This window comes from Pseudomonas sp. LD120 (genome assembly GCF_009861525.1).
Lineage (GTDB): Bacteria > Pseudomonadota > Gammaproteobacteria > Pseudomonadales > Pseudomonadaceae > Aquipseudomonas.
The window spans coordinates 1-55688 of the sequence record NZ_WVHL01000003.1 but is presented as its reverse complement, the minus strand read 5'-3'; the positions used below and the strand labels follow the sequence as shown (position 1 = coordinate 55688).

Annotated in this window: 57 protein-coding genes and 4 pseudogenes (1 of these 61 running past the window's edge); 40 read left to right on the top strand and 21 right to left on the bottom strand. The window is 57.3% G+C overall.

Annotation, left to right across the window (positions count from 1 at the left end; all coding sequences use genetic code 11):
• Positions 1-588, bottom strand: the 5' portion of a protein-coding gene (locus tag PLD_RS06440) for a metalloregulator ArsR/SmtB family transcription factor (RefSeq protein WP_159890954.1). 78 nt of this gene lie to the left of the window's left edge; only the first 588 of its 666 coding nucleotides appear in the window; it begins with the start codon at positions 586-588; the stop codon falls past the left edge of the window.
• A gap of 107 nt (positions 589-695) precedes the next feature.
• Between PLD_RS06440 and PLD_RS06435 the strand changes: the two genes are divergently transcribed.
• Complete coding sequence (locus tag PLD_RS06435; protein WP_159890952.1) at positions 696-1205, top strand: DUF2938 domain-containing protein; 510 nt, start codon at positions 696-698, stop codon at positions 1203-1205.
• Between the two features lie 22 nt (positions 1206-1227).
• On the opposite strand, the gene vapC is transcribed toward PLD_RS06435, so the two are convergent.
• Together vapC and vapB are read right to left on the bottom strand one after the other, a co-directional pair.
• Positions 1228-1626 carry a tRNA(fMet)-specific endonuclease VapC gene (gene vapC, locus PLD_RS06430; RefSeq protein WP_102860369.1) on the bottom strand — a complete coding sequence of 133 codons (399 nt, stop codon included), beginning with the start codon at positions 1624-1626 and terminating at the stop codon, positions 1228-1230.
• Positions 1626-1859 carry a type II toxin-antitoxin system VapB family antitoxin gene (gene vapB, locus PLD_RS06425; RefSeq protein WP_159890950.1) on the bottom strand — a complete coding sequence of 78 codons (234 nt, stop codon included), beginning with the start codon at positions 1857-1859 and terminating at the stop codon, positions 1626-1628. Before vapB ends, vapC begins: the two co-directional genes overlap by 1 nt.
• A gap of 181 nt (positions 1860-2040) precedes the next feature.
• Between vapB and PLD_RS06420 the strand changes: the two genes are divergently transcribed.
• Together PLD_RS06420 and PLD_RS06415 are read left to right on the top strand one after the other, a co-directional pair.
• Positions 2041-2622 carry a DedA family protein gene (locus PLD_RS06420; protein WP_159890948.1) on the top strand — a complete coding sequence of 194 codons (582 nt, stop codon included), beginning with the start codon at positions 2041-2043 and terminating at the stop codon, positions 2620-2622.
• A gap of 120 nt (positions 2623-2742) precedes the next feature.
• On the top strand, positions 2743-3990 hold the full coding sequence (locus PLD_RS06415) for an aspartate aminotransferase family protein (RefSeq protein WP_159890946.1): 1248 nt from the start codon (positions 2743-2745) through the stop codon (positions 3988-3990).
• Between the two features lie 24 nt (positions 3991-4014).
• Here PLD_RS06415 and PLD_RS06410 read toward each other — a convergent pair whose 3' ends face one another.
• The 3 genes from PLD_RS06410 to PLD_RS06400 form a co-directional block, all read right to left on the bottom strand.
• A complete protein-coding gene (locus PLD_RS06410) occupies positions 4015-4599 on the bottom strand; it encodes a hypothetical protein (protein WP_159890944.1) in 585 nt (194 codons plus the stop codon).
• A gap of 4 nt (positions 4600-4603) precedes the next feature.
• Positions 4604-5044: a DUF3592 domain-containing protein gene (locus PLD_RS06405; protein WP_256674572.1), complete on the bottom strand. Its 441-nt coding sequence runs from the start codon at positions 5042-5044 to the stop codon at positions 4604-4606.
• A 146-nt stretch (positions 5045-5190) separates the two neighbouring features.
• Positions 5191-6021 (bottom strand): amidohydrolase family protein, encoded by an 831-nt coding sequence (locus PLD_RS06400; protein ID WP_159890940.1) that lies wholly within the window; start codon positions 6019-6021, stop codon positions 5191-5193.
• A 152-nt stretch (positions 6022-6173) separates the two neighbouring features.
• On the opposite strand from PLD_RS06400, the gene PLD_RS06395 reads away from it, so the two are divergent.
• A complete protein-coding gene (locus PLD_RS06395; protein ID WP_159890938.1) occupies positions 6174-6800 on the top strand; it encodes an SMI1/KNR4 family protein in 627 nt (208 codons plus the stop codon).
• Positions 6801-6807: 7 nt separating this feature from the next.
• On the opposite strand, the gene PLD_RS06390 is transcribed toward PLD_RS06395, so the two are convergent.
• Positions 6808-7446 (bottom strand): hypothetical protein, encoded by a 639-nt coding sequence (locus tag PLD_RS06390; protein ID WP_159890918.1) that lies wholly within the window; start codon positions 7444-7446, stop codon positions 6808-6810.
• Positions 7447-7536: 90 nt separating this feature from the next.
• On the opposite strand from PLD_RS06390, the gene PLD_RS06385 reads away from it, so the two are divergent.
• Positions 7537-8229: a DUF4087 domain-containing protein gene (locus PLD_RS06385; RefSeq protein WP_256674571.1), complete on the top strand. Its 693-nt coding sequence runs from the start codon at positions 7537-7539 to the stop codon at positions 8227-8229.
• 8 nt (positions 8230-8237) lie between these two features.
• Here PLD_RS06385 and PLD_RS06380 read toward each other — a convergent pair whose 3' ends face one another.
• Positions 8238-9770: an IS66 family transposase gene (locus PLD_RS06380; RefSeq protein ID WP_159890936.1), complete on the bottom strand. Its 1533-nt coding sequence runs from the start codon at positions 9768-9770 to the stop codon at positions 8238-8240.
• 18 nt (positions 9771-9788) lie between these two features.
• A complete protein-coding gene (gene tnpB, locus PLD_RS06375; protein ID WP_256674567.1) occupies positions 9789-10148 on the bottom strand; it encodes an IS66 family insertion sequence element accessory protein TnpB in 360 nt (119 codons plus the stop codon).
• Between the two features lie 72 nt (positions 10149-10220).
• Here tnpB (PLD_RS06375) and PLD_RS06370 point away from each other — a divergent pair, with 72 nt between their 5' ends.
• On the top strand, positions 10221-10448 hold the full coding sequence (locus PLD_RS06370; protein ID WP_256674570.1) for a hypothetical protein: 228 nt from the start codon (positions 10221-10223) through the stop codon (positions 10446-10448).
• On the opposite strand, the gene PLD_RS06365 is transcribed toward PLD_RS06370, so the two are convergent.
• On the bottom strand, positions 10445-11080 hold the full coding sequence (locus tag PLD_RS06365; protein WP_256674569.1) for a GNAT family N-acetyltransferase: 636 nt from the start codon (positions 11078-11080) through the stop codon (positions 10445-10447). The two genes, PLD_RS06370 and PLD_RS06365, sit on opposite strands and share 4 nt — an antisense overlap.
• 428 nt (positions 11081-11508) lie before the next feature.
• Between PLD_RS06365 and PLD_RS06360 the strand changes: the two genes are divergently transcribed.
• From PLD_RS06360 to PLD_RS06335, 6 genes are all read left to right on the top strand, one after another.
• Positions 11509-12714, top strand: coding sequence for an oligosaccharide flippase family protein (locus PLD_RS06360; protein ID WP_256674568.1), 1206 nt, complete (start codon positions 11509-11511; stop codon positions 12712-12714).
• Positions 12715-12821: 107 nt separating this feature from the next.
• On the top strand, positions 12822-14033 hold the full coding sequence (locus tag PLD_RS06355) for a glycosyltransferase (protein ID WP_159890932.1): 1212 nt from the start codon (positions 12822-12824) through the stop codon (positions 14031-14033).
• Entirely contained in the window at positions 14026-15060 is a 1035-nt protein-coding gene (locus PLD_RS06350) for a polysaccharide biosynthesis protein (protein ID WP_159890930.1), read from the top strand. Before PLD_RS06355 ends, PLD_RS06350 begins: the two co-directional genes overlap by 8 nt.
• 4 nt (positions 15061-15064) lie before the next feature.
• Positions 15065-16195: a capsular polysaccharide biosynthesis protein CapF gene (locus PLD_RS06345; RefSeq protein WP_159890928.1), complete on the top strand. Its 1131-nt coding sequence runs from the start codon at positions 15065-15067 to the stop codon at positions 16193-16195.
• Positions 16188-17318: a non-hydrolyzing UDP-N-acetylglucosamine 2-epimerase gene (wecB, locus tag PLD_RS06340; RefSeq protein WP_110596375.1), complete on the top strand. Its 1131-nt coding sequence runs from the start codon at positions 16188-16190 to the stop codon at positions 17316-17318. The genes PLD_RS06345 and wecB overlap by 8 nt, the downstream gene beginning before the upstream one ends.
• Positions 17319-17333: 15 nt before the next feature.
• Positions 17334-18587, top strand: coding sequence for a glycosyltransferase family 4 protein (locus PLD_RS06335; RefSeq protein WP_159890926.1), 1254 nt, complete (start codon positions 17334-17336; stop codon positions 18585-18587).
• 205 nt (positions 18588-18792) lie between these two features.
• Here PLD_RS06335 and PLD_RS06330 read toward each other — a convergent pair.
• Positions 18793-19044, bottom strand: a pseudogene (locus PLD_RS06330) (transposase domain-containing protein); the annotation flags it as partial.
• 82 nt (positions 19045-19126) lie between these two features.
• Here PLD_RS06330 and tnpB (PLD_RS06325) point away from each other — a divergent pair.
• From tnpB (PLD_RS06325) to PLD_RS06305, 5 genes are all read left to right on the top strand, one after another.
• Positions 19127-19486, top strand: coding sequence for an IS66 family insertion sequence element accessory protein TnpB (gene tnpB, locus PLD_RS06325; RefSeq protein ID WP_256674567.1), 360 nt, complete (start codon positions 19127-19129; stop codon positions 19484-19486).
• Positions 19487-19504: 18 nt separating this feature from the next.
• Entirely contained in the window at positions 19505-21037 is a 1533-nt protein-coding gene (locus tag PLD_RS06320; RefSeq protein WP_159890924.1) for an IS66 family transposase, read from the top strand.
• A gap of 206 nt (positions 21038-21243) precedes the next feature.
• Positions 21244-21603: an IS66 family insertion sequence element accessory protein TnpB gene (tnpB, locus tag PLD_RS06315; protein WP_256674566.1), complete on the top strand. Its 360-nt coding sequence runs from the start codon at positions 21244-21246 to the stop codon at positions 21601-21603.
• Positions 21604-21621: 18 nt separating this feature from the next.
• Positions 21622-23166, top strand: coding sequence for an IS66 family transposase (locus PLD_RS06310; RefSeq protein ID WP_159890922.1), 1545 nt, complete (start codon positions 21622-21624; stop codon positions 23164-23166).
• Between the two features lie 62 nt (positions 23167-23228).
• A complete protein-coding gene (locus tag PLD_RS06305) occupies positions 23229-23858 on the top strand; it encodes an SMI1/KNR4 family protein (RefSeq protein ID WP_159890920.1) in 630 nt (209 codons plus the stop codon).
• Between the two features lie 7 nt (positions 23859-23865).
• Here the strand turns inward: PLD_RS06305 and PLD_RS06300 are convergent, their stop codons facing one another.
• Complete coding sequence (locus PLD_RS06300) at positions 23866-24504, bottom strand: hypothetical protein (RefSeq protein WP_159890918.1); 639 nt, start codon at positions 24502-24504, stop codon at positions 23866-23868.
• A 90-nt stretch (positions 24505-24594) separates the two neighbouring features.
• Here PLD_RS06300 and PLD_RS06295 point away from each other — a divergent pair, with 90 nt between their 5' ends.
• Positions 24595-25458: a DUF4087 domain-containing protein gene (locus tag PLD_RS06295; RefSeq protein WP_159890916.1), complete on the top strand. Its 864-nt coding sequence runs from the start codon at positions 24595-24597 to the stop codon at positions 25456-25458.
• On the opposite strand, the gene PLD_RS06290 is transcribed toward PLD_RS06295, so the two are convergent.
• From PLD_RS06290 to PLD_RS06275, 4 genes are all read right to left on the bottom strand, one after another.
• On the bottom strand, positions 25455-26258 hold the full coding sequence (locus PLD_RS06290; RefSeq protein WP_159890914.1) for a GNAT family N-acetyltransferase: 804 nt from the start codon (positions 26256-26258) through the stop codon (positions 25455-25457). The genes PLD_RS06295 and PLD_RS06290 overlap by 4 nt on opposite strands.
• Position 26259: 1 nt before the next feature.
• On the bottom strand, positions 26260-26736 hold the full coding sequence (locus tag PLD_RS06285; RefSeq protein ID WP_159890912.1) for an HIT family protein: 477 nt from the start codon (positions 26734-26736) through the stop codon (positions 26260-26262).
• A 460-nt stretch (positions 26737-27196) separates the two neighbouring features.
• Complete coding sequence (locus PLD_RS06280) at positions 27197-28804, bottom strand: 5-guanidino-2-oxopentanoate decarboxylase (RefSeq protein WP_159890910.1); 1608 nt, start codon at positions 28802-28804, stop codon at positions 27197-27199.
• 123 nt (positions 28805-28927) lie between these two features.
• Positions 28928-29848, bottom strand: coding sequence for a LysR substrate-binding domain-containing protein (locus PLD_RS06275; protein WP_159890908.1), 921 nt, complete (start codon positions 29846-29848; stop codon positions 28928-28930).
• 226 nt (positions 29849-30074) lie between these two features.
• Here PLD_RS06275 and PLD_RS06270 point away from each other — a divergent pair, with 226 nt between their 5' ends.
• The 9 genes from PLD_RS06270 (at position 30075) to PLD_RS06230 (ending at position 38822) form a co-directional block, all read left to right on the top strand.
• Complete coding sequence (locus tag PLD_RS06270; protein WP_159890906.1) at positions 30075-30869, top strand: ABC transporter ATP-binding protein; 795 nt, start codon at positions 30075-30077, stop codon at positions 30867-30869.
• A gap of 50 nt (positions 30870-30919) precedes the next feature.
• Positions 30920-31693: a transporter substrate-binding domain-containing protein gene (locus PLD_RS06265; RefSeq protein WP_159890904.1), complete on the top strand. Its 774-nt coding sequence runs from the start codon at positions 30920-30922 to the stop codon at positions 31691-31693.
• A 51-nt stretch (positions 31694-31744) separates the two neighbouring features.
• Positions 31745-32458, top strand: coding sequence for an ABC transporter permease (locus PLD_RS06260; protein ID WP_159890902.1), 714 nt, complete (start codon positions 31745-31747; stop codon positions 32456-32458).
• A 9-nt stretch (positions 32459-32467) separates the two neighbouring features.
• Positions 32468-33172, top strand: coding sequence for an ABC transporter permease (locus PLD_RS06255; protein WP_159890900.1), 705 nt, complete (start codon positions 32468-32470; stop codon positions 33170-33172).
• A gap of 43 nt (positions 33173-33215) precedes the next feature.
• Positions 33216-34397 (top strand): pyridoxal phosphate-dependent aminotransferase, encoded by a 1182-nt coding sequence (locus PLD_RS06250; protein ID WP_159890898.1) that lies wholly within the window; start codon positions 33216-33218, stop codon positions 34395-34397.
• 237 nt (positions 34398-34634) lie between these two features.
• Positions 34635-36380, top strand: a complete 1746-nt coding sequence (locus PLD_RS06245; RefSeq protein ID WP_159890896.1) for an amidohydrolase — start codon at positions 34635-34637, stop codon at positions 36378-36380.
• Positions 36380-37306 carry a GTP-binding protein gene (locus tag PLD_RS06240; RefSeq protein WP_159890894.1) on the top strand — a complete coding sequence of 309 codons (927 nt, stop codon included), beginning with the start codon at positions 36380-36382 and terminating at the stop codon, positions 37304-37306. Before PLD_RS06245 ends, PLD_RS06240 begins: the two co-directional genes overlap by 1 nt.
• 127 nt (positions 37307-37433) lie before the next feature.
• The gene (locus tag PLD_RS06235) at positions 37434-37931 is read left to right on the top strand and encodes a DUF6622 family protein (protein ID WP_159890892.1); all 498 of its coding nucleotides are present in this window, start codon (positions 37434-37436) and stop codon (positions 37929-37931) included.
• 189 nt (positions 37932-38120) lie between these two features.
• Positions 38121-38822: a hypothetical protein gene (locus PLD_RS06230; protein ID WP_159890890.1), complete on the top strand. Its 702-nt coding sequence runs from the start codon at positions 38121-38123 to the stop codon at positions 38820-38822.
• 96 nt (positions 38823-38918) lie between these two features.
• On the opposite strand, the gene glyA is transcribed toward PLD_RS06230, so the two are convergent.
• Positions 38919-40274: a serine hydroxymethyltransferase gene (glyA, locus tag PLD_RS06225; RefSeq protein WP_159890888.1), complete on the bottom strand. Its 1356-nt coding sequence runs from the start codon at positions 40272-40274 to the stop codon at positions 38919-38921.
• Positions 40275-40814: 540 nt separating this feature from the next.
• Here glyA and PLD_RS06220 point away from each other — a divergent pair.
• Positions 40815-41417 (top strand): helix-turn-helix transcriptional regulator, encoded by a 603-nt coding sequence (locus PLD_RS06220; protein ID WP_159890886.1) that lies wholly within the window; start codon positions 40815-40817, stop codon positions 41415-41417.
• Positions 41404-42285, top strand: a complete 882-nt coding sequence (locus PLD_RS06215; RefSeq protein WP_159890884.1) for a queuosine precursor transporter — start codon at positions 41404-41406, stop codon at positions 42283-42285. The genes PLD_RS06220 and PLD_RS06215 overlap by 14 nt, the downstream gene beginning before the upstream one ends.
• 140 nt (positions 42286-42425) lie before the next feature.
• Here PLD_RS06215 and PLD_RS06210 read toward each other — a convergent pair.
• Positions 42426-42587, bottom strand: a pseudogene (locus PLD_RS06210) (transposase); the annotation flags it as partial.
• A 40-nt stretch (positions 42588-42627) separates the two neighbouring features.
• Between PLD_RS06210 and tnpB (PLD_RS06205) the strand changes: the two are divergent.
• A complete protein-coding gene (gene tnpB / locus PLD_RS06205) occupies positions 42628-43032 on the top strand; it encodes an IS66 family insertion sequence element accessory protein TnpB (protein WP_256674562.1) in 405 nt (134 codons plus the stop codon).
• Positions 43033-43050: 18 nt separating this feature from the next.
• On the top strand, positions 43051-44583 hold the full coding sequence (locus tag PLD_RS06200; RefSeq protein ID WP_159890882.1) for an IS66 family transposase: 1533 nt from the start codon (positions 43051-43053) through the stop codon (positions 44581-44583).
• 29 nt (positions 44584-44612) lie between these two features.
• On the opposite strand, the pseudogene PLD_RS06195 reads toward PLD_RS06200, so the two are convergent.
• Both PLD_RS06195 and PLD_RS06190 read right to left on the bottom strand, forming a co-directional pair.
• Positions 44613-45458, bottom strand: a pseudogene (locus PLD_RS06195) (IS5 family transposase); the annotation flags it as partial.
• Between the two features lie 163 nt (positions 45459-45621).
• Positions 45622-46176, bottom strand: coding sequence for a cytochrome b (locus PLD_RS06190; protein ID WP_159890880.1), 555 nt, complete (start codon positions 46174-46176; stop codon positions 45622-45624).
• A 280-nt stretch (positions 46177-46456) separates the two neighbouring features.
• On the opposite strand from PLD_RS06190, the gene tssI reads away from it, so the two are divergent.
• The 9 genes from tssI to PLD_RS06145 all read left to right on the top strand — a co-directional run bounded on the left by tssI (position 46457) and on the right by PLD_RS06145 (position 55242).
• Entirely contained in the window at positions 46457-48541 is a 2085-nt protein-coding gene (tssI, locus tag PLD_RS06185; RefSeq protein WP_159890878.1) for a type VI secretion system tip protein VgrG, read from the top strand.
• Complete coding sequence (locus tag PLD_RS06180; RefSeq protein WP_159890876.1) at positions 48538-49116, top strand: DUF4123 domain-containing protein; 579 nt, start codon at positions 48538-48540, stop codon at positions 49114-49116. Before tssI ends, PLD_RS06180 begins: the two co-directional genes overlap by 4 nt.
• The gene (locus PLD_RS06175; protein ID WP_159890874.1) at positions 49116-49958 is read left to right on the top strand and encodes a hypothetical protein; all 843 of its coding nucleotides are present in this window, start codon (positions 49116-49118) and stop codon (positions 49956-49958) included. Before PLD_RS06180 ends, PLD_RS06175 begins: the two co-directional genes overlap by 1 nt.
• Positions 49951-51870 (top strand): hypothetical protein, encoded by a 1920-nt coding sequence (locus PLD_RS06170; RefSeq protein ID WP_159890872.1) that lies wholly within the window; start codon positions 49951-49953, stop codon positions 51868-51870. The genes PLD_RS06175 and PLD_RS06170 overlap by 8 nt, the downstream gene beginning before the upstream one ends.
• 6 nt (positions 51871-51876) lie before the next feature.
• Entirely contained in the window at positions 51877-52791 is a 915-nt protein-coding gene (locus PLD_RS30615; RefSeq protein WP_256674561.1) for a hypothetical protein, read from the top strand.
• Positions 52792-52909: 118 nt separating this feature from the next.
• Positions 52910-53215: a hypothetical protein gene (locus PLD_RS06160; protein WP_159890870.1), complete on the top strand. Its 306-nt coding sequence runs from the start codon at positions 52910-52912 to the stop codon at positions 53213-53215.
• Positions 53216-53363: 148 nt separating this feature from the next.
• Positions 53364-54263, top strand: coding sequence for a hypothetical protein (locus tag PLD_RS30610; protein WP_256674560.1), 900 nt, complete (start codon positions 53364-53366; stop codon positions 54261-54263).
• A 43-nt stretch (positions 54264-54306) separates the two neighbouring features.
• Positions 54307-54576, top strand: coding sequence for a PAAR domain-containing protein (locus tag PLD_RS06150; protein ID WP_159890868.1), 270 nt, complete (start codon positions 54307-54309; stop codon positions 54574-54576).
• A 393-nt stretch (positions 54577-54969) separates the two neighbouring features.
• Complete coding sequence (locus PLD_RS06145; protein ID WP_159890866.1) at positions 54970-55242, top strand: hypothetical protein; 273 nt, start codon at positions 54970-54972, stop codon at positions 55240-55242.
• A gap of 140 nt (positions 55243-55382) precedes the next feature.
• On the opposite strand, the pseudogene PLD_RS06140 reads toward PLD_RS06145, so the two are convergent.
• Positions 55383-55688 (bottom strand): annotated as a pseudogene (locus tag PLD_RS06140) (protoheme IX farnesyltransferase); the annotation flags it as partial.

Genomic DNA, 55688 nt, shown 5'->3' with positions numbered 1-55688 from the left:
CTTGGCCCGCAGCAGGGCCGCGGCATTGTGTGACAGCACGCAGTAGGGGCCACGGCAATATGCCACCAGCTCCTGATCAGCGGTCAATTCGGCCAGACGCTGTTCCAGTTCATCGAGCGGGATGTTGATTGCCCCGGGCAAATGCCCTTGAGCGAACTCCTCCGGCGAACGCACGTCCAGCAGGGTCATGGCGCCCTCCTGCAAGCGTTGACGCAATTCCTCACGGGATATGCCCTCCAGTCGCATTGGCTGCTGCTCACTGTCGGCCAGCAGTTGGCGAATCTGCCCATGGTTGTAATCGACGTACTGACGCAAGGCGCCCAGCAGACTGGCCAGCGGCCCCTGGCTGAGGCTGTAGAGCACCCGCTTGCCATCACGCCGGGTCTGCACCAAACCGCCACGCCGCAACTGCTGCAAGTGCTGGGAGGTGTTGGCCACCGACAGGCCCGAGGCTTCCACCAGACGCTCCACCGGCAGCTCGCCGCGAGCGATGTGCTGCAACAGAATCAGCCGGTGATGGTGGCCGAGAATGCGCGCCAGCTCAGCCATCTCGGCCAGGGGCTGCTGGGGGGAAATCGAATCGCTCATTGACAGCTCCTACTGCTTTATCGATCATTCAATCACTTAATTGAATGAAACCCTAACACATCAAAGCACAGGCTGAACCCCAGCGCATCGTGCTTCAAGGAGTCTTTATGCATGAAGTCATGGCGGTAATTCTGTCGGCGCTGCTGATCGGTATCGGTGCGACCCTGATCCTCGACCTGTGGACGTTGTTTCTGGCCAGAGTATTGAATATTCCTGGGCCTAACTGGGCCATGGTCGGACGCTGGATCGGCCACTTTTCTCGAGGGCAATTTGTGCACCAGAGCATCGCCCAGGCCGCTGCCATCTCTGGGGAACGGGCCTTGGGCTGGGTGGCCCATTACCTGATCGGCGTGATCTTTGCCGTTCTGCTGCTATTGATCTGCGGCCTGGACTGGGCAAGGCAACCGACCCTGGCACCCGCGCTGATCATGGGCGTGGCGACGGTAGCCGCCCCCTTTTTCCTGATGCAGCCGGGCATGGGCGCAGGCGTCGCGGCGAGCAAGATGCCCAAACCGAATGTGGCCCGGCTGCGCAGCCTGATTGCGCATTCGGTGTTCGGGCTGGGGCTGTATGGCGCGGGGATGTTCTGGGTGAAGGTACTGGGGCAGGCTGCGTGACCGGCCATTCAGTCAATGTCGACTAGACCCAGTCCTCAACCCGCAAACCAGGAACACGTTCAAATTCCCGAAGGTTGTTGGTAATCAGCGTCAACCCCAAAGATCGAGCGTGTCCAGCTATCAATTGATCGTAAGGACCTATCTGCTTGCCCTGTCGGGCCAGCTCAGCATGCAACTGGCCGCTATGGATGGCGGCGACATCGTCATAATCAAGCACCTGCAACCGCGCCACAAAACTCTCGACGCGGCTGAGATTCCTCTCGGGGATGGCAGATTTTTCCGCACCGTAAATCAGCTCCATCAAGGTGATGGTGCTGATGCACAAACGCCCCTGATGACGCCTGAACGCGTCGCGAACCTGTTCAGGTTTGTTCTTGATGGTAAAGATGCAGATATTGGTATCCAGCATGTACTTGAGCATCAGAACTCCTCACGCACTTGCTCGGCTGGCTGGTCCCGTTCACTCATGAAGTCAGCGCTTACACGGTCGTCCTCGTCGAACCAACTGTCCCAGGACTCCCCCGCCGGGGTAATGATACGGGTGCGACCAATCGCGACGATGTCTACCCGTGTGACATCATCCGGCAGCGCCACAGCTTTAGGCATACGAATGGCCTGGCTGCGATTACTTTTGAACACTGAACCGGTTTCCATAGGATCACCTGTCGAATGGGCCAAAGGTACCCTGAGTCTAACGACACAAAGGGATATGTCCAAGGTATATCCCCGACTACTTGAACTGTAAATGCCAGCCGGCACATCAGAAAAAAGGCACTCAAAGCCAAGATCACGACTCGAAGTCATGGCGGACTTCACACATTGAACAGGGATCTCCATGCTCGAACACCTCGACCTCAACGCACTGATCGCCGCCTACGGCTACTGGGTGATCTTCATCGGCTGCCTGCTGGAAGGTGAAACCGTGCTGATCCTCGGCGGCATGGCGGCGCACCAGGGCAGCCTGCACTGGCCGCAAGTGATCGGCTGGGCCACCCTCGGCGGCATCCTCGGCGATCAGTTGCTGTTCTGGACCGGCCGTTGCTCAGGGGCACGCCTGTTGCCCAGGCTCAAGCGTCATCAGGCGGCCATCGAACGGGTCCAGGGGACGATCCAGGGCTACCCTTCGACTTCGGTGTTCGCTGTGCGCTTTCTCTATGGCATGCGCCTGGTCGGCCCCTTGGTGATCGGTGCCAGCGGCCTGGCTCCCTGGCGCTTTGCACTACTCAACGTGGTGGGTGCGGCAGTGTGGGCCTCGCTGTTCGTCGGCGCCGGTTATTGGGCCGGTGAAGCCCTGCAGCATTTCCTCGGGGACCTGAAACCCTATCACCTGCCCATCGTTGTTGCTGTGGTGGTACTGGTCGCTGTTGTCGCGCGGACCCTTCACCTGCGCAACCGCCGCAAAAACCAGGATCGTTGACACAGTACTTTCGCCACATCGGGAATTTTCATACTGATCCGACGACTTTATTTCGTTTGTCCCGAGCCCTCGCCAAAGGCTTAGATAACGGCTCGTTTCCGGCACCCAGAGCCCGCATCCATGAGCCACGAGAACATCAGCCGTTCGCTTTCCACCGTCCATCCGATCCGCCTCAGTCACGGGCGCAACGCCGAGGTCTGGGACAGCGATGGCAAGCGCTACATCGACTTCGTCGGCGGTATCGGCGTGCTCAACCTGGGGCATTGCCATCCGCGCATCGTCGCGGCCATCCAGCAACAGGCCACCCGGCTCACCCACTACGCCTTCAACGCCGCGCAGCACGAGCCCTACATCGACTTCATGCAGCGCCTGGCGGACTTTATCCCGGTGCGTTACCCGGTCAGCGGCATGCTTACCAACAGCGGCGCCGAGGCCGCGGAAAATGCCCTGAAGATCGTCCGCGCAGCCACTGGGCGCAGTGCGGTCATCGCCTTCGACGGCGGATTCCACGGGCGCACCCTGGCCACCCTCAACCTCAACGGCAAGGTAGCGCCCTACAAGCAGAAGGTCGGAGTACTACCCGGGCCGGTGTATCACCTGCCCTACCCCAGCGCCGACAACGGCGTCACCTGCGACGAAGCGCTGAAGGCCATGCAGCGCCTGTTCAGTGTGGAAATCGATGTCGAGGAAGTGGCCTGTTTCATCCTCGAACCGGTGCAGGGCGAAGGCGGCTTCCTGGCCCTGGACGCCACCTTCGCCCGGGCGTTACGCAGCTTCTGTGACGAACACGGAATTCTGCTGATCGCCGATGAAATCCAGTCCGGCTTCGGCCGCACCGGGCAGCGTTTCGCCTTCTCACGGCTGGGTATCGAGCCGGACCTGATCCTGCTGGGCAAGAGCATTGGCGGTGGGCTTCCGCTGGGCGCGGTGGTAGGTCGCAGGGAGTTGCTGGACGTGCTGCCCAAGGGCGGCCTGGGCGGTACTTACTCAGGCAACCCGATCGCCTGCGCGGCCGCCCTCGCCACCCTGGAGGAAATGACCGACGAGCGCCTGCAAGCCTGGGGCGAACACCAGGAACAGGCCATCGTGCAACGTTATGAGGGCTGGAAAGCCGATTGGCCGAACCCGTATCTGGGACGCTTGACCGGCGTCGGCGCGATGCGCGGCATCGAGTTGGTCAATGCCCAGGGCGAGCCGGCGCCGGAACAGTTGAGCGCCCTGCTCGGCAACGCCCGGGAGGCCGGGCTGCTGCTGATGCCCAGCGGCAAGGCGCGGCACATCATTCGCCTGCTGGCGCCGCTGACCACTGAGCCTGAAATTTTCGAGGAGGGCCTGGATATTCTCCAGGAGTGTCTGGCGCGCCTATGATTCCCGGCGCGCCTCAGGGCGAGGCTAGAACAGGTAGCCCATGTAGGTGGCAATGCCGCCACCGGCCTGTGGTCCGACGTTCATGCCCGCCATGACCACGGCGCCCTTGGCCGAACGCAGCAACTGCTCGTTGACCTTGATCGAAGCCATCATGGTCCCCGGGTTGCTTCCCAAAACGACGGCCAGGGCCAGTAGCTTGGGGTCCAGGCCGAACAGCAGAGCCGTGGCCGAACCGCCCACCACCAGTCCGCCACCGACTTCGGTATAGAAGCAAGGCCCGGTAATGTCGTCCTCGGTCAGGTCCCGGCTGCGAAGGGCATCGCTGACAAAGACCTTGCCGGTGCTGGGAAAAGCCTCCGCCGCACCGGCACCACTGACGCTCTTGCCCTTGACCTGGATATTGACCTTGCCGAAACGCGGCAGGCGCCCACCAAAGCCGGCGCCCACCCCCAGACCGCCGTAGCGATAGCTGACGTCCTTGCCCTGAGGCGAACGCAGGGTGATCGATCCACCACCGCCGGCCACGAGGGCGATGGTCAGGCCGCCGCTGCTGGCGGTCTGGTACAGCCATTTACTTTCGTTGACCGGTATCGGAATGCTGAGGTTCATGGGGTCAAAGTCCTTTTGCTTTTTGGGTGGCTCGTCCGCGCTGGCTGATGACACCCACCAGGCCGGCCAGGGTGAATACCAAACCGATCAGGCCCAGCACACCGGGAGTGCCCCAGAGTGCCGCGGGGTCATCGATGACCGCGCTGTTGGCCGGCCGTTCGGGCTGGTAATAGACCCGCACCGGCTGATCCTTCTGGTAGCCGAAGATAAAGCCGCCCTGGGGGTAGGAAATTTTCTCACCGCTGCCGGTGGTAAAGGCGATCTCGGGGTGCGAGCCACCGGCGTTCAGGTCACTGACGATACCGTCGGCGGTCTGGGCACTGGCGATGAATTCGCGACGATCGAGGGTGAAATTGACAGCAATGGCCAACAGGCCGATGCCGATCAGAACAAACAGCAGACCCTGGAGGATCTTGCCGAGGCGTGACGGGGTGGAGTTAGCCATGGGCTGTCTCGATATTCGTCCGTGAAAGAGGGAGGCCACGATAGCAAGAAACCTCCGACCAAAAAAACCGTTGCCGCGCGGCAAGCGCAATCTGGCAACGGCGTTCAGGCGCCTGGGCCAGGCTGGTGAGCGCCTGTTGCCGACGCTTACAAACCGAATACCCGACGGGCATTGCCCTGGAGGAATTTGTCCACAATGGCCGGCGGAAGTTCCAGGGCTCGCACCTGTTCCAGGCATTTTTTCAGCGACAGCTGGGGGAAGTTGCTGCCGAACAACACCTTGTCCTGGCCATAAGTGCGCATGAAGTGCAGCAACTGCGGGGGGTAATAGGCCGGCAGGTAGGCGGAGGTATCAATGTGGATGTTGTCGTGTTTCCAGGCCAGGCCGATCATCTCGTCGGTCCAGGGATGCCCGATATGCCCGCCAACGATCACCAGTTCGGGAAAATCCAGGGCCACCTCGTCCAGGTACGGCACGGGCCGCCCGGTTTCCGAGGGCATCAGCGGCCCCGTATGACCGACTTGGGTACAGAAGGGAATGCCCAATTCGATGCACTTCACATACAGCGGGTAATACCAGCGGTGATTGGGCGGCAGTTTCCATAACCAGGGCACGATGCGCAGAGCCTTGCAGCCCAGCTCCTTGACGGCTCGCTCCAGCTCGGCCACCGCCGCCACGGGCCGGCTCAGGTCCACCGTGGCCACGCCGACGAAACGTTCGGGAAAGGCCCGGGTATAAGCCGCAATCTCATCGTTGCTGAACACCCAGCCCTCGGGCCGGCACCAGGCCGAAAGCATGAGTTTCTCCACCCCAGCCTGATCCATCAGTTCCACGGTGTGTTCCATGCTCAGGGCCTGGTCGAGCAAATGCGCGGACCCGGACTTCTCAAACAACCGCGCCACTTCCGGCAACAGCGCCCGGGCACGGCCGTTGGCCGGCTGCGCCCAGGCATCGATGGCGCCCCGTTTCAAGGTCATTGGGCGGTCCCCCCTATGTATTCAAGATCGAAACCACAGGCTAAATCCGGACCTTGCCGCCAACAATGTCCGCAGCGCTCATCAGGCTTGACCCATGTGTTCAAGCCATGGATAAAGCTTTCCCCTTCCCGACACCCTCGCAAGGACGCTCCATGACCGATCAAACCACCTCCGAGCAATGGCCCCCTGCCGGCTGCCCGCCCCTGGCCTGGCCGGACCTGCCTGATCAAGCCGCGCGGCTGAGCTGGTACCTCGCGGTCATCGGCGCCTACGCTGCGCTGTGGGAAGGCCACGTCAACGAGCCGGAATTAACCCCCGTCAGCGAGGAGGCCCTGCTGGCCCTGGAGCAGCGCCTGGGCTGTGCCTTGCCGCCCTCTCTGCGCAACTATCATCGGCAGTTGGGGGTCTTGTCACTGGCGGAAATCCTGTGCAGCGTCGGCCCTGGCCACACGCCGATCCAACCATTGCTTGAGGCCTATCCGGGCATAGTCGATATCCCCGACACCGACCTGGAACTGCCCCTGGCCCGGCAGTTGGTCGCCTTCGGTGACTATCTGGGCAACGGCAATATGTTCTGTTTCCATCGGGAAAGCGGCGCGGTCTACTACTTCGATCACGACACCGGCACAGCGCTGACGCGCTTCTTCGACGCCCCCGAGGAGTACCTGGATGCGCTGATGCTGCTGTGCCTGGCAGAGGTGCATGACGACGATGACAGCGCCGAAGCGCTGATCAGCCAGCGCTTCGGCGAGGACCTGGTGCGCAAGTGGCGCTATTGAACGGCGATCAATCAGTCACGGCGTCCACTGCCGCACCGATCAACGCAAAAGGTAGGAGAACGATGGTGAAGACGCCCATCCACATCCCCATGTAGGCGTTTTCAACCTTTTCCGACAGTCCGTGTTTGACCGGCGCGGTTTCGGTGCTCAGGCTGGCAGAGAGCTCATAGCGGTAGCTCTGGGCATCCGCATCTCTGCCGCCTTTACGCGTGCATGGGGTCGTTGACTGACTGGCGTAGATATCTCCAACCTGACGAGGCGCACCGCCCGAACGGGCTTGACGGGAATTGAACTCGGCAATCGTCGACTGCAACCGCGCAGTTTCATCTTTCAAGGCATTCTCGCAATCACTTTCGACGTCGAACGGAGTACTGACCTTCTCGACTCTATCCACCCACAGGGTGCGTTCCAGATACAACTTGAGCCTGACACCTTCAGGGTCTTTCAGCTCATAGATCGAGAGTCCGCTCATCGTCTCCCTACCGGTATCGGACAGTGCCTTGAACGCGTCGGTGGAGAGCCGTTGATTGAGGGTATAGCCATAAACCTGTGGGCCCGCGACCCGGGGTTTGGCATGCGAGGCACAGCCCCCCATGGACGAAGCAATAAGCGACAGGCTCATCACTGCACACAGCGTCCTTTGCATAAAATCTTCCTGATCTCCATGAATGGCTGAAAAGCCAGGGGCGAGAGTACTTGAGTTTCGCCTCCATCACTCACCGAACAAGGATGCTCCATGCTGCAATGCGCCCTGATCTGCACACTCCTGACACTGATTGCCTTACCCGCCAGCGCCGCTCCGGCCAAGGTCGAACGCCGATGCGGCTGGTTCAAGAACCCGACCCCGGCCAATGCCACCCTCACCGACCACGACGGCGTCTGGGACATCGCCACTCAGGGCGGCTATCAGGCCGAGGGCGACTGGCCCACCTTCAACGATCAGCAATGGGTACGGACCAACAATCATTACGGCTACGGCTGTGCTTGTGTCAGCGCCAACGCTGATCCACAGACTCATCGCCTCGACCAGTTGCACAAGGCCAAGGCCCGCCCGCTGTCTGCCTGTCGCGACGATCCCAGCCTGTACGAACCCTTGCGCGAGGAAGCCGGAGTTCCGGTATTGCCCAAGGATTCACCACGCTTCAAGGCCCAGGGCTTCAGCCTGCAATACCCCAAAGGTTGGAAGCTCGGCCAGGCGCAGAACTGCCTCACCCTGGACCACCCGAAAAACGCCCAAACGAGGAGTACACCCTCCACCTGTGCCCGCAGCAGGGCAGCCTGGAACAGGCCGCCGAAGGTTTGTTTTTCTATCAGGAAAACGGCGTGTGGATGCGCAGCGCCGGAAAGGACGCGCCCAGCCCGGTGCAAGAGATTTCAGGCCCCGGCTGGAAAGTATGCGATCCATAAACCCCACCTACCCAGTGGTTGAGCAACGATCTACCGTGGCATTTCGGGCGAGCAGTTCCACGGCAGTAGCGCCTCGTAGTCCTTTACTGACGAGGCATGCGGCAGCCGCTCTAGTACGTGGCGTAGCCACGTATAAGGCTCTTGGCCGTTGACCTTGGCGGTCTCGACCAGGCTGTAGATCTTCGCGCTAGCACTGGCGCCATTGACGGTATCGCTGAACAACCAGGCCTTGCGCCCGATGACAAACGGCTTGATCGCTCTTTCGGCCGTGTTGTTGTCGATGGGCAAATAACCCGCTTCGACATAACGCTCCAGTCGGCTCCAGTTATTCGCCAGATAATGCACCGCCTTGCCTAATGCACTTTGCGGCGTCACCTGGGATTGGGTTTTATCCAACCAGACTTTCAGCTGCCCCAAGATCGGCAGGCTCTTTTCCTGGCGAACGATAAACCGCTGTTCATCATCGGCTTCCTTAAGTTCACGCTCGATCCCGTACAGCTTGTTGATCATCGTCAGCGCGATATCGGCCCGTCCGGTTTTACCCTTGGGCTGCACTTTTTGCGCGTCCACGAACTTGCGTCGTGCATGGGCCATGCACGCCAAGCGCTCCACACCCGATTGCAACGCCAACGCGTTATAGCCGGCGTAGTCGTCGGTCATGACATAACCGCGATAACTTTCCAGCAGCCGCAGTGGCTCTTCCTGCGCACGACTGGACGTGTAGTCAAACAACACGACTTTACGATCTGGCGGGCCGCTGGCTTGCACCCACATCCAGGATTGGCTGGTCGGATCTCGATCCGGCTCTTTCAACACCTGGACACGGGTTTCATCGCAGTGGATGACCGGACTTTCCAGCAGCCGGTCACGCATCAAATTCAGGAGTGGCTGAAAGTGTTCGCTGCACTGGATCACCCAGCGAGCCAGAGTTTGCCGAGGGATCTCGACACCGTGGCGAGCGAGGACTTTTTCGAAGCGGTGCAGCGGCAGACCATCGACGTACTTGGTGGTCAGCAGCATCGCCAACACACTCGGACTGGCCATGCTCTTTTCGATCAGTTGCGTAGGTTTGTCAGCCGTGACCGGGGCTGCTTCGCAGCCCCGGCAGCCGTAGACTTTGCGGATATGTTTGATCACGCGGATCTGCATCGGCACGATCTCTAGCTGTTCGCTGGTTTCTTCGCCGATGGCGTGTTTGCGGCAACCGCAGCCGCAAGTCAGTTCGTGTTCGGGTAGTTCGTGGATGACCTCGATCCGAGGCAGATCGGCTGATAGTGGTTTACGTTTACCTCGGCGTTTAGTCGGGGCAACGACTTCTTCGTCAGAGGTGTCGGAGACCGGAACCGCAAAGCTTTCGGGTTCATTAAAGAGCACGAGCTGCGGCGTCTGCGGATCGACGGTTTGCTCTAACTTACGCCCGAAAAAACGTTCACGCCATAGTTTGATCTGCTCTTTCAGGTCAACAATCTGGTCTTTGTCCACCTGACGCTCACTGAGCATCTGCACAAGCATTTGCTTGAGCAGAACCGGATCATCAGGGAGGTCGTCGGGCATGGAAATCATGGCCCGGATTATATCCAACTATGCGACAAATCGCGGCGTCAAAACCTGATGTGGCCGGTTGCGCCACAGATCAAAACCGTCGAGTAACCAGTTCAGTTCCTGAGCCGTCAGGACAATGGCTTCATTCGTGTCGTCAGGGGAGGTTTTGAACCGTTCGGCTTCCAGACGTTTGAGCCACAGACAGAAACCGTTGCGCTCCCAATACAACACTTTGATGCGGTTACGGGCTTTGTTGAGGAAGACAAAAAGTACCGGATCGAACACGGCGACTTTGATATCCAGCTCGACCAGCGCGGTCAGACCGTCTATGGATTTTCGAAAGTCTACGGGCTTGGGGTAGAGGTAGACTTTTTCCACTTTTGCATCGGGTCGCATCATGAGGTACTGGCTCCTGAAAGAGTTGAGGAGCACAGCTTCGAGCATCAGATTTCGACTTGGAATGTGGGCTTTATGGGGCGCTTACGCTGGAAAGGCCTGCTGGCCTATCAGACCTGCGGCATCAGCGATGGGGACACCGGCTTTCACGCCTATGGCGGCACCTGCCTGATGGCGGTGCTCGACAGCGGCCAGCGTCAGGTGGTGGCTGATAGCGTGGGTTTCTTCCAGGACTTCGCCACCCTGAGGGCGATTCTGTACTCGATCCGCTTCGACCCGGCGCCGACAACGCCACAGCGCTAGCCCTGTGACTCGGCCCGATACAGGGTTTGCAGGTGGGACAGGCGCAAGCCGTAGTGCTCCAGGTTGCGCCGGCTTTGCGAGTTCACCAGGGCGGTGGCCGCCACACTCTGGGCGCCGAGGGCGACGGCCTGCTGCAAGCGATGGGCGATCAGGGCCCGGTGATAGCCCTGGCCCCGGGCGGCCTTGGTGGTAAAGGCGGTGCCCAGGTAGGCCACGCCATTGTCGGCGACGAATAGCGCCGCACCGGCCACCGCAACGCCCTGGTCCCGCAGCAGGTACAGATGCCCACGTCCGTCGTTGAGCAAGCCGCCGAAGGCTGCCTGGTTGACTGGCCGGGCGGCCGCAGGGGTATTGAAGCTTTCGCCATGCAGCGCGCAGAAGTCTTCCAGGGTAGAGGCCGTCACCGGTTCGATATCCAGCGCCGAAGAGGGCGCAACACACTTGTCCAGCGAGGCGAACAACTGCCCGTAGGTCCAGCCCTTGAGACGCTGCAACGACTGCCCTTCAAGCTCCAGAGCGCTCGCCACCTTGGCTGACTCGGCGATCAAGGCGATCGCCGGGGCGCCGTTGGGCTGCCGCCAGATCGTCGAACACCTTATCCAGGTACGGACGCTAAATGAAGTAGTGTTCATAAAATTCCCCCCTATCCCATCCGCTGAGCACAGCACACTGCCCCCCCCCAGTGAACGTGCTAATCCACCGAATTAAACGAAAAGAGCTACAAGATACGCATATAGGTCGTTACTATCACGCAGTTTTAGGAAAATGCTCAAAGGCTAGCGTATTGCTCAAAGAACCAGCAGATTTTTGGGGGTGTATCCTGACCAAAGACCTTGGGAGCCTCAATGTCCGACAACAGAAATTTCAAAACTAAATCACCACCAGAGAACCAGATAATTTTTATAGACAGTTATGACTTCAAAGCACCAAATAGAGCCTTAATAAAAAAATTACTTCACCATCGACATTTAACAACCAAAACATTAAAACGCCATATTTATTGTGAGACACCTCTTTGAAAATCTCAGACATTAAAAAACTTTACTTAAGAAACAAGAATGTGGCAAGCAATTACTTCCACATGACAAGCTTGCAAATTATCAATTCATTTTTTTATCTTTTAATTTACCCTTTTGTTATAAATCAAGTCGGAGCAGAAAGCTTCGGCCTTTTCATTTTCGCCTCAAGTATTGCAGCATACTTTGCGGTCTTCATAAACTTTGGCTTTGACATACACACAGCAAAACTTATATCAACAGAACCAAACAACAAACAACTACACTCTTCACTACTATCCTTAATTACCGCATCCAAGATATTTTTAGCACTTATTTCCACCCTGCTATTTTGTATAATAGTTTTTTGCTTACCCAGTTTAAACTCCAACTGGAAAATATTTTCCCTGTGTTTCGCCAACATTATGTCATGTGTATTCCTACCTACATGGTACTTTCACGGAATACAAAAAATGAAGGCACTTACAATAACACAACTTTTCTTCAAGGCCCTATCACTACCTGCTATTTATCTTTTTGTAAAAGACAAAACAGACATTGAGTGGTACGCTTTTTTTGTAATCTCCTCAAACATACTTTCATCTGTTACTGCCTTTTTTCTAGCAAGCCGTCTTATTCGCATAAAACTCACCCCACCCTCTATTTCAGATATAAAACTCATCTTACATGAGGTACAACCTTTCTTTTGGTCTGGAGCAGTAAGTACATTCAAACAGAGAAGCATTGAGATCATCATAGGCTCTATGTTTGGCATGCGAGAAGTCGCCATTTATGACTTAGCCAACAAAATATTCTCAGTTCCAAGCTTGGTTGTTTCTAATATAAACTCCGCAATTTTCCCTGCACTAGTTAAAAACATCAATCACAACACAATAAAGATGATAATAAAAGCCGAGACCTTTGTCGGTTTACTATGCATTATATCTATTGCCTTGTTTGGTGACTTGATTGTTGACTTAGTTTCCACACACAACATGAGAGACTCCTACTACCTTTCAATCCTACTAAGCCTTAACGTAATCACTTACCCAATAGTTAGCAGCTATATTTACTTTATTTTCGTCCCACACAAAAAATATGATTTCGTCCTAAAAAACCAAGTCATCTCATTATTTTCATTCTTTCTATTATGCATCATCTACCTACTATTAAGCTGGAGTATTTTCTCTGTTGTTTTTGCCTTGGTGAGCTCAGCAGCCTTAGAAATACTTTACTGCATTTACTTAACAAGAAAAATAAATAACCATTAGTATTTTTTGAAACTCTCTTTAAAATCGAGAGACACCACAAACCACTTAAAAAACCGCCATCCCATTCAAATGAATACAAATACACAACCTATCTGACAGGAAAGCATATGAATATTATTTTTCTGGGTGGAATTTTCAGCAAAGGCAACAAATCAGACATTCTTCTTAATTCGAAAGGAGGAATGCAGTTCGCTGCTGACACGCTACAAAAAAACTATATCGAAGGACTATCTAAAAACAAAGAAGTAGACTCAATATCAGTTATAAACCTACCCTTTATAGGAGCTTACCCCAAAAGATATAAAAACATCTTCTTCCTACCAGCCAACAAGACCGAATACCTAGGCCGAGTCACAATTAAAAACACGCCATTCTTAAACCTCATATTTCTGAAAAATCTCCACAGACTTTTTCTGTCTGCCAAGTTAATACTTTCAGAAACAAAGGAACTCAACAACAGCAAAACAATATTACTCTGCTACTCTATGCACCTACCTTTTTTACTTGGCTGCTACTTTGTAAAACTATTTAAAAAAGACATGCACTTATGCATAATAGCTCCAGACCTCCCAGAATACATGGCAGCTAGAAAAGGAGTAAGCAAATTTGTATTCAGCTTGCTTTCTCGTATATCATACATAACAGCTTCAAAATTCGACAGCGTCGTAGTTATTACAAAACATATGACCAACAAATTCCCCAACAAACTAAACAAGGTATTAATAGAAGGAATTGCAGACCCTCAGTACATCTCTACCGCAGACATAACAGAGCGAAAGAAGTACTTTTTATATAGCGGCACTCTTGATCAGCGTTACGGAATAAGACAACTGATTAATTCTTATATAGCATCCGACCTCAAAGACTACAAACTTTACATTTGCGGTGACGGCGACGATAGAGACTATATTGAAAATGCCATTTCCAACGGAGCAAACATAAAGTATCTGGGGCAACTTGATCGAGAAAAAGTATTAACCCTCCAAAAAAACGCGACACTTTTAATCAACCCTAGAGATAATGAGTCAGAGTATACAAAATATTCCTTCCCCTCTAAAATAATTGAATATATGTCCTCTGGCGTACCTGTACTAATGTATTGGCTTGACGGGATCCCGGATGAATACCACCAATATTGTTACCTTATACCACCAGGCCCCGACGGATTAAAAAACAAACTAATAGAGCTTTCTCTGCTTTCAGAAAAAGAACTTTTTAAGACAGGAATATCTGCAAAAAAATTCATCATTGAAAATAAACTACCAAAATTGCAAGTTGAAAAACTACTAAAATCCATTAGCGAGACAAAAAATGTTTAAAGACAAGAAGTTACTTATCACTGGTGGCACTGGATCTTTTGGCAACGCAGTTCTTAAGCGCTTTTTGAATACCGATATTTCTGAAATCCGTATATTCAGTCGCGATGAGAAGAAACAAGATGATATGCGTAAGTACTATTCGAACACCAAGCTAAAATTTTATCTTGGAGATGTGCGAGATTATCAAAGTGTAATTAACGCTACTCGTGGCGTAGATTATATCTTTCATGCAGCCGCCTTAAAACAGGTTCCATCTTGCGAGTTCCACCCTATGGAAGCAGTCAAGACAAATGTTTTAGGGACAGAGAACGTACTTGAAGCAGCAATACAGAATGAAATCAAACGCGTAGTTTGCTTGAGTACAGACAAGGCAGTATACCCCATCAACGCTATGGGTATTTCCAAAGCAATGATGGAAAAGGTCATGGTTGCTAAGTCTCGCAACCTAGATGATCTTAAAACCGTAATCTGCGGCACGCGCTACGGGAATGTAATGGCATCGAGAGGTTCCGTCATACCACTTTTTATCGATCAGATAAATACTGGTAAAGCCCTAACTTTGACAGACCCTAATATGACGCGCTTCATGATGACACTTGCTGACGCAGTGGATCTAGTTCTTTACGCCTTCAAAAATGGCAATAACGGGGACTTGTTTGTACAAAAAGCTCCCGCCGCTACAGTAGAAATTTTAGCTCGAGCCCTCACTGAGTTAATGGGGAAGCCGGAGCACCCTATCCAAGTTATAGGAACCAGGCATGGAGAAAAACTGTACGAAGCGTTACTTAGTAGAGAAGAAATGGCTTGTGCCGAAGATATGGGTGATTACTTCCGTATACCCCCTGACTTGCGTGATCTCAATTATGCAAAATATGTCGAACAAGGTGAAACAAAAATCTCACGAACTGAAGACTATAACTCGCACAATACCGAACGTTTAGATATTATGGGAATGCAAAGACTGTTGCAGAAGCTAGATTTCATGCGCGCGATGCTGCGCGGTGAAAATGTCACGCCCGAGGAATAATGGGATGAAAGTTCTAATTACAGGGGCTAACGGTTTTATTGGCCAGAATCTTGTGGTGCATCTGCTTGAACGTAAAGATATCGAAGTTCTGCAGTTCACAAAAAATGACCCACCAGAGAACTTGGATAAGCTCATCGGTGAGGCGGACTTTATTTTTCATCTGGCCGGTGTAAATCGGCCAGTGGACTCTTCAGAGTTTTTCACCGGAAACTTTGAGCTTACCGAATCACTCTGCAAAGCAGTTGAAAACAGCAAGAAAGTGATTCCGGTACTGTATGCTTCTTCAACACAAGCCGAGCTGGATAACCCCTACGGGCATAGCAAGTTATCTGCCGAGCAGGCTCTACTTGAGCTTTTCAATAAAAATCGTTCACCTGTTTATATATTTCGCCTGCCCAATGTCTTTGGAAAGTGGGCAAGACCCAACTACAACTCCGTAGTAGCTACTTTTTGCCACAACATTGCCAGAAACCTGGACATTCAAATAAACGATCCTGAAGCTCGGATCAATCTAGTTTATATTGACGATGTAATACGTTGTTTTGTTTCCATCATGGACGGAAATTCAAGCATTTCTCCCTTCCCGGAAGTGAAACCTCTTTATTCACTCACGATAGGAGAACTGGCTCAGCAGCTGGTTAAATTCCGTGAAAGTAGGCAGACACTAATCACGGAGCCTGTCGGCACAGGTCTGATACGAGCCCTCTACTCTACATACCTGAGTTATCTGCCTCCTGAAGAGTTCACCTACGCGGTTCCAGTATATGGCGACTCGCGTGGTGTATTTGTAGAAATGTTGAAAACTCCAGACAGCGGTCAATTTTCATTTTTTACTGCAGGTCCAGGGATTACCCGTGGTGGGCATTATCACCATAGTAAAACTGAAAAATTCCTGGTCATTAAAGGCAACGCCTGCTTCCGCTTCAGGCATGTCGTCTCAAATGAGTTCTATGAAGTGCTTACTACCGGCGAGCACCCGAAGATAGTCGAAACCGTACCGGGCTGGACACACGACATAACTAATATTGGCGACGACGACATGATAGTAATGCTATGGGCCAATGAAATTTTCGACCGTGCTCACCCAGATACATATGCGAAGCTGGTAAATACGCAAGAGAACACCAATGAATAAATTAAAGGTTTTAACTGTAGTTGGCACCCGTCCTGAAATTATTCGCTTGTCACGAGTAATCGCAAAACTTGACGAATATTGCGAACATACCTTGGTTCATACAGGCCAGAACTATGACTATGAGCTGAATGAGATTTTTTTCCAAGATCTCGGAATCCGCAAACCTGATATTTTCCTCAACGCTGCCGGAGCCAGTGGAGCAGAAACTATTGGCAACGTTATTATTGCAGTAGATCGTGTTCTATCCGAACAGAAACCAGAAGCACTTCTAGTATTAGGTGACACTAATAGCTGCATGGCAGTTATACCAGCCAAGCGACGTAAAATACCGACATTCCATATGGAAGCCGGTAACCGATGCTTTGATATGCGTGTCCCAGAGGAGATCAATCGCCGTATTGTGGACCATACTGCCGACATCAATCTCACTTACAGCGATATCGCACGAGACTACCTGTTACGCGAAGGTCTGCCTGCGGACATGATAATTAAAACCGGCAGTCCAATGTTCGAAGTTTTAAACCATTATCGCGAAGGCATTGAAAAATCCGATGTTTTGACCCGCCTTGGCTTGGAGCCAGGAAAGTTCTTTGTCGTAAGTGCCCATCGTGAAGAGAACATTGATTCAGATGTAAACTTCTCGAAACTGGTTTCAAGTTTAAACGCCATAGCATCAGATTATGATCTTCCAGTTATTGTTTCAACTCATCCCCGTACGCAGAAGCGTATAGATGCGATGGGGGTAACTTTCCATCAAAATATCAAGCTCCTCAAACCACTTGGTTTCAAAGACTACAACAAATTGCAACTCACTGCCAAAGTAGTGTTGTCCGACAGCGGAACTATCAATGAAGAGTCTTCCATTCTTAACTTTCCCGCGCTGAACATTCGGGAGGCTCATGAACGTCCCGAGGGAATGGAAGAGGCGACTGCAATGATGGTTGGACTAGAACTTGATCGCATTATGCAAGGTATACAAATTCTAGAAGCCCAATTATCCGGTAATGAACGCAGCTTACGCCTGGTATCTGACTACAGCATGCCCAACGTAGCAGAGAAAGTAGTTAGAGTTATCCACAGCTATCGTGATTACGTAATGCGTACTGTGTGGAAGAAATACTGAGCGGACGCTAAACGCATGGATAAACCATTAAAAATCCTGGTTGTCAGTCAATACTTCTGGCCAGAAAATATGCGTATCAACAATATGGTTGAGGGTTTTATTGCAAAGGGCCATGAAGTAACTATTCTAACTGGACAGCCAAACTACCCCGAAGGCCAGGCATTTCCAGAATATCGGAAAAACCCAGATTTCTATTCCAGTTATTTTGGAGCTGAGATATATAGAGTTCCAATGCTTGCACGTGGCCGACGAAGTATAACCTTGGCGCTTAATTACCTTTCTTTCTTCTCCAGTGCATCAACCATAGGTGCTTACAAACTTCGCGAAAAGCACTTTGATGCAATTTTTGTCTACGCAGTATCTCCAATCATGGCCGCTATACCGGCGCTGGTTATAGGTCGCCTCAAAAAGTCTCCTGTTTTTCTTTGGGTCCTTGACCTGTGGCCGGAAACTCTTGGTGCGGTTGGAATTATAAAAAACCGAAAAATCATTGGCCTCGTTGGAAAGTTGGTCTCGTGGATCTATAACCGCACAGACTACTTACTCTTACAGTCAAAATCCTTTGAGGAAAACATAAAAAACTACTGCACCAAGTATATAGCTCCAGAAAGAGTCGTTTACTTTCCCAGCTGGGCCGAAGATGACTTTTCTGCTGATGTAGCGACCCCTTCGGATATCCTCGAGCGTGACGACTCGACTTTCACTATAGTATTCGCTGGCAATCTAGGCGATGCGCAAGATTTTCCAACGATATTACGAGCAGTAGAGACACTGAAGTCTGAGTTTCCCTTACGGTGGATCATCGTTGGAGACGGGCGCGCCAGTAATTGGTTGCATGAACAAGTTGCTGCGCGTGGGTTGGACAATGTTTTTCTCTTGGGACGTCATCCCCTGGAGAAAATGCCTCCGCTATTCGCAGCAGCAGATGCTTTATTAGTGTCCCTGAAAACCAATGAGGTTTTTGAAAAAACCATTCCAGGCAAAGTGCAAGCCTATCTAGCCTCTGGAAAGCCAATTCTAGCGATGATTGAAGGTGAAGCGGCACGAGTAATTAAAGATGCCGGGGCAGGCATGACCTGCAACTCTGGTGACTCCGATGGATTGGCAAGTATTGTGCGCTCCATGGCAGCGCTATCTCCAGCTCAACATCAAACGATGGGCGCCTCAGGTAAAAGTTTCTACTTTGAAAACTTCTCAAAAGATAAATTGTTCGATCGCCTTGAGAAGTTATTCCGTCATGCGCGCCTGAGAAGCAAGGATGGAAAGTAATTCGTAGCGTCTTAAATGACGCTACAAACCACATTTATTTCAAAGTGAGGTAGATATTTAATAAAGATTGCCGCTGGCGCAATCGAACTTCTGGAGATACCCCTACTACGTGCAACCGTCGATCCAGCACGACTCAACGTAAAACGGTTGGCGTTTCACTGTATGCGATCCATAAACCCCACCTACCCAGTGGTGGAGCAACGGTCTATCGTGGCATCTGCGGCGAGCAGTTCCACGGCAGTAGCGCCTCGTAGTCCTTTACTGACGAGGCATGCGGCAGCCGCTCTAGTACATGGCGCAGCCACGTATAGGGCTCTTGGCCGTTGACCTTGGCGGCCTCGACCAGGCTGTAGATCTTCGCGCTGGCACTGGCGCCATTGACGGTATCGCTGAACAACCAGGCCTTGCGCCCGATGATAAACGGCTTGATCGCTCTTTCGGCCGCGTTGTTGTGTAAGCGCTCCACAAACCACACATTCAAAGCACTCAACTGATGCCCGATGCTGCGCTCCCGATTTCTTTTTTGGAGCCAGTACCTCATGATGCGACCCGATGCAAAAGTGGAAAAAGTCTACCTCTACCCCAAGCCCGTAGACTTTCGAAAATCCATAGACGGTCTGACCGCGCTGGTCGAGCTGGATATCAAAGTCGCCGTGTTCGATCCGGTACTTTTTGTCTTCCTCAACAAAGCCCGTAACCGCATCAAAGTGTTGTATTGGGAGCGCAACGGTTTCTGTCTGTGGCTCAAACGTCTGGAAGCCGAACGGTTCAAAACCTCCCCTGACGACACGAATGAAGCCATTGTCCTGACGGCTCAGGAACTGAACTGGTTACTCGACGGTTTTGATCTGTGGCGCAACCGGCCACATCAGGTTTTGACGCCGCGATTTGTCGCATAGTTGGATATAATCCGGGCCATGATTTCCATGCCCGACGACCTCCCTGATGATCCGGTTCTGCTCAAGCAAATGCTTGTGCAGATGCTCAGTGAGCGTCAGGTGGACAAAGACCAGATTGTTGACCTGAAAGAGCAGATCAAACTATGGCGTGAACGTTTTTTCGGGCGTAAGTTAGAGCAAACCGTCGATCCGCAGACGCCGCAGCTCGTGCTCTTTAATGAACCCGAAAGCTTTGCGGTTCCGGTCTCCGACACCTCTGACGAAGAAGTCGTTGCCCCGACTAAACGCCGAGGTAAACGTAAACCACTATCAGCCGATCTGCCTCGGATCGAGGTCATCCACGAACTACCCGAACACGAACTGACTTGCGGCTGCGGTTGCCGCAAACACGCCATCGGCGAAGAAACCAGCGAACAGCTAGAGATCGTGCCGATGCAGATCCGCGTGATCAAACATATCCGCAAAGTCTACGGCTGCCGGGGCTGCGAAGCAGCCCCGGTCACGGCTGACAAACCTACGCAACTGATCGAAAAGAGCATGGCCAGTCCGAGTGTGTTGGCGATGCTGCTGACCACCAAGTACGTCGATGGTCTGCCGCTGCACCGCTTCGAAAAAGTCCTCGCTCGCCACGGTGTCGAGATCCCTCGGCAAACTCTGGCTCGCTGGGTGATCCAGTGCAGCGAACACTTTCAGCCACTCCTGAATTTGATGCGTGACCGGCTGCTGGAAAGTCCGGTCATCCACTGCGATGAAACCCGTGTCCAGGTGTTGAAAGAGCCGGATCGAGATCCGACCAGCCAATCCTGGATGTGGGTGCAAGCCAGCGGCCCGCCAGATCGTAAAGTCGTGTTGTTTGACTACACGTCCAGTCGTGCGCAGGAAGAGCCACTGCGGCTGCTGGAAAGTTATCGCGGTTATGTCATGACCGACGACTACGCCGGCTATAACGCGTTGGCGTTGCAATCGGGTGTGGAGCGCTTGGCGTGCATGGCCCATGCACGACGCAAGTTCGTGGACGCGCAAAAAGTGCAGCCCAAGGGTAAAACCGGACGGGCCGATATCGCGCTGACGATGATCAACAAGCTGTACGGGATCGAGCGTGAACTTAAGGAAGCCGATGATGAACAGCGGTTTATCGTTCGCCAGGAAAAGAGCCTGCCGATCTTGGGGCAGCTGAAAGTCTGGTTGGATAAAACCCAATCCCAGGTGACGCCGCAAAGTGCATTAGGCAAGGCGGTGCATTATCTGGCGAATAACTGGAGCCGACTGGAGCGTTATGTCGAAGCGGGTTATTTGCCCATCGACAACAACACGGCCGAAAGAGCGATCAAGCCGTTTGTCATCGGGCGCAAGGCCTGGTTGTTCAGCGATACCGTCAATGGCGCCAGTGCTAGCGCGAAGATCTACAGCCTGGTCGAGACCGCCAAGGTCAACGGCCAAGAGCCTTATACGTGGCTACGCCACGTACTAGAGCGGCTGCCGCATGCCTCGTCAGTAAAGGACTACGAGGCGCTACTGCCGTGGAACTGCTCGCCGCAGATGCCACGGTAGATCGTTGCTCAACCACTGGGTAGGTGGGGTTTATGGATCGCATACAAACCAGCCCCTCAAGCATCATCCTGAAATGCCGGTGCCGTAGCACATCATCTCCCCTGCCTCCTTCTCATCTAAGTAAGCGCTCCATCAACCCCACATTCAAAGTGCCAAGCTGATCCCTAATGCTGTGCTCCCGATCTCTTTCTGGAGCCAGCCCCACCATGATGCGACCCGACGCCAAAGTCGAAAAAGTCTATCTCTACCCCAAGCCTGTCGACTTCCGAAAATCCATCGACGGTCTGGCCGCGCTGGTCGAGTTGGATATAAAAGTGGCGGTATTCGACCCAGTGCTTTTCGTCTTCCTCAACAAGTCCCGCAACCGGGTGAAGATTTTGTATTGGGAGCGCAACGGCTTTTGCCTTTGGCTCAAGCGCCTCGAATCCGAGCGTTTTAAAACATCGCCCGATGTAACCGACGAGGCCATTGTGTTGAGCGTCCAGGAACTGAACTGGCTGCTCGACGGTTTCGACCTCTGGCGCAACCGCCCTCATCAAGTTTTGACCCCGCGCTACGTGGCGTGACCCGGTATAATCCGGGCCATGATTTCTCTGCCCGATGACCTTCCTGATGATCCTGTTTTGCTCAAGCAACTGCTGCTTGAGGCACTCAGTCGCCAAGAGGAATCGGCCCAGGCTTATCAGACCCACATCGTCGACCTGAAAGAACAGATCAAGCTGTTGCGCGACCGTCTGTTCGGGCGTAAGTCCGAGCAAACCGTTGAGCCCAATACGCCACAACTGGCCTTGTTCAATGAGCCTGAAAGCGAGCCGATGCCTTCAGTCGGTGACGCCGATGAAGAAGTTGTTGAGCCGACCGCATGCCGTGGCAAACGCAAGCCGTTGTCGGCCGATCTGCCGCGTATCGAAGTCATCCACGAACTACCCGAACACGAACTGACCTGTGCCTGCGGTTGCCGCAAGCATGTGATCAGCGAAGAAACCAGCGAGCAGCTGGATATCGTGCCGATGCAGATCCGCGTCATCAAACATATCCGCAAGATCTACGGTTGCCGTGGTTGTGAACGTGCACCGGTCACCGCCGACAAACCGGCGCAATTGATCGAAAAGAGCATGGCCAGTCCAAGCGTATTGGCCATGCTGCTAACGACTAAATACGTCGATGGTCTGCCGCTGCACCGTTTTGAAAGTGTGCTGAGCCGACACGGCATCGAGATCCCTCGGCAAACGCTGGCGCGCTGGATCATCCAGTGCAGCGAACACTTTCAGCCGCTGATCAATTTGATGCGTGACCGGCTGCTGGAAAGTCCGGTCATCCACTGCGATGAAACCCGTGTCCAGGTGTTGAAAGAACCGGATCGAGACCCGACCAGCCAATCCTGGATGTGGGTACAAGCCAGCGGCCCACCCGATCGTAAAGTCGTGTTGTTTGACTACACGTCCAGTCGTGCGCAGGAGGTGCCGTTACGGCTGCTGGAAAGTTATCGCGGTTATGTCATGACCGACGACTACGCCGGCTATAACGCGTTGGCATTGCAATCGGGTGTGGAGCGCTTGGCGTGCATGGCCCATACACGACGCAAGTTCGTGGACGCGCAAAAAGTGCAGCCCAAGGGTAAAACCGGACGGGCCGATATCGCGCTGACGATGATCAACAAGCTGTACGGGATCGAGCATGAACTTAAGGAAGCCGATGATGAACAGCGGTTTATCGCTCGCCAGGAAAAGAGCCTGCCGATCTTGGGGCAGCTGAAAGTCTGGTTGGATAAAACCCAATCCCAGGTGACGCCGCAAAGTGCATTAGGCAAGGCGGTGCATTATCTGGCGAATAACTGGAGCCGACTGGAGCGTTATGTCGAAGCGGGTTATTTGCCCATCGACAACAACGCGGCCGAAAGAGCGATCAAGCCGTTTGTCATCGGGCGCAAGGCCTGGCTGTTCAGCGATACCGTCAACGGCGCCACTGCCAGCGCGAAGATCTACAGCCTGGTCGAGACCGCCAAGGTCAACGGCCAAGAGCCTTATACGTGGCTACGCCACGTACTAGAGCGGCTGCCGCATGCCTCGTCAGTAAAGGACTACGAGGCGCTACTGCCGTGGAACTGCTCGCCGCAGATGCCACGGTAGACCGTTGCTCCACCACTGGGCAGGTGGGGTTTATGGATCGCATACTCATCTAAGGACTCCTCATGTCAGAACAGCATAACGCTATGGCCGACCGGCCCCCTGCCGGCTGCCCGCCCCTGGCCTGGCCGGACCTGCCTGATCAAGCCGCGCGGCTGAGCTGGTACCTCGCGGTCATCGGCGCCTACGCTGCGCTGTGGGAAGGCCACGTCAACGAGCCGGAATTAACCCCCGTCAGCGAGGAGGCCCTGCTGGCCCTGGAGCAGCGCCTGGGCTGTGCCTTGCCGCCCTCTCTGCGCAACTATCATCGGCAGTTGGGGGTCTTGTCACTGGCGGAGATCCTTTGCAGCGTAGGCCCCGGCCATACCCCGATCCAGCCTCTGCTGGAGGCCTACCCTGGCATTGTCGATATCCCCGAGAGCGATCTGGACCTGGCACTGGCGCACCAGCTGGTTGCCTTTGGCGACTACCTGGGCAACGGCAATATGTTCTGTTTCCATCGGGAAAGCGGCGCGGTCTACTACTTCGATCACGACACCGGCACAGCGCTGACGCGCTTCTTCGACGCCCCCGAGGAGTACCTGGATGCGCTGATGCTGCTGTGCCTGGCAGAGGTGCATGACGACGATGACAGCGCCGAAGCGCTGATCAGCCAGCGCTTCAGCGAGGACCTGGTGCGCAAGTGGCGCTATTGAACGGCGATCAATCAGTCACGGCGTCCACTGCCGCACCGATCAACGCAAAAGGTAGGAGAACGATGGTGAAGACGCCCATCCACATCCCCATGTAGGCGTTTTCAACCTTTTCCGACAGTCCGTGTTTGACCGGCGCGGTTTCGGTGCTCAGGCTGGCAGAGAGCTCATAGCGGTAGCTCTGGGCATCCGCATCTCTGCCGCCTTTACGCGTGCATGGGGTCGTTGACTGACTGGCGTAGATATCTCCAACCTGACGAGGCGCACCGCCCGAACGGGCTTGACGGGAATTGAACTCGGCAATCGTCGACTGCAACCGCGCAGTTTCATCTTTCAAGGCATTCTCGCAATCACTTTCGACGTCGAACGGAGTACTGACCTTCTCGACTCTATCCACCCACAGGGTGCGTTCCAGATACAACTTGAGCCTGACACCTTCAGGGTCTTTCAGCTCATAGATCGAGAGTCCGCTCATCGTCTCCCTACCGGTATCGGACAGTGCCTTGAACGCGTCGGTGGAGAGCCGTTGATTGAGGGTATAGCCATAAACCTGTGGGCCCGCGACCCGGGGTTTGGCATGCGAGGCACAGCCCCCCATGGACGAAGCAATAAGCGACAGGCTCATCACTGCACACAGCGTCCTTTGCATAAAATCTTCCTGATCTCCATGAATGGCTGAAAAGCCAGGGGCGAGAGTACTTGAGTTTCGCCTCCATCACTCACCGAACAAGGATGCTCCATGCTGCAATGCGCCCTGATCTGCACACTCCTGACACTGATTGCCTTACCCGCCAGCGCCGCGACGGCTAAGATCGAACGCCGATGCGGCTGGTTCAAGAACCCGACGCCGGCCAACGCCACCCTGACCGACCGCGACGGCGTCTGGGAAATTGCCAGCCAGGGCGGTTATCAGGCCGAGGGCGACTGGCCCACCTTCAACGATCAGCAATGGGTACGGACCAACAATCATTACGGCTACGGCTGTGCCTGCGTCAGCGCCAGTGCTGATCCACAGACCCATCGCCTCGACCAATTGCACAAGGCCAAGGCCCGCCCGCTGTCTGCCTGTCGCAACGATCCCAGCCTGTACGAACCCTTGCGCGAGGAAGCCGGAGTTCCGGTATTGCCCAAGGATTCACCACGCTTCAAGGGTCAGGGCTTCAGCCTGCAATACCCCAAAGGCTGGAAGCTTGGCCAGGCGCAGAACTGCCTCACCCTGGACCACCCGAAAAAACGCCCCCAGGAGGAATACACCCTGCACCTGTGCCTGCAGCAGGGCAGCCTGGAACAGGCCGCCGAAGGTTTGTTTTTCTATCAGGAAAACGGCGTGTGGATGCGCAGCGCCGGAAAGGACGCGCCCAGCCCGGTACAGAAACTGAGTGGCCCCGGCTGGCAAGGCCTGCTGGCTTATCAAACCTGCGGCGTCAGCGATGAGCAAACTGGCTTCCACGCCGCTGGCGGCACCTGCCTGATGGCGGTGCTCGACAGCGGCCAGCGTCAGGTGGTGGCTGATAGCGTGGGTTTCTTCCAGGACTTCGCCACCCTGAGGGCGATTCTGTACTCGATCCGCTTCGACCCGGCGCCGACAACGCCACAGCGCTAGCCCTGTGACTCGGCCCGATACAGGGTTTGCAGGTGGGACAGGCGCAAGCCGTAGTGCTCCAGGTTGCGCCGGCTTTGCGAGTTCACCAGGGCGGTGGCCGCCACACTCTGGGCGCCGAGGGCGACGGCCTGCTGCAAGCGATGGGCGATCAGGGCCCGGTGATAGCCCTGGCCCCGGGCGACCTTGGTGGTAAAGGCGGTGCCCAGGTAGGCCACGCCATTGTCGGCGACGAATAGCGCCGCACCGGCCACCGCAACGCCCTGGTCCCGCAGCAGGTACAGATGCCCACGTCCGTCGTTGAGCAAGCCGCCGAAGGCTGCCTGGTTGACTGGCCGGGCGGCCGCAGGGGTATTGAAGCCTTCGCGGTGCAGAGCACAGAAGCTTTCCAGGGTCGAGGCGAACACCGGCTCGATATCCAGCGCCGAAGGCGGCGCCACCAGTTCGTCCACCGAGGCGAACAGCTGTCCGTGGGTCCAGCCCCTGAGGCGCTGCAGTTGCTGCCCCTCCAGCTCCAGAGTGGGCGCCACCTTGGCTGACTCGGCGATCAAGGCGATCGCCGGGGCGTAAGCCACGCAGGTCTGTAGCAGATCGGCAAGATTGTGGGCTTGTTGCGCACTGTCGCCGTGCACCCGGTTCATCATCGGACTGGGATTGCCGCCCACGACAAAGGCTCCGCAATCCTGATCACCATAGAGCTGCGCCTGATAAGGGTTTCCCGGCAAACTCACCACACCCTGGACCCGGGCCCGCAGGTATTGGTGCTCCGCGTATTCAAGCGCCAGGGCGCGGCGGCGATCCATATCAGCGGCCACCCACCGGCGTTTCACTGACCCAAGGCACGCGCACCTGTTCGGCGATGCTGGCAGCCTGCTGCTGCAGGACTTCCAGTTTCGCGCGGCGCCCAAAAACCCCGGTGAAATGCAGCAGCAAGCGCCCGGCAAACCCCAGGGCATCGCCACGCTTGCGCGGGATCAGGTGCAGATGGGCATGGGGGATGTGCTGGTTGCTGGCCCGACCATCATTGACCAAAAGGTGGGTCCCTTCGACGCCGTAGCCGGCACGCCGCTGCGCGGCCAGTAATCCATCGAACACCTGATACAGGTGCTGACGGACGAAGCCGGGCAATTGATCGAGCTTTTCCACGTGGGGCTGGGGAATCAGCAGGACATGACCCGCCCCCAGTGGGTGCACGTCCATGAAGGCCATGCAGTGTTCATCGCGGTAAACCACGGCCGCCGGCAGGGTGCCGGCGACAATCTGGCAGAAAATGCAGTTCATCCCTGAATCCTCAAGTGACAAGGTGCGTCCCGGTTGGCGAGGTCAATGTAGCTCAGCTTGTCCCTTGAAGGCACTTCTCTCGGGTAATGCTGCTCACTTAACAAAAAACGGCGCCTGCTCAAGATGAGCAGACGCCGTTTTTCTTGGGTTCAGTTGCCGCCCCAAGCAGGCCTCCGATCGGCCGCTCAAGTGCAACATTACCCCGTGGCGAGGGAGCTTGCTCCCGCTGGGGTGCGCAGCCCCCCCAATAGCGTTCACCCGGTGAGCCTGATAAACCGTGCCGCCAGTTTTTACGACCGCTACGCGACCGGACGGGAGCAGGCTCCCTCACCACAATAGGCCTTGTCACCACAGGCCTTGTCACGACCACAAGACACCCGCCTGCAATAGGCTTCGTTCGGCCGCTTAAGTGAACAGAATGACTCCTCTCGGGTGGCCTGTGCGTTAAGCGGCCTGCAGATCAGTCCAGGGCCAGATAGGCGCCGGCGTCGACTTCGATCATCACCGGCTGGCGGATATCCCTGAGGCTCTGCAGCAGTTCCTGCAACTGCGCCGGGGTGTCGGCGCTGTGGTGCGGCACATGGAAGCTCTGGGCCATGGCCTGGAAGTCCGGGGTGAGGATGTCCACCCCCAGCGGCGCAATGTCCCGGGCCTGCATGTAGTCGCGGATCTCGCCGTAGCACTGGTTGTTCCACACCAGCAGGATCACGCCGATCTGCGCTTCCTTGGCGGCGATCAACTCGCCGCTGGTGAACTGCAGGCCGCCGTCCCCCACCAGCGCCACCACCGGACGCTCCGGCCGTGCCAGCTTGGCGCCCATGGCTGCCGGCAGGCCGTAGCCCAGGGTGCCGTAGCCACTGCCGGCGTTGAACCAGCTGGCCGGGGTCGGGGCCTGGTAGCCGCTGGCGCCCTGGTACACCGGCTGGGTCGAATCGCCCACCAGGATCGGGCTGCCCAGGGTGTCGCGCAGCAGGTCGAGCAAGCCTTGCAGGCCTTGTTGCTTGGGCGTCCAGCCCGTACGTTCGGCCTGGTTGACCCGCTGCACGCTGTCCACGGCCCAAGGTCCGCGAGCACTCGGTTGTACCACTTTGCCCAGCAAGGCTTGCAAGCCTTGCAGCGCATCGCCCACCAGGCCGACATGGGCCCGTTGCACGCCCATGACCTGCATCGGGTCGATGTCCAGGCGGATCAACGAGCCCTTGAAACGCAGCGGACCCAAGCCGAAGAAGTCGTAGTCGGTTTCCCCCAGCTCCGTGCCCACGGCCAGCACCACGTCGGCTTCGTCGATCAGCGCCCGGCCATGGGCCGACGACTGCACGCCGTCGAGCAGCAACGGGTGACCACAAGGCAGCAAGCCGCGGGCGTTGGTGGTCAGGGCCACCGGCGCTTGCAGGCGCTCGGCCAGTTGACGCAGGACTTCGGCGCAACCCCGAGCGCCGCCACCGGAGAGAATCAGCGGGCGGTGGGCGGCATTGAGCAAGCTCGCGGCCGCCTCGACCGAAGCCCCGGCCGGCGCCGGCGCGCCGGGCAGGCTGCGGGGCATCAGGTTGAGGTCGGTGGCGGGCATGTCCAGCACGTCCAGGGGAATCTCGATGTGCACCGGCCGTGGCCGCGCGCACTTGAAGATGGCAAAGGCCCGGGCCAGGAGTTCCGGCAGTTCCGCCGGCGCTTGCAAGGTATGACTGAAGGCGCAGACCCCGGCCACTATCGCCCGCTGGTCCGGCAGCTCGTGCAGGTGGCCGTGGCCCAGGCGCAGGTGCTCGCGACGGTTGACCGTGGAGATCACCAGCATCGGCACCGAATCGGCGTAGGCCTGGCCCATGGCGGTGAGGATGTTGGTCATCCCCGGACCGGTGATGATGAAGCACACCCCGGGCTTGCCACTGGCCCGGGCGTAGCCGTCGGCCATGAACCCGGCGCCCTGTTCATGCCGCGGGCTGACGTGACGCAGGCGGCTGCCATGCAGGCCGCGATACAGCTCGACAGTGTGCACGCCGGGAATCCCGAACACCGTGTCCACGCCATAACCTTCCAGCAAACGAACCAGGGACTGGGCACAGGTGGTCATCGACTACTTCCTCTTGTTCTTATGTGCGGGCGACACCCTGCGCCCGGCTGATGTCGAGGGACATTAGTCGTTGCACCCGAGGCGCAACAATCGAAAAAAATCGCGGCGATTGCTCAATAAAATTCACGCTTTGCCGTTGCGGCGCGGCTCCGGGTGCAAGCGGGTGATGCCCTGTAACTGGGATTTGACCCATTCGCTGAAAGCCAGCACCACCGGGCGCTCGGCTTTGTGCAGATCGGCCACCAGGTAGTAGCCGCGGTTGGATTCGATCTCGCTGCCGAAGGGCTGCACCAGTTGCCCACGGGCCAACGCCTCGCCACTGATCAGGTTGTCGCCCATGGCGATGCCTTGGCCGGCGATGCAGGCCGACTGCACGAAGTGCGCGTCGGCGAAGATGATGCCCCGGCGGACATCGACATTCGGCGCCCCGGCGGCCGCCAGCCAGACCCGCCAGTCGGAGTAGTCGATCATGTGCAGGAGCAACGCATGGTCCAGACTGTCGAGGGTTTTCAAACCGCCCATGGCATTCACCAGACTCGGGCTGCACACCGGGAAATAACGCAGGGACACGATCTTCTGCACATGCTGGTTGGGCCAGTCGCCCATGCCGTAGGCGACAAACAGATCGACGCTGCTGTCGCTGGTATCGCCCGGAGTGCGGGGCGACACCAATTGCAGTTCGACCTGGGGATACAACGCCTGGAACTCGGCGATATGGGTGCACAGCCAGTAGGTGGCGAACCCCGGCGGGCTGCTGATGCACAGCCGGCCACTGACCTGCTGGCCGTCGGAGCGCTGCCCGGCCTCAAGGATATTGGCCAGCAGCAGGTGGATGTCCCGAGCGTAGCGCTCGCCCTGGTAGGTGATACGAATGCTGCGGCCCTGGCGCTCGGTGAGGGCAAAACCCAGGGTCTGCTCCAGGCTCTTGATCTGGTGGCTGATGGCGCTGGCGGTCAGGTTCAGCTCATTGGCGGCTTCGGCGACACTGCCCAGGCGGGCCACCGCGTCCAGCGCGCGCAGGGCGGTCATGGAGGGATAACGCATACCGATTCATGCCTCGACTGCAAAAAAACGAGTGCCCGCACCATAGCCGTAAACGCGATCCGGCAATAGCCTGACCCGTCGCTGAAAAAACCCCCGACTGCTGAAAAAAATTACCGGATCGAGCTAAAAAACCTCGATTGACCCCAGGCCATCGATGGCTAATTCTCCAGCCCTACCCTGTGTCGGGCGCTGCCCGGCCATCGCACAATAACAAGAGGGTCGACCCTTGCAAGCGCAGCCCAACTCCGTCAATCCCGTGGTGGCGATCGATGATCTGCACAAGAGCTATGCCGATCACCACGTGCTCAGGGGCATCGCCCTGCGCGCCAATGAAGGTGAAGTGGTGTCGTTGATCGGCTCCAGCGGCTCGGGCAAAAGCACCCTGCTGCGCTGCATCAACCTGTTGGAAATTCCCTGCAGCGGCAGCTTGCGCATCAATGGCGAAGAGGTGCGCATCAAGACCGATCGCGCCGGCAACCCTCAAGTCGCCGACCCAGCCCAGGTGGCCCGACTGCGCACGCAACTGAGCATGGTGTTCCAGAGCTTCAACCTGTGGCCCCATCGCAGCGTGCTGGAAAACGTCATCGAGGCGCCGGTGTATGTCCTCGGTGAAGACCGCAAGGATGCCATCGCCCACGCCGAGCACCTGCTGGAAAAAGTCGGCCTGGCCAACAAACGTGACACCTTCCCGTCCTTTCTGTCCGGTGGCCAGCAGCAGCGGGTGGCCATCGCCCGGGCCCTGGCCATGCGCCCCCAGGTGCTGTTGATGGACGAACCGACTTCGGCCCTGGACCCGGAACTGGTGGGCGAAGTGCTCAAAGTGATCCAGGGCATTGCCGAGGAAGGCCGCACCATGATCCTGGTGACCCACGAAATGGCCTTCGCCCGAGATGTGTCGAGCAAGGTGATGTTCCTCCACCAGGGGCGGGTGGAAGAGGAAGGCCCGCCGCAGCAAGTGTTCCTTAACCCGGTCAGCGAACGCTGCCGGCAATTCGTCATGGCCCAGGAAAACAGAGTCTGACGTTCCGCTTCAATCCTTGAAAACAACAACTTCGATAAAAGGGTAAAGCCATGAAAAATATGCTCAAGGTCCTGGCCACCGGTTGCCTGTTCAGTGCACTGGCCAGCCACGCGGTGGCCGCCGACAAGATCGTCTTCGGCATCGCCCTGGAACCCTACCCGCCGTTCTCGATGAAAAGCGGCAACGGTGACTGGAGTGGCTTCGAACCGGAGCTGATCAAGGCCCTGTGCGAACGCATGCAGGCCCAGTGCCCACTCAAGGAAGTGGCCTGGGACGGCTTGATCCCGGCCCTGCAATCGAGCCAGATCGATGCCATCCTCAACTCCTTGAGCATCACCGAAGAGCGGCAGAAGGTCATCGACTTTTCCGAGCCCTACTATCAAACCCCGGCCATGTGGGTCGCCGACCAGAGCCTGGCGCTTACGACCACCCCCGAAGGCCTCAAGGGCAAGCTGATCGGTGTGCAGGGCTCGACCTCCAACGCCACCTTCGCCAAGACCTACTATGGCAAGACCTCGACCCTGCGCTACTACACCACCCAGGACGACATGATCGCCGACCTGCAGAGCGGGCGGATCGACGTGATGCTGGCAGACGCCTTGACCGTCGAGCCGATCCTCAAGACCGCCGCCGGGGCCGGCCTGGCGGATAAGGGCCTGGCGCCCAAAGACCCGCTGTTCGGTTCCGGCATCGGCGTGGCCATGCGCAAGGGCGACAGTGCTCTGCAGCAGCGGATCAACACCGCCCTGGCCTCGCTCAAGGCCGACGGCACCTACGACAAGATCCGCAGCCGCTACTTCAGCGTCGACATTTCTGCCCACTAAGCCGTCCGGCTGGCCCGCTTGCGCGGGCCACCGGCGTTGACTGGATACGTCATGATTTCTCTGTCCGACCTTTCCCAACTGTTCGTCGCCGACGGCTGGCTCGGCGCTCTGGCTCAGGGCGCGCTGGTGTCCCTGCAGATTTCCGCCGGGGCCTTCGTCCTCGGCCTGGGCATCGGCCTGTTGGTAGCGATGATCAAGCTCAAGGGCCCGCGCTGGCTGGTGAAACTGGCCAACGTCTACACCACCCTGTACCGGGCCATGCCCGAGCTACTGCTGATCCTGCTGCTGTACTACGCCGGCACCGACCTGCTGAACATGGCCATGGCGGCGATGGGGCAGTCGAGCGTCACGGTCAACGGTTTCATCGCCGCCGTGCTGGTGCTGGGCATCGTCCAGGGGGCTTATTCGGCGGAGATCATCCGTGGCGCGATCCAGGCCATTCCCAACGGCCAGATCGAAGCGGCGCGGGCCTACGGCATCGAGCGCTGGCTGCTGGTGCGGCGCATCCTGCTGCCGAGCATGCTGCCCTACGCCATGGCCGGGCTGTCGAACCTGTGGCTGGTGCTGGTCAAGGACAGCGCGCTGATCAGCATCGTCGGCTACAGCGAATTGCTTTCGGTAGGCAAACAGGCGGCTGGTTCCACCAAGCATTACCTGGTGTTCTACCTGGCCGTCGCGGCGTTCTACTTCGTCATCACCCTGGTGTCCGGCAGCCTGTTCCGTGTGCTCGAACGTCGCACCAACCGCTGGCTGCCCCAGCACTAGGAGACTCGGATGGACTTTTCCTGGATCAACAGTTTTTCCGCCGAACTGCTGCGCGGCCTGGGCATTACCCTCAAGCTCCTGCTGCTGAGCGGAGTCTGCGGCTTTGCCCTGGCGGTGGTGGTGGGCCTGGGCCGGGTGTCGCGCAATCCGTTGCTGCGTGCACCCATGCAGTTCTACATCAGCGTGTTCCGTGGCACGCCGCTGCTGGTGCAGATCTACATCCTCTATTACGGGGTCGGCAGCCTGTTCGCGGCCTACCCGCCGATCCGCGGCAGCTTTCTCTGGCCCTACCTGCGCGAAGGCTTCTGGTACGTGGCACTGGCCCTGACCCTGAGTGTCGGTGCCTATGTCGGTGAAGTGCTGCGTGGCGGCTTGCGCGCCGTGCCCCGGGGTGAACTGGAAGCCGCCCGTGCCTATGGCATGGGCTACTGGCTGACCCTGCGCCGGGTCTGGCTGCCCCGGGCCCTGGAGCTGGTGCGCCCAACCCTGGTGGGGGAATGCGTGCTGCTGCTCAAGGCCACCGCCTTGGCGTCCACCGTGGCGGTCACGGATTTGCTCGGCGCCGCCAACCTGGTGCGCGCCCAGACCCTGAAGGTCTATGAGCCACTGCTGGCGGTGGCGCTGATCTACATCGTCCTGGCCTTTGTCATCGAACACCTGTGCGCACGTCTGGGCAGCGCTTCGCAAAACCAGCGGCCGCAGCGTCAGGCCTGAACCCATTCATTGCGCGGGCAACGAGGCCCGTGAGGAGAACAGCATGCGTTACTCACCTTTCGTTCAGCGCATCAGCGGCGAATCCGTCAGCGCCTGGGATATTCACTACGCAGCCATCGAGGCCCGGGGTCGCGGCGAGGATGTGATCGTCCTCAGCGTCGGTGATCCGGACTTCGCCACCGATGCACGCATCAGCGCCGCTGCCAGCGCCGCTCTGGAGCAGGGCGACACCCATTACACCCACGTCCTCGGCCGCCCGGCACTGCGCGAGGCCATCGCCGCCAAACAGCGGCGCCTGCTGGGCATTGATGTGAGCGCCGACAACGTGGCCCTGGTGGCCGGTGCGCAGAACGGCCTGTTCGCCACTTCGCTGTGCCTGTTCAGCAGTGGCGACGAAGTGCTGGTGCCGGAACCCATGTACCTGACCTACGAGGCCTGCATCCACGCCTCGGGCGCCAAGATCGCCTGCGTCCAGCAACCGGCGGCCAACGGTTTCCGCCTGAGCGCTGCGGCCCTGGAGGCGGCGCTGACCGACAAGACCCGGGGCATCGCCCTGGCCACCCCGTGCAACCCCACCGGCAACGTCTATAGCCGCGAAGAACTGGAGGCCGTGGCCGAAGTGGCGCGCAAGCATGACCTGTGGGTGATCTCCGACGAGGTCTACGGGCAACTGACCTACGACCGCGAGCACCTGAGCATCGCCTCACTGCCGGGCATGGCCGAACGCACCGTGATCCTCAACAGCCTGTCGAAAACCCACGCCATGACCGGCTGGCGCGTGGGCTGGGTGATCGCTCCGCCGGCCCTGGTCGGGCACCTGGACAACCTGCTGCTGTGCATGCTCTACGGCCTGCCCGGGTTTATCCAGGAAGCCGCGCTCAAGGCCCTGGAGCTGGATGAAGAAGTGATCGGCAGCGCCCGCGAGGTCTATCGCCGGCGCCGCGATTTGGTAGTGGCCGGCCTCAAATCGGTTCAGTTGCTCGATTGCCGCGAGCCCGAGGCCGGGATGTTCATGCTGGTGGACGTGCGCCGCACCGGGTTGTCGAGCATGGATTTCGCCTGGCAACTGTTCCGCGCCACCGGGGTTTCGGTGCTCGACGCCCAAGCATTCGGCGCCAGTGCCGAGGGCTTCGTGCGGATCTCCTTCACCGTCGCCGACGACGTGCTCAAGGACGCCTGCCAGCGCATCGCCGGCTTTGTCGAAACCCTGGGTGCACAACACTGAATAAGAGCCCGGTTGTGGCAAGGGAGCTTGCTCCCGCTCGACTGCAAAACGGTCGTAAAGGCCCGGTCTGCGATTCAACTGTGCCATCGCGGTCGCGGCCGTTGGGGTGGCTACGCCACCCGGCGGGAGCCCGTTCCCTCGCCACAGCAATGCCCATAACAACACCTTTGCAACTGAGCTTGTCGCCCATTTTTCTGCCCAGCTTTAAAGGGCCCCCTGCTTTGAGAGGTTGACCCCGTGACCGCTTCCGACCAATTCAACTCCACCCACAGCGCCGTTGATCAATACGCCGAACTGGTGCTGTACAACGGCCGGATGTACACCCTCGACCCGGCCCAGCCCTGGGCCGATGCAGTGGCCATTCGCCAGGGCACGCTGATCGCGGTGGGCAGCCTCGCCTCCCTGGCGTCGCTGATCGGGCCCAACACCCGTCAACACAATCTGGACGGGGCCTTCTGCATGCCCGGCCTGCACGACATGCACACCCACCCGGACCTGGCCCTGGCCCCGCGCTACGCCGACGACCTGGACGTGGGCATCGAAGACCCGACTCCCGAGCAACTGGCGGCGGCGATTCATGCCTACGCCGACAGCCACCCCGGCGACGGCTGGATCTATGGCCAGTACTGGGTGCGCTACACCTTCCGTGAAGCCGGCCTGACGCCGGGCCGCGAGTGGCTCGACAGCGTCATGCCCGACCGTCCGGTGGCCCTGCTGGATCGTATGTGGGGCACCATGATGGTCAACTCCAAGGCCCTGGAACTGGCCGGTATCGACCGTCACACCAGCGATCCGCGCAACGGTTACCTGGAGCGCGACGAACTGACCGGCGAACCCAACGGCCTGCTGATCGACGGCGCCTACGCCCTGATCCACGCGGCCATGCCGCCGACGCCGGTCTCGGTACTGCGTCGCGCCTACCGCGATGGCGTGCACTTCCAGACCTCTCGCGGGGTCACCGCCACCAAGTACGTGCACGTCTGCGAGAACCGTTTGCAGGCCCTCAAGGAACTGGACGACGCCGGCGAGCTGACCCTGCGGGTGGAAGCCGCCATCAGTTGGCAGGACGATATCTTCCCGGTGCGTCGACGCTGGGAGCTGCTCAGTGGCGAGCGGCATTTCTATCGCAGCGCCCGCCTGAACGCCAACGCGGTGAAGTTCCACTTCGACGGCACCGTGGAGCCCAAATCGTCCTACCTGCTGACGCCCTGGCCGGAGGAGTCGAGCTGGCGCGGCAAGCTCAACCTGACCCCCGAACACATCACCGACATGGTGGTGGACATGGACAAACGCGGCCTGCGGGTGATCGCCCACTGCACCGGCGACGGCGCCTCCGACGTATTCCTCGACGCCGTGGCCGAAGCCCGGCGGCGCAACGGCCACAGCGGCATCCGTCACCAATGCGCCCACAGCACCTTGCTGCACCCGGGCAACCTCAAGCGCTTCCAGAGCCTGGACGTGATCGCCGAGTTCTCCCCGGCGGCCTGGTACCCGACCCCGTTCGCCAGCGGTGCGCGTTCCGGTTACGGCCAGGAGCGCCTCAAGCGCATCTATGACTTCAAGGGCGTGCTAGCGGCTGGCGGCATCGCGGTGTTCGGCACCGACTGGCCAGTGGCGTCCATCGACCCGTGGCTGGCCCTGGAAACCATGGTCACCCGGCAGAACCCGTGGAACCAGGAACCTGACACCTTCGGCGACCCCATCAGCCTGGAACAGGCCCTGCAAGTAGCGACCCTCAACGGCGCCCATGCCATGGGCCTGGAACACCTGACCGGCAGCCTGCAGGCGGGCAAGTCGGCGGACCTGATCGTCCTCGACCGCGACCTGTTCGCCCAGGACGCACGCAACTACATCCATCACACCCAGGTGCAACTGACCTTCGTCGAAGGGCAACTGGTCTACGACCGCCAGGGCACCTTCAGCGACACCCCGTTGCAGGCGGTCTGGGAAGGCCTGCCGCCGGTGATCGAGGGCAAGGAATAATGAACAGCACCCCGAGCATTCCGGTGACCGTGGTGGCGGGCTTTCTCGGCGCCGGCAAGACCACCCTGCTCAACCGCCTGGTGCAAGGCACCGACAACGGCCGGCTGGCGGTGATCGTCAACGATTTCGGTGAGCTGAACATCGATGCGGCGATCATCGCCGAGGTCACCGACGCGGTGTACAGCCTGCAGAATGGCTGCATCTGCTGCACCGTGCAGGAGGACCTGCTGGCGCAACTGGTGAGCCTGTCCAAGCTGCGCCCGGCCCTGGAGCGGATTGTCATCGAGTGCAGCGGTGTCTCCGACCCGCAGCGCATCGTGCAGACCATCGGCTACCCGCAACTGCGCAACCGCCTGCACCTGGACGCCGTGATCACCCTGGTGGACGCCAGCGGCTACCAGAACCTGGAAGGGGAAATGGCCCGGCTGTCCCGAGCCCAGGTGGCCTGCGCCGACTGGGTGTTGCTGAACAAGGCCGACCTGGTGAGCGCCGAGCAGTTGCAGAGCATCCGCGCCAGCCTTGGCGGTCGCGTGCCTGTGTTCGACACGGTGCAAGCCGAACTGCCGCCTGAGCTGCTGCTGACGCCGCCGGTGCGTTCCACCGAACTGTTGTTCAAGGCCCTGCCCCAGGCCCACGACGAGTTGTTCGAAAGCTGGGTGTGGAAAAGCGCGCGACCGCTGCAGCCCAAGGCGCTGCGCGACTGGCTGGCGCACCTGCCTGCCGACCTGCTGCGCCTCAAGGGCCTGGTGCGCCTGGAAGGCAATGAGCAACCCTATTGGTTGCAGCATGTGGGCAACCGCAGCCAGTTCACTCTGGCCACAGGGCAGCCCACCGAGCATGCCGCGCAGTTGGTGTTCATCGCCCGCCGGGGCAGCGATCTGCGTCAAGAACTGGAGGCCGGGGTCAGCGATACGCAGGTGCACTGAGCCTCAAGCAGCAAGTGTTCAGCCGCAAACGACTGCGGTGCGCTGTGCCGAGGGCGAAGGCTTCACGTCGGCGGATACAAAGCGCACCATGGATCGCTCATTTTCCGCTGAAGCAAGGACGCTACAGATGCTCGATATCCTTCAAGGCACCCCCATGTGGGTGTATGCGGTCTTCGCCCTGATCGGCTACTACGGCCTGCGCGCCCTGGCCACCACTCGCGAGAGCCGCCGTTCGCTGCTGCTGACACCGGTGATCCTGCTGGTCTGGTCGCTGTGGTCGGTGAACCTTGGCGATCACCCATTGCTGGCGCTAAGCGCCTGGGCCGGCGGCGCGACACTCGGCAGCCTGCTGGCGCTGCTGTTGTTCTCCAGCGCCAGCGTGCTACTGGAGTCCGGCGGCGAGGCGATCCTGGTGCCCGGCACCTTGAAGATCCTCGCCATCTCGCTGCTGTTCTTCGCGGTGAAATACTGGATCGGCTACCAAACCGCCGTGCACCCCGAGCAGGCCGCCAGCGTACAGATGCTCGCTATCAGTGGCGCCGCAGCAGGCTTTACCGTTGGTCTGTTCTGCGGGCGAGCACTCAAGCTGTACCGCAACTTCCGGCAACTGCGGCTCAACGCCTGAAAGCCGCGCGGCCATGCCCTCCGGGCACCGGGGAATCTTCGCTACGCAAACCGCTCTGTAGAGACGGTCCTGCCGGGTGGGTCGCTTGGTCCGTGACAATAGTGTCCGGCTCCAATAGATTAGGCGCCCCCGAAAAGCCCCCTGGGCCTTTCGCGCCTCAAACCTGTTAAACCAAGTAGTGGATGTTCAATGCCTGATTCCAACACCGAAGAATCCGTGATCGCCCTGTCCAACAAGGCCGAATACGAAAACGCCATTCATCTTTCCCAGCACGTGTCCCAGGCCAAGACCATCAGCGAGATGGTGCTCGACGCCTTCCACAGCTCGAAAGAAAGTGACCAGATTCGCGAACTGCGTGCTGCGATTCGCCAGGCCCACGACCGCTTTGACGACGACACCGCCTATGAACTCATGGGCCAGCTCAAGCAACTCAAAGATGCCGAGGCCGCCGACCTGGCCGCCCTGGAAGACCTGAGCAAGAAATTCCCCATCAGCCGGATTCTCTCCAGCTACAAGGACGACCCCGACTTCCAGGAGCTGGTCTACGGCCTGGCCCTGAAAGTGCTGAACCAGACGCACCAGGCCATCAGCAACCCCAGCGGCGGCAAGAGCAAGGCACGGCCGAAGAAGGAAATGGAAGTGTTCGCCATCAGCAAGGACGGCATCAGCGTCACCCTGCCGATGCGCCCGCGCTCCAAGGCCAACGTCGACCGCGAAGCCTTCGAATTCCTCGGTTTCAGCTTTGTCGGCGAAGGCGATGCGGCGGAACTGGAAAGCGAAATGTTCCTCGACAAGAACGGCAACGAGCAACAAGCGACCCGCAAGAACATCATCACCGCGATCCAGCAACAGACTGCATTCGAAGGCTACAGCGCGCAACAACAGCTGTAACCCGACCCTGTAGGAGCGAGCTTGCTCGCGAAGCCTCCCCCAGCCGCCAAGAAAAAGCCCCGTACTTCACAGCAAAGTCGGGGCCTGGCCTGCTCCTCAGCTATCCCGGTAATCCGCAATGGGATACCTCAAGCACAAAGCCTCCACCTCCAGACGGAACTGCTCCTGCAGCACGGAATCCAGCTGATACCTCTGCTCGCCAAGGGGCGTCACTTTGTCCAGTATCCGGCACACCAGATCGACGACCTGGCGACAGCCTTGGGGATCGATGCCGCGCTGAGCGACGGAGCCGCTGCCGATGCACAGCCCATTGCCGACAAACGACGAGCGGGTTTCCCCCCGAGCGCGCAGTTTGTTGACGATGATGCCGCAGGTTTCCAGCGCCGACTCGGCGATGGCCCCGGTGATGCCCCCCCGCAACCGCAACAGAATCGAATGGTTCTCCGTGCCCCCGCCCACGACCTCGTAGTCCCGGGCCATGAACGCGCTGGCCATTTCATCCGCCGCGTCGCGAACCCGCCCCATGTAGGCATCGAACTGGGGAGACATGGCATGCCCCAGGGCGGCCGCCTTGGCGGCGATCATGTTGACGGCAGGCGCGCCTTGCATGCCGGGGGAAACCGCTTGTTCGAGAACCCGGCGAAAACTCGACCTCAGTCCAGGCACTTTGGTGTCTGCATCACGGCCGGAAAGAATCAGACCTCCACGCGGGCCGGCGAGCTGCCTGTGGGTGCAGGTGATGGTCACGTGCGCCGCGTCGATCGGGCTCGGGTGGCGCCCGGTGGCCACCAGCCCGGCGATATGGGAAATATCGGCAAGCACGATGGCCCCGGCCTCATCGGCAATGGCACGAAAGCGCTGAAAGTCCACGACCCGAGAATGGGCCGTCGCCCCGCAAATGATGATCCGCGGACGATGGGCCATCGCCAGTTGGCGCACTTCTGCGTAATCGATCTCCCCCTGGGATGTGGTGCCGTAGCGAACAGCCTTGTAGTTGGCCTCCGTGAAGGCTTCCACTCGGCCATGTGCAAGGTGCCCACCCTGTTCGAGGGCCATGCCCAGAATCGTATCCCCTGGTTCCGCCAGCGCCGTCAGCACTTGGTAATTGGCGTTCGAGGCCGAATGCGATTGCACGCCAGCGTACTGCGCAGCGAACAGCTCCCGGGCCCGCCGGATCGCCAGGGATTCGACCAGATCGACGTTCTCGCACCCACTATAATGACGCCGGCCAGGAATGCCCTGCACCGTGACGTTGACCAGCGCCGAAGCTGATGCTGCCAAACTGCGAGGGCCGGCCGCGCAGGAAGATGAAGCCAGGGACAGTGTGCGATGTTGACGCGCGACTTCTGCATCGAGGATGCTTGCCAGCTCGGCGTCTTCATTTCGCAGGTCGGCCAAGCCACGCCGCAGCAGGTCGGCCTGGTTTCTGAGTTGTTCAGTATCAACTGCCATTATTCTGTGCCCCTTCCTTGAGTGTCGCGTGCCACGAACGACTGCACGCTTCCTAAATTTCACGTTCGCTTGTGTGCATCGGGCTGATCCTAGCCCCGGGTCAGACTCTATAAGGCACAAGGGAATTAATCAAAAAATTAAACATTTTACAAATTAAATGATGCTTTTTTGTCATGAAAGGACAGCGTCAGCTTTGCGCTTGCTGCACACGCTTACCATCGAGGACCATGACGCCAAGCTTCTGGGACTGTATTGTCATGGCCGGCGCATGCAACACTTCTAACCTAAGGTGCCTCTGGGCTGGCTCCACCTGCAACGGCTTGCTCGCTCAGAATAGCGACCACGAAATATCCCTGGATGGATGCAACCTGGCTAAAGGAGTAGCAGCGAGGTGGTACTGATAAAGAAAGACCCGGACACACTTGTGCCACATTGATCTGGCTGAGCCCGCCTCTACATCGAACAGATGAATGCTGAGTAGGACTCAGTCTCTATGAAAGACTCAATGGGCTACGACCAAACGGAAGTGGTGAGCATCTGATGCACAAAAGAGAAAGAACAGAGCATTTAAAGAGCAACATTAAATACCTGATAAAAAGTCGTGGTGAGACACAGCTGTCATTGTGCAACGCCAGCGGCCTGACCAGAACGACCATATACAACATTCTGGAAGGCAAGGTTACCAACGTACAGCAGTCCACCATTCGAAAAATTTCTGACTTCTTCGGTGTCTCCTACGAAGAAATAGAAACTATCGACTTTGAAGAAAAGGAAATCATCGAAAGCAGCATCTCGCCTCAAGGGAACATGAACCCAGCGGCCGTTCCGATCATCAAGGAGAGCCTGCTGCTGGCCAACATGGACAAACGAATTGGAGAACTAGCCACACTTCATCCATTGACTTACTACTTCGGCACTTCCTACAACTTAATAGCCGTACTACTGGAAAATGAAATCAGCGGTATAAATGAGCCTGGCGATCTATTGATCGTACAAAAAGGCTCATCAACTGACGATAAAGAAAAACTGGTTTACGACAACCAAACAGGAAAATTTCTTATCTTAAGCAACGCATGTTCCGACTCAGATCATCTGCATGTAGTGGGCGACATCATTGAGGAGCGATTCAATGACGGCCCATGAAGCTGAGATTGAAAACAGCAAATATAAACTCTTAGGCTTTGAGAACAATAAAAAACTTGCTGTGATTATGATTATCGCTACAGGCAAGGTCATCAGAATAAAAATAAGAGAGGTTCTGAACAGTGAAATAATGGACAACCTGAACAAAGTAGAAATTAAAAACCTATATAAAAAGCTATATTCCCAAGGAGACACCCTCACTGCCTACGACCTTAATGATCGCCATGAAAACTCATGGATGATTTACATAACTCTTAACTTACTGCTCGTCACATTTTATATTTTCACCAGTATTGCTGCGACAAAACCTATTTATCTGGAATCGCTGGGCATCATTATCACTCCTGGTACATTCCTTTACTCTCTGACTTTTTTGATCGTTGACTTACTGAATGAAAACTTTGGACTCCGACTGGCAAGGAGAGCTATCTTTCTTGCTTTCACAAGCACGTCCATGGTGTTCATCTTGCTCTATGGTTCTACCTTCCTCCCTGGAGTGCCAGGCTGGAAACTCGACACCCCTTATAACGAGGTCATCACTCAAGTCTCTTCCGTGCTGGTAGCATCCTCTGTCTCTTTTCTTATTTCTGAAAACATAAACTCATATTTACTGTGCAAGATAAAAGAGCTGACGAATTCCAGATTCCTTTTTTTTCGAATCTTCTTGAGCACCTTCTTCGCGGTGATCATCGATAGCTTTCTATTTTGCTACATCGCTTTTTATGGACTGATGAAGAACAGCGACATCCTGAACATGATTTTTTTTCAGATCGCGATCAAAGTCTTCTTTGCTTTTTTCAACATTTTGCCTGCCTATGGCACTAGGTCACTGTTCAAGAAATACATGAACAGCAGTCAGGAAAAATAATAAGACGCGGGGTGCTTTTCCTAAGGATTCTCCGAACAAGTTACCCACCAGCCGCAAATGGACGGCTTGGAGATGCCGAAAACCCCGATTTTCAGCCGCTGATTATTGGAAAACCAAGGCATAGCCTTGGTTTTCTGCCCTCACGGGCGCACCTCTCCCGCAGCAGGCAATAATTGCCGGCGCACCATCCACAGATTCGACAGCGCGAACAGTGTGGTCAATTGCGCCGTATTCTTGGCCAGGCCACGGAAGCGGGTCTTCACATAACCGAACTGACGCTTGATCACCCGAAACGGATGTTCGTATGCGCCCCATAAAGCCCACATTCCAAGTCGAAATCTGATGCTCGAAGCTGTGCTCCTCAACTCTTTCAGGAGCCAGTACCTCATGATGCGACCCGATGCAAAAGTGGAAAAAGTCTACCTCTACCCCAAGCCCGTAGACTTTCGAAAATCCATAGACGGTCTGACCGCGCTGGTAGAGCTGGACATCAAAGTCGCCGTGTTCGATCCGGTACTTTTTGTCTTCCTCAACAAAGCCCGTAACCGCATCAAAGTGTTGTATTGGGAGCGCAACGGCTTCTGTCTTTGGCTCAAACGCCTTGAATCCGAACGTTTCAAAACCTCCCCTGACGTCACCGATGAAGCCATTGTGCTGACGGCTCAGGAACTGAACTGGTTGCTCGACGGTTTTGACCTGTGGCGCAACCGTCCGCATCAGGTTTTGACGCCGCGATTTGTCGCATAGTTGGATATAATCCGGGCCATGATTTCCATGCCCGACGACCTCCCTGATGATCCGGTTCTGCTCAAGCAAATGCTTGTGCAGATGCTCAGTGAGCGTCAGGTGGACAAAGACCAGATTGTTGACCTGAAAGAGCAGATCAAACTATGGCGTGAACGTTTTTTCGGGCGTAAGTCAGAGCAAACCGTCGATCCGCAGACGCCGCAGCTCGTGCTCTTTAATGAACCCGAAAGCTTTGCGGTTCCGGTCTCCGACACCTCTGACGAAGAAGTCGTTGCCCCGACTAAACGCCGAGGTAAACGTAAACCACTATCAGCCGATCTGCCTCGGATCGAGGTCATCCACGAACTACCCGAACACGAACTGACTTGCGGCTGCGGTTGCCGCAAACACGCCATCGGCAAAGAAACCAGCGAGCAACTGGACATCGTGCCGATGCAGATCCGCGTCATCAAACATATCCGCAAGGTCTACGGCTGCCGGGGCTGCGAAACAGCACCGGTCACTGCCGACAAACCCGCGCAATTGATCGAAAAGAGCATGGCCAGTCCAAGCGTACTGGCCATGCTGCTAACGACTAAATACGTCGATGGTCTGCCGCTGCACCGCTTTGAAAGTGTGCTGAGCCGACACGGCATCGAGATCCCTCGGCAAACGCTGGCTCGCTGGATTATCCAGTGCAGCGAACACTTCCAGCCACTGCTGAATTTGATGCGTGACCGCCTGCTGGAAAGTCCGGTCATCCACTGCGATGAAACCCGTGTCCAGGTGTTGAAAGAGCCGGATCGAGATCCGACCAGCCAATCCTGGATGTGGGTGCAAGCCAGCGGCCCGCCAGATCGTAAAGTCGTGTTGTTTGACTACACGTCCAGTCGTGCGCAGGAGGTGCCGTTACGGCTGCTGGAAAGTTATCGCGGTTATGTCATGACCGACGACTACGCCGGCTATAACGCGTTGGCGTTGCAATCGGGTGTGGAGCGCTTGGCGTGCATGGCCCATGCACGACGCAAGTTCGTGGACGCGCAAAAAGTGCAGCCCAAGGGTAAAACCGGACGGGCCGATATCGCACTGACGATGATCAACAAGCTGTACGGGATCGAGCGTGAACTTAAGGAAGCCGATGATGAACAGCGGTTTATCGTTCGCCAGGAAAAGAGCCTGCCGATCTTGGGGCAGCTGAAAGTCTGGTTGGATAAAACCCAATCCCAGGTGACGCCGCAAAGTGCATTAGGCAAGGCGGTGCATTATCTGGCGAATAACTGGAGCCGACTGGAGCGTTATGTCGAAGCGGGTTATTTGCCCATCGACAACAACACGGCCGAAAGAGCGATCAAGCCGTTTGTCATCGGGCGCAAGGCCTGGTTGTTCAGCGATACCGTCAATGGCGCCAGTGCTAGCGCGAAGATCTACAGCCTGGTCGAGACCGCCAAGGTCAACGGCCAAGAGCCTTATACGTGGCTACGCCACGTACTAGAGCGGCTGCCGCATGCCTCGTCAGTAAAGGACTACGAGGCGCTACTGCCGTGGAACTGCTCGCCCGAAATGCCACAGTAAACCGTTGACCCACTGTTGGGCAGGTGGGGTTTATGGATCGCATACGGATGTTCGACCTTCGCACGTACCTGGGCTTTGGCCTTCTCGATCTTGCGCCTGGCCTTGTACAGCGCACTGCGTTTGCTCAAATGCTTGTAGGTGCTGCGTCGCGCAGCGATCTGCCAGATCACTTGCCGACCGTCGTGCTCAGGCCGTTTCTCTACGCCGGTGTAACCGGCGTCAGCACAGACAACGTTCTCGCCACCGTGCAACAGATGGGCAACTTCCGTCACGTCAGCCACGTTGGCGGCTGTGCCATGGACATGATGTACCAGGCCCGATTCTGCGTCGGCTCCGATATGCGCTTTCATGCCGAAGAAGTACTGGTTGCCTTTCTTCGTCTGGTGCATTTCAGGATCGCGTTTGCCTTCCTTGTTCTTGGTCGAACTGGGTGCGTGGATGATAGTAGCGTCGACAATGGTACCCTGGCGCAACGACAGGCCCTTGTCTCGCAGATAATTGTTTATGGTTTCCAAAATGCCCGCCGCCAACTGATGCTTCTCCAGCAGGTGCCGGAAGTTCATGATCGTCGTGTCTTCGGGGATCGGAGCGCTGAGCGTCAGACGAGCAAACTGGCGCATCGAAGTGATCTCGTACAGCGCCTCTTCCATGGCTGGATCGCTCAACGAGAACCCGTTCTGCAGCAGGTGAATACGCAGCATGGTTTCCAGTGGATACGGCTTGCGGCCACCGCCAGCCTTAGGGTAATGCGGCTCGATCAACGCCACCAACCCGCTTCACGGCACCACCTGTTCCATCTCGGCCAGGAAACGCTCGCGACGGGTTTGCTTGCGCTTACCGGCGTACTCGAAATCGGAAAAGCTCATCTGGCTCATGGGATGGCGGGCTTGTAGAGGGCAGTTGGACGGAGGGCTATTTCAGCACAGGTCAGATGGCCTGTGCTGACTTGATCGGAGAATCCCTAAGGCCAATTGACGGACTCTGAATAAAAACCCGCGTTTCTCTCGAAGACGGGGTTTTCTCTGCTCGGACGATCAATCAAGCCGAGGTCGTGCTACCCGCCATGCGCCGCAGGACATGCCCCTGGCCTTTGACGCAATGCAGGATCACCGCCGCTACATGGCCCACGATCAGTACCAGCAAGGTCCAGCCCAGCAGGCTGTGGAAGCTGTTGCCCAGGTCGGTCATCCACTGGATCTTCGGCCCTTCGAAACCGCTCATCACCGGCAGCCCAAAGGCGGAAAACGCTCGCCCGGAACCGTACTGGCGCAGCAGGCCGAGAAACGGGATGGCGAACATGCCGGCATACAGCAACCCATGCCCCAGACGCGCGGCCAGGTTCAGGCTCGGCGGCCGACGATGGCGGTTCAGCAGGCTCCAGAGCAGCCGCACCAGCAACAGCCCCATCAATAGCAGCCCCACTTGCTTGTGGGTCGGCCAGAGGAACTTGTCCAATGCCGAATCCTCCAGCAGGTAATGGGCAGCGGTCGTGCAATAGATCCAGGCAAAGGCCAGCGCCATGGCCCAGTGCAACCCACGACTGAGCGCGCCGTAACGCGCCTTGGAGTCGTTCATTTCAATACGGCTTTGCATGACATCCACTCAGGCTTAATCAACGAACCGGCAATTTTACCCAGCCCGGGGATCGTACTGGGCCGAAAAACTTTAAATGATGTAACGACAACATCCTTTGGGTGATTACTCCACACACGGGGGCTCATTAAAAACGCCAACTTAAAGCCAGAAACTTCAAGCGACTTTCCAGACTCGTCCCATATTAGCGTTTGCGCGCCCTTTGCTAGGTTGAGCGCCACTTCGCACCCGGGCCAGGTATGGCGCGGGCCTGGCCTCTCTCACGCTTAAGGATGAGCCTATGTTCGCGCCGGCCGACACTGCGCATTTCGTGCTGTCCATCCTTGCCGTTCGCCACGACTTCAAGGTGCTGGCCTTCAAGGGTCACGAAGCCATCAGCGAGCTGTATGCAATTCATGTCGAGCTGGTTTCGGACAACCCCAATGTCGATCTGGAAAGCCTGCTCAACCGGCCGGCGTTCCTACAGTTCGGCCTCAAGGGTGAAGGCATTCATGGGCTGATCGACGATATCGAAGTCGGCGACAGCGGCAAGCGCATGACCCGCTATCACCTGATCCTGCGCCCTCACCTGTACCAGTTGCAGCACCGCCACAACCAGCGGGTCTACCAGAACCTGACAGTGCCGCAGATCATCGCCAAGGTGCTCAAGGAACACGGCATCCTCGCCGACCAATACCGCTTCAACATTGCTCCCAAGCCTTCAGTGCCCAGGGTGTATTGCGTGCAATACGGGGAGACGGACTTCCAGTTTCTACAACGCCTGTGCTTTGAAGACGGCATTCACTGGCACCACGAACACAGCCTCGACCAGCACCTGCTGGTGTTTTCCGACAACCAGACCGACTACCCGATCCTCGCCACCGCGCGCTATCAGCAAGGCAGCGGCCTGGCCGCCGAAGACCCGGTGGTCAGCCATTTCGCGGTGCGTTTCAGCACCCGCACCAGCCAGGTGGTGCGCCGCGACTACAACCTGAAAAAGCCCGACCCGCGCAGCGCCTCCAGCGGCGCTAAACTCGATCCGGTGCCCAGCACCTTGCACAGTGCTGTGCGCAGCGAGGCCACCCCGGTGCTGGAAGACTATCGCTACCCCGGCCGCTACAGCACCGGCGCGGTGGGCAAGCAGTTGAGCCAGATCGCCCTCGAAGGCCACCGCGCCGACTACCAATTGGCCAAGGGGCAGAGTGATCTGTCGACCTTTCGCTGTGGCCATCTGGTCACCCTCAGCGAGCACCCGCGCGGCGAATACAACCAGATGTGGTTGCTGGTCAGCGTCGAGCACGAAGGTCGACAACCGCAGGTGCTGGAAGAGTCGGTCACCAGCGACGACCGCCACGACGGCTTTACCCAGGGTTACCGCAACCGCTTCAGCGCCATCCCCTGGGACACCTTCTTTCGGCCGCAAGAGCCGGCCCCCAAGCCCCGCCTGAGCAGCCAGACCGCGCTGGTGACCGGTCCTGCGGGGGAGGAAATCTGGTGTGACGAACACTCAAGGATAAAGATTCAGTTTCATTGGGACCGCGAGGGTGAGCGCAACGAGTTCTCCAGCTGCTGGGTGCGGGTGGCCACCAGCTGGGCCGGTGAAGGTTTTGGCCACGTGATCATCCCGCGCATCGGCATGGAAGTGCTGGTGAGCTTTATCGGCGGCGACCCTGAGCAGCCCCTGGTCACCGGCTGCGTGCCGAACCAGCACACACCGGTGCCCTACCCGCTGCCGGCGAACAAGACCCGCAGCGTGTTCAAGAGCAACAGCAGTCCGGGTGGAGGCGGCTATAACGAGTTGCGCATCGAAGACCGCAAAGGACAGGAGGAGATCTACGTTCACGCACAAAAAGACCAGAACATCCATGTCAATAACGACGAGACAGTCTCTATTGGCAATGACCAGACCATTGGTGTGGTGCGTGATCGCATCACCTCCATTGGTCAAGACGAAACCCATACGGTCAGCCGCAATCGCAAGGAGCACATCCGTCAGGATGTGTTCGTCACCATTGATCGCAACGAAGTCCGCAAGATCGGAAACACGCTCAAGGAAGACATCACCGCCAGCCATTGGGTGACGGTCGGTGAAAACGAAAAAATCGTGATCGAGGGCGTGCAGTCCATCGAAGCCAAGACCGCGTTGCGAACCTTGACCCAGGAGCATCAACTGCAAGGCACCGAGCGCATTCTGATTCGTGGGCCGGCAGGCAAGATCCTACTCGATGCCAGCGGGATAACCCTTGAGGCGCCCAACATCCGGCTCAAAGGCAACGTCAGCATCGTTGCCCCTGGCGGTGATCAGGTCCAAGCCATTGAAGCTGCGATCAACCAAGGTTCTGCGTTGATCGAAGAGTGCCCCTTCGCCAGGGGGGACAAAGCATGAGTGCCTTTCAACACCTTGATGAGCTCGCTCTGCTCAAACGTTCCAATCCCCCATCGGCTTTCGTTCTGGTCGAGGCATCGGCCGAGCGTCATCTGCTTGCACGCATGGAGTTCCATGGTGTCACCCACCGCTCACTGTGGCGTTTGGAGTCGATGAACGGCCTGGAACAACACGCGCCGCACCTGTGCCAGGTCGAGCCGGGAAGCGATTTTGATCGTTGGCTGGGCGAACACTATGATCGGCTGGCCTTGACCTGGCTGTTCAGCCGGCGACCTTTCGCCGAGTTGTGGCAACACCTGCGACGCTTCAGCAAATTCGAAGATCAGGGGCGTTTCTTCTTCCTGCGCCTGGGCCATCCGGACGCGCTGCACACCTACGTGGCCTCGCTCTCTCACGCCCCAGCCCCCCTGGCACGACTGTTTGCCGAGGGCGGCATTGAAGCACTGTATTTTCATGGGCCACACAGCGGCTTGTCGCGGTGGGTGCAACCCCTGTTCGAACAGCAAGACGACAGCGCAGCCATATTCGATGGTTGTCTGGTTTGGCATGAAGTGACGGCGAAGGTGGGTAGCTGATGGCCCTGAACACCCTGGACTTAAGCGCGATGGAGCGCATTGAGCGCGAGCAGGCAAACCGCAGGCTGACGCGCTATTTGTGCCAGACCCTGGCAGCCGTCATACCCCGCCTCCCCAGTCAGCCGGACTGTGTGCAAGGTCTGGTCAACCAGGCTGGCGTCAATGCCACAGCCGCTGGCTGCGATCAGGGTAAGTCGTACAGCAGCCACATCACCTTGAGTGTCCTGCTGGGGCTGCACTGGGAACGTGATCCGGCCTACGCACAGGTTGCTCTCATCCTCGACGATTCAGGCATGGAACAGGACATGCGCCTGGACATGGCGGTCAATACCGCGATCAAGCTGCGTCGGCAGCTTGAGTCCGTGCAGTGCTCGATGCATGAGGTGACCCTCGACATCCTGTCCATTCCCAGCGAAAAACTCGGTCACGACGCTATCTGGTCGGCGTTTCAGCGATTAGCGGCCTTGCGCGGCGTGCTAAAGGCAGCAGACGTTCTGCAACTGTTCATGCTGTACGAAGCCGATGCCTGCGAATTTCTCGGATTGGCTCCTATCAAGCGCAAGGCGCTGACCGCCTACGAGTACCGGATCTACCAGGAGATGGGCCTGCCCGTGCCGCTGCCTACCGATGATCTTCATGGCGTGGCGCGTACCAGCCTGCTGCTGTTGACTCATCACCTGCTGTTGGCCGCAAGCTTCGGTCGCTTCTACCACCTCAATCCACTGCTTAAAACCCTGCATCGCGCACTCGACGAAGTCACCGATCTGTCTGCCCGAAGCCATGCCTTGGCGACCTTCCTGCGCCAACACCAGAACATCCTGATGGAGGCCGACCATGGCTGAGAACCCTGTCAACGCCAGCTACGAAAAACTCGCCCAGGACGCGATGGATAACCAGGCACCAAGCCCCAGGGGCGTGTGCGCAGCCTGCACCGAACTGGGGGTTCCATTCGCCCTCAACGGCCCAGCGGGGCCCCGAGACGCGGACCTGCTGTTGGGCATTCCGTCCCACGAGAAGGCGGCCACCAGCGACTGGTTTACCCGCAACCCGTGGATTAACGACAAGGTTCAGAACTTCCGGGATGCCTACTTGTTGCAGGTCATCGACAGCCTGGGCGCGACCCGTGGCGAGACCTATCTGGCCGAGCTCTATGCCTTTGTCGCAGCCAAGGGTTACGAGTTCGTCTGCCTGGATGACGAAATGGACACCGAAAACTACGTCACCCCGCGCTTCTGGGCGGAAGTCGCCGGCATCCAACCAACACCGCCACACATTGCCTGCAGCAATGACAACTTCGTCTTCCATGATCGGCGGATCTATTTCTGGACCTTTACCAGCGCCCGCTACGCCGACGACCGTACCATCGGCGCCTATGGCGAACGCCCTGCGCTGCGCAGTTTCAATTGGACTATCAGCGGTCAATACGACCTGGCCAAGGCGGCCGAGGATCTGGCCCGGCACCTGCAACGGGCCAAGGACATCGACAAGACCTGGATGAAGGTCTTCGCCGTTACCGAGATCGTCTTTGGCGTCCTGGCGTTGATCCCGGTGGTGGGCATTGTGGGACGCGGCCTGTTCGGAGGCTACAAGGCCATTCGCTACACCATCGCCGCCATCGACACGGCGCTGGCCTTGAATGCCATCGGCAGCGGCAGCACCAAGCTCATCACCGGCGAAGACATCGACGTTGGGGAAAAACTCTTCGCCAGCCTGGGACAGCTTGCCGACCCCAAGGACGGCGCAGAGCGCGGGCGCCAGGTGTTCATGTTCATCAACCTGGTCATGTTGACCCCCGCGGCCTTTGGCGGGGCGCGTTGGATCTTGCGCAAGATACGCCGCGACGCTCCGGCCTCGGCCGCACTCGATGTCCAGGTCCTGAGCGAGGAGCAACGCAAGCGCCTGGGCGGCCACACCTCTGCCGAGCCCCTGGCCATCGAACTGCGCGGCAGCAAGCGCGAAGGTGGCTACAGCGCCAGGAACAGAGATCATCAGACCGGCAGCGGCGAGTGGTTCGATCGCCCTTCGCTGGACACCAACAGCAGCCAGGTTGGCTACAGCTCCCCCATGGGCAAAGCCAACTACGCGGTCATGTCCAACACCTTGCGCAACCGACTCACCATGTTGATCGTGCAGCACTGCGGCAGCCTCAAGGTGGTGGGCAGAATCGGCAAGATCGTCGGTGATGCCGGCGAGGAAGCCTTTGCCGCGACGCTGCTCCAAAAATGGGAGGTGGAGCCCAAACGCATTCTCGGCTACAGCGACAACGCCAAGGTTCCCAACCGCTTTGGCCTGTCTAACAAGAGTGGCCATGGACTCGACATGCTGGTGTGGGTCCCGCCACCGCCCTCGATCACCGTACGCGTACCTACCGATGCCGAGCGGCATTTTATTGATGGGGTCAAAGGCACGGCGCCGACCAAGACCTTAAACTTTACCGAGGACACGCTGCTGGTGATTGAAACCAAGGCAACTTTGGGCGGGGTGAGGACGCCGGGGTTTAATAAGACGCAGAAGGGAGGGGGGGCGCAAAAAATGAAGGAAATGATGAAGAAAATTCGGTTAACCCGAGAAGGATGGACACCCGAAAAAATGGTCGAAGTTGATCCAAATGTGGACAAAAAAATGAAAGCCATCAGGGACGCAGAGCGCAACGGAAAGATTGAGTACCTTCATGCACAAATATTTTTCGACTCGCAGGGAGGCTTGAACAGGCTCGTTGATAATGGCTCAGGCATACAACTTAATACGTGGTGAAAAACAATGACAAAAAACGCGATGAACAGGCTGGAAAAGAGCCTGCGCAAAACGAAGGAGTGGGCATCAGGGCGTTCTTTTCCGACAACTGACTTTGAGGAATACCTTAAAGGCCAGGGGGATATTGGAGCTGCCGTTGATGGCATCTTCGGGCTCTTTGCCTTGGGAATGCAGAAAATAAAACAAAGCCTGTTAGCTGCCGAGACAGGACAATGGAGCCTAGCTAACCAGCATATGGCCCATGGTTTTGCACGCACGTTGTATGCTGAAACAATCGATATAAAAAGATTGAAAGGTACTAATCGTGAATCTGCTGGTGATCTAGATGGTGCCACTCATCTGATGCTAGGCGCTATTGCGACGGGCCGCCCCGAACTCGTTAAACCCTATCATGAGGTGTTGTTTGCTGGCATTGAAGAAGGTTATGGAATCCGCAATGGTCACGACTTACCCCTCAGTTCCACCCTGCGCTACGCCGCCTTCGGCCAGAGCATTATCGGCGACTGGCTGGGCCAACCGCTCGACCTTGAGAAGCACGCGTTGCCCCGTGACTTGGCCTGGGGACAATTGGTCGCCAACTGGCGCAATCCCGATCCCGAAGTGCTGCTACCTGCGCTAATGCTGGCTTGCGATACCCATGTGGAGCGCATCGCTCTGACCGAGCGTGAGGATGACAGCGGAAAGTTTGAATTCGGTTCGGTTTTCCTGGCTGTTCATCCCACCGAAATCCTCGCTGTCTTGCGTCTGCGTGACCTACTTGGCCTGCCTAACCCCAAAGAAATCGACCACCCCTTGATGAAGACGCCTTACGCCGCGATCACTTGCCTGCCGGGGGCCGTCACCGAGCGCGACGAGTTGCTGGAGCAGTTTCTGGCCGTTGTACGTCAGCGTGATCCGCAGGTTTTGCCCGTGGGGCTGTGAATGCAAATGCCGCGGCCCTGATCGAAAGGGGCAGCCCAAACGCATTCTCGGCTACAGCGACAACGCCAAGGTCCCCAACCGCTTCGGCCTGTCCAACAAGAGTGGCCATGGACTCGACATGCTGGTGTGGGTCCCGCCACCGCCCTCGATCACCGTACGCGTACCTACCGATGCCGAGCGGCATTTTATTGATGGGGTCAAAGGCACGGCGCCGACCAAGACCTTAAACTTTACCGAGGACACGCTGCTGGTGATTGAAACCAAGGCAACTTTGGGCGGGGTGAGGACGCCGGGGTTTAATAAGACGCAGAAGGGAGGTGGGGCGAAAAAGCTCAAGGAACTGATAGATAAAATAGAATCAGAAAGAGGAGGATGGACACCCGAAAAAATGGTCGAAGTTGATCCAAATGTGGACAAAAAATGAAAGCCATTAGGGGAACGCAGCGCAACAAAAAAATCGAATACCTCCACGCACAAATATTCTTCGACTCCCAGGGAAGTTTAAGCAAATTAGTTGGCGATGGCTCTGGGATTCAACTCAATACGTGGTGAAAAAAATGGCAAAAACCGCTATGAGTAGACTGGAAAAAAGTCTTCGAAAAACAAAGGAATGGGCATCAGGCCGCTCTTTTCCGACGACTGACTTTGAGGAATACCTAGAAGGTCAGGGGGATATTGGAGCTGCCGTTGATGGAATCTTCGGACTCTTTGCATTAGGGATGCAGAAAGTAAAAAAAAGCCTTTTGATTGCAGAGACAGAACAATGGAGCTTGGCCAACCAGCATCTGACCCATGCTTTTGCACGGATGGTGTATGCAAAAGCAATAGATATAAAAAATGTCAAAGGTACTCACGATGAAACAAGTGGAGACCTGGATGGTGCCACTCACCTGATGCTAGGGGCTATCGCTACAGGGCAGCCCGAACTGGTAAAGCCCTATCATGAAACATTGTTCGCAGGTATCGAGGGCGGTTATGGCATTCGTGACGGTCATGACCTACCCCTCGGTACCACCCTGCGCTACGCCGCCTTCGGCCTGAGCATTATCGGCGACTGGCTGGGCCAACCCCTCGATCTGGAGAAGCACGCCTTGCCCCGTGACTTGGCCTGGGGGCAATTGGTGGCCAACTGGCGCAATCCCGATCCCGATGTGCTGCTACCTGCGCTACTGCTGGCTTGCGATACCCACGTGGAACGTATCGCTTTGACCGAGCGCGAGGATGACAGCGGAAAGTTTGAATTCGGTTCGGTTTTCCTGGCTGTTCATCCCACTGAAATCCTTGCTGTCTTACGTCTGCGTGACCTACTTGGCCTGCCTAACCCCAAAGAAATCGACCACCCCTTGATGAAGACACCCTACGCCGCGATCACTTGCCTGCCGGGCGCCGTCACCGAGCGCGACGAGTTGCTGGAGCAGTTTCTGGCCGTTGTGCGTCAGCGTGATCCGCAGGTTTTGCCGGCGGGGTTGTGAGTGATGAGTACACGACAACACCTTCAATGAAAAGGAGGCAAACATGTCCGGACGAGGTGCAATCCGCTTGGGCGACAATCACTCAGGCGGGGGAAGCATGATTGAAGCCAGCGGCTTTCCGGTGAATGGCATTGCCCAATGCCTGCTCGGCGATAAAGCCCTTTGCCCGACTCACCTGGGTACTTATGCCCTGGTGTCCGGTGGTGACGGCAGCGCGATCCATAATGGCCGCCCGATGGCATTTGAACCCGCGACACTGGCCTGTGGCTGCAGCGTCATGTCCTCTTGTACAGCCCAGTATGCGAAGGCCTGAGGGAGCCCGCCCATTGATGAAAAATACAGTCGATGCCCGCGGCGAAAAAGCGGCTCAAGACAAGGTATCGCACTCAGTCTTACGGGCATCTTGCTTTTACATCTCGGAAAAACACGGCTCTTGCGGTGACGAACTGGCATCCATATAGTGACGCCCGTCGCTGCCAATTCAGCGACCTGACTTGGCCGTCAGTATCCTAAGCGCACAGGCGCTACCCATAACAAGGCAAGCGCTTTTTTGCGCTCGCACGTTCGTGTTATGGCGACTGTGCGTGGGACACCTTCGGGTGTGCCGGGATGCTTAGGTCCGGTCGGCCAACCCGCGTACAGTTGCCACCCTCCCTCGTTTGGCCGCGATTGGTGGTAGCTACCTAAGTTATGGAGCGTCACCGTTATGGATTACCAAGCTTTCACCTCCTCCAGCACCACCGACCACCCTGTCGCCTTTATCAACCCTCAAGCGCCCTTGCTTGATCTGCTGATCTACGCCGGCTTGCGCATCCGCGCTGCGCGCGACCTGCTGGACAGTGTCTCCGGCATGACCCGCCGCAACGCCGACGACCTCGATCTGATGCGTTTCTCCAGTGTGGCCACCTTGTTGTTGCAGGACGGATGTGACGTGTTGCACGTAGCAGAACAACAAGCCATGGACTTAGCTGAGCCTTAACGCCGGTAGCCTTGCGACAGGGGTGATGAAGAGCGTGGCCGCGTAAACCTGAATCGTCACCCAGGATGAGTGACTCGTTCACGTATGTAAAAAACCCCGCGCTTCTCTCGAAGGCGGGGCTTTTCTGTGGCCTGGACAGCTTAGTGCGCGTAGGTCAGCAACAGCTCGGTCGGGGCCTTGAAATCCACCGACATCATCACGCTCAGCGCGGTGATGGTGAAGATCGAGAACACAAAGAGCTTGCGCGCCCACACGGTGTCATCCACCGCCTTGTAGCCGGTCCAGGCCATGTACAGCCAGTACATGCCCATCGCCGCTGCTACCGCCAGGTAGCTCATGCCGGCGTAACCGCTGAAGGTCAGCATCAGGGTCGCCACCAGGAATGCCAGGATGTAGAGCAGGATGTGCTTCTTGGCCACGCGAATACCACGTTTTACCGGCAGCAC

Excerpts from the sequence above, each read along its gene's own strand:
- PLD_RS06435 (WP_159890952.1), top strand. The coding sequence starts at position 696 with ATGCATGAAGTCATGGCGGTAATTCTGTCGGCGCTGCTGATCGGTATC.
- vapC (WP_102860369.1), bottom strand. The coding sequence starts at position 1,626 with ATGCTCAAGTACATGCTGGATACCAATATCTGCATCTTTACCATCAAG.
- vapB (WP_159890950.1), bottom strand. The coding sequence starts at position 1,859 with ATGGAAACCGGTTCAGTGTTCAAAAGTAATCGCAGCCAGGCCATTCGT.
- PLD_RS06420 (WP_159890948.1), top strand. The coding sequence starts at position 2,041 with ATGCTCGAACACCTCGACCTCAACGCACTGATCGCCGCCTACGGCTAC.
- PLD_RS06415 (WP_159890946.1), top strand. The coding sequence starts at position 2,743 with ATGAGCCACGAGAACATCAGCCGTTCGCTTTCCACCGTCCATCCGATC.
- PLD_RS06410 (WP_159890944.1), bottom strand. The coding sequence starts at position 4,599 with ATGAACCTCAGCATTCCGATACCGGTCAACGAAAGTAAATGGCTGTAC.
- PLD_RS06405 (WP_256674572.1), bottom strand. The coding sequence starts at position 5,044 with ATGGCTAACTCCACCCCGTCACGCCTCGGCAAGATCCTCCAGGGTCTG.
- PLD_RS06400 (WP_159890940.1), bottom strand. The coding sequence starts at position 6,021 with ATGACCTTGAAACGGGGCGCCATCGATGCCTGGGCGCAGCCGGCCAAC.
- PLD_RS06395 (WP_159890938.1), top strand. The coding sequence starts at position 6,174 with ATGACCGATCAAACCACCTCCGAGCAATGGCCCCCTGCCGGCTGCCCG.
- PLD_RS06390 (WP_159890918.1), bottom strand. The coding sequence starts at position 7,446 with ATGCAAAGGACGCTGTGTGCAGTGATGAGCCTGTCGCTTATTGCTTCG.
- PLD_RS06385 (WP_256674571.1), top strand. The coding sequence starts at position 7,537 with ATGCTGCAATGCGCCCTGATCTGCACACTCCTGACACTGATTGCCTTA.
- PLD_RS06380 (WP_159890936.1), bottom strand. The coding sequence starts at position 9,770 with ATGATTTCCATGCCCGACGACCTCCCTGATGATCCGGTTCTGCTCAAG.
- tnpB (WP_256674567.1), bottom strand. The coding sequence starts at position 10,148 with ATGATGCGACCCGATGCAAAAGTGGAAAAAGTCTACCTCTACCCCAAG.
- PLD_RS06370 (WP_256674570.1), top strand. The coding sequence starts at position 10,221 with ATGGGGCGCTTACGCTGGAAAGGCCTGCTGGCCTATCAGACCTGCGGC.
- PLD_RS06365 (WP_256674569.1), bottom strand. The coding sequence starts at position 11,080 with ATGAACACTACTTCATTTAGCGTCCGTACCTGGATAAGGTGTTCGACG.
- PLD_RS06355 (WP_159890932.1), top strand. The coding sequence starts at position 12,822 with ATGAATATTATTTTTCTGGGTGGAATTTTCAGCAAAGGCAACAAATCA.
- PLD_RS06350 (WP_159890930.1), top strand. The coding sequence starts at position 14,026 with ATGTTTAAAGACAAGAAGTTACTTATCACTGGTGGCACTGGATCTTTT.
- PLD_RS06345 (WP_159890928.1), top strand. The coding sequence starts at position 15,065 with ATGAAAGTTCTAATTACAGGGGCTAACGGTTTTATTGGCCAGAATCTT.
- wecB (WP_110596375.1), top strand. The coding sequence starts at position 16,188 with ATGAATAAATTAAAGGTTTTAACTGTAGTTGGCACCCGTCCTGAAATT.
- PLD_RS06335 (WP_159890926.1), top strand. The coding sequence starts at position 17,334 with ATGGATAAACCATTAAAAATCCTGGTTGTCAGTCAATACTTCTGGCCA.
- tnpB (WP_256674567.1), top strand. The coding sequence starts at position 19,127 with ATGATGCGACCCGATGCAAAAGTGGAAAAAGTCTACCTCTACCCCAAG.
- PLD_RS06320 (WP_159890924.1), top strand. The coding sequence starts at position 19,505 with ATGATTTCCATGCCCGACGACCTCCCTGATGATCCGGTTCTGCTCAAG.
- tnpB (WP_256674566.1), top strand. The coding sequence starts at position 21,244 with ATGATGCGACCCGACGCCAAAGTCGAAAAAGTCTATCTCTACCCCAAG.
- PLD_RS06310 (WP_159890922.1), top strand. The coding sequence starts at position 21,622 with ATGATTTCTCTGCCCGATGACCTTCCTGATGATCCTGTTTTGCTCAAG.
- PLD_RS06305 (WP_159890920.1), top strand. The coding sequence starts at position 23,229 with ATGTCAGAACAGCATAACGCTATGGCCGACCGGCCCCCTGCCGGCTGC.
- PLD_RS06300 (WP_159890918.1), bottom strand. The coding sequence starts at position 24,504 with ATGCAAAGGACGCTGTGTGCAGTGATGAGCCTGTCGCTTATTGCTTCG.
- PLD_RS06295 (WP_159890916.1), top strand. The coding sequence starts at position 24,595 with ATGCTGCAATGCGCCCTGATCTGCACACTCCTGACACTGATTGCCTTA.
- PLD_RS06290 (WP_159890914.1), bottom strand. The coding sequence starts at position 26,258 with ATGGATCGCCGCCGCGCCCTGGCGCTTGAATACGCGGAGCACCAATAC.
- PLD_RS06285 (WP_159890912.1), bottom strand. The coding sequence starts at position 26,736 with ATGAACTGCATTTTCTGCCAGATTGTCGCCGGCACCCTGCCGGCGGCC.
- PLD_RS06280 (WP_159890910.1), bottom strand. The coding sequence starts at position 28,804 with ATGACCACCTGTGCCCAGTCCCTGGTTCGTTTGCTGGAAGGTTATGGC.
- PLD_RS06275 (WP_159890908.1), bottom strand. The coding sequence starts at position 29,848 with ATGCGTTATCCCTCCATGACCGCCCTGCGCGCGCTGGACGCGGTGGCC.
- PLD_RS06265 (WP_159890904.1), top strand. The coding sequence starts at position 30,920 with ATGAAAAATATGCTCAAGGTCCTGGCCACCGGTTGCCTGTTCAGTGCA.
- PLD_RS06260 (WP_159890902.1), top strand. The coding sequence starts at position 31,745 with ATGATTTCTCTGTCCGACCTTTCCCAACTGTTCGTCGCCGACGGCTGG.
- PLD_RS06255 (WP_159890900.1), top strand. The coding sequence starts at position 32,468 with ATGGACTTTTCCTGGATCAACAGTTTTTCCGCCGAACTGCTGCGCGGC.
- PLD_RS06250 (WP_159890898.1), top strand. The coding sequence starts at position 33,216 with ATGCGTTACTCACCTTTCGTTCAGCGCATCAGCGGCGAATCCGTCAGC.
- PLD_RS06240 (WP_159890894.1), top strand. The coding sequence starts at position 36,380 with ATGAACAGCACCCCGAGCATTCCGGTGACCGTGGTGGCGGGCTTTCTC.
- PLD_RS06235 (WP_159890892.1), top strand. The coding sequence starts at position 37,434 with ATGCTCGATATCCTTCAAGGCACCCCCATGTGGGTGTATGCGGTCTTC.
- PLD_RS06230 (WP_159890890.1), top strand. The coding sequence starts at position 38,121 with ATGCCTGATTCCAACACCGAAGAATCCGTGATCGCCCTGTCCAACAAG.
- glyA (WP_159890888.1), bottom strand. The coding sequence starts at position 40,274 with ATGGCAGTTGATACTGAACAACTCAGAAACCAGGCCGACCTGCTGCGG.
- PLD_RS06220 (WP_159890886.1), top strand. The coding sequence starts at position 40,815 with ATGCACAAAAGAGAAAGAACAGAGCATTTAAAGAGCAACATTAAATAC.
- PLD_RS06215 (WP_159890884.1), top strand. The coding sequence starts at position 41,404 with ATGACGGCCCATGAAGCTGAGATTGAAAACAGCAAATATAAACTCTTA.
- tnpB (WP_256674562.1), top strand. The coding sequence starts at position 42,628 with ATGCTCGAAGCTGTGCTCCTCAACTCTTTCAGGAGCCAGTACCTCATG.
- PLD_RS06200 (WP_159890882.1), top strand. The coding sequence starts at position 43,051 with ATGATTTCCATGCCCGACGACCTCCCTGATGATCCGGTTCTGCTCAAG.
- PLD_RS06190 (WP_159890880.1), bottom strand. The coding sequence starts at position 46,176 with ATGCAAAGCCGTATTGAAATGAACGACTCCAAGGCGCGTTACGGCGCG.
- tssI (WP_159890878.1), top strand. The coding sequence starts at position 46,457 with ATGTTCGCGCCGGCCGACACTGCGCATTTCGTGCTGTCCATCCTTGCC.
- PLD_RS06180 (WP_159890876.1), top strand. The coding sequence starts at position 48,538 with ATGAGTGCCTTTCAACACCTTGATGAGCTCGCTCTGCTCAAACGTTCC.
- PLD_RS06175 (WP_159890874.1), top strand. The coding sequence starts at position 49,116 with ATGGCCCTGAACACCCTGGACTTAAGCGCGATGGAGCGCATTGAGCGC.
- PLD_RS06170 (WP_159890872.1), top strand. The coding sequence starts at position 49,951 with ATGGCTGAGAACCCTGTCAACGCCAGCTACGAAAAACTCGCCCAGGAC.
- PLD_RS30615 (WP_256674561.1), top strand. The coding sequence starts at position 51,877 with ATGACAAAAAACGCGATGAACAGGCTGGAAAAGAGCCTGCGCAAAACG.
- PLD_RS06160 (WP_159890870.1), top strand. The coding sequence starts at position 52,910 with ATGCTGGTGTGGGTCCCGCCACCGCCCTCGATCACCGTACGCGTACCT.
- PLD_RS30610 (WP_256674560.1), top strand. The coding sequence starts at position 53,364 with ATGAGTAGACTGGAAAAAAGTCTTCGAAAAACAAAGGAATGGGCATCA.
- PLD_RS06150 (WP_159890868.1), top strand. The coding sequence starts at position 54,307 with ATGTCCGGACGAGGTGCAATCCGCTTGGGCGACAATCACTCAGGCGGG.
- PLD_RS06145 (WP_159890866.1), top strand. The coding sequence starts at position 54,970 with ATGGATTACCAAGCTTTCACCTCCTCCAGCACCACCGACCACCCTGTC.